Source organism: Agrobacterium tumefaciens, from assembly GCA_025559845.1.
GTDB lineage: Bacteria > Pseudomonadota > Alphaproteobacteria > Rhizobiales > Rhizobiaceae > Agrobacterium.
Genome location: CP048469.1, coordinates 2,935,687 through 2,993,357 on the forward strand (window position 1 = coordinate 2,935,687; position 57,671 = coordinate 2,993,357).

General features: G+C 57.3%; 56 protein-coding genes and 1 riboswitch (2 of these 57 only partly in view). Of the genes, 21 read left to right on the forward strand and 35 right to left on the reverse strand.

The window, feature by feature from the left end; translation table 11 throughout:
• Positions 1-771: the 5' portion of a helicase gene (locus FY156_14595; protein UXS03160.1), read on the reverse strand. 2,253 nt of this gene lie to the left of the window's left edge; 771 of the gene's 3,024 nt are visible here — the first part of the coding sequence; the start codon lies at positions 769-771; its stop codon lies beyond the left edge, outside the window.
• Between the two features lie 447 nt (positions 772-1,218).
• On the reverse strand, positions 1,219-2,433 hold the full coding sequence (locus FY156_14600; protein UXS02611.1) for a ubiquinone biosynthesis hydroxylase: 1,215 nt from the start codon (positions 2,431-2,433) through the stop codon (positions 1,219-1,221).
• Positions 2,434-2,520: 87 nt separating this feature from the next.
• On the opposite strand from FY156_14600, the gene tesB reads away from it, so the two are divergent.
• From tesB to FY156_14630, 6 genes are all read left to right on the forward strand, one after another.
• Positions 2,521-3,405, forward strand: a complete 885-nt coding sequence (gene tesB / locus FY156_14605) for an acyl-CoA thioesterase II (protein UXS02612.1) — start codon at positions 2,521-2,523, stop codon at positions 3,403-3,405.
• 212 nt (positions 3,406-3,617) lie between these two features.
• Positions 3,618-3,968: a P-II family nitrogen regulator gene (locus tag FY156_14610; protein ID UXS02613.1), complete on the forward strand. Its 351-nt coding sequence runs from the start codon at positions 3,618-3,620 to the stop codon at positions 3,966-3,968.
• A 28-nt stretch (positions 3,969-3,996) separates the two neighbouring features.
• Positions 3,997-5,349 carry an ammonium transporter gene (locus FY156_14615; protein ID UXS02614.1) on the forward strand — a complete coding sequence of 451 codons (1,353 nt, stop codon included), beginning with the start codon at positions 3,997-3,999 and terminating at the stop codon, positions 5,347-5,349.
• Positions 5,350-5,566: 217 nt separating this feature from the next.
• Positions 5,567-8,233, forward strand: coding sequence for a DNA translocase FtsK (locus FY156_14620; protein UXS02615.1), 2,667 nt, complete (start codon positions 5,567-5,569; stop codon positions 8,231-8,233).
• Between the two features lie 99 nt (positions 8,234-8,332).
• Positions 8,333-9,007, forward strand: a complete 675-nt coding sequence (locus tag FY156_14625; GenBank protein ID UXS02616.1) for an outer membrane lipoprotein carrier protein LolA — start codon at positions 8,333-8,335, stop codon at positions 9,005-9,007.
• Between the two features lie 169 nt (positions 9,008-9,176).
• Positions 9,177-9,980 (forward strand): exodeoxyribonuclease III, encoded by an 804-nt coding sequence (locus tag FY156_14630; GenBank protein ID UXS02617.1) that lies wholly within the window; start codon positions 9,177-9,179, stop codon positions 9,978-9,980.
• Positions 9,981-9,993: 13 nt separating this feature from the next.
• Here the strand turns inward: FY156_14630 and FY156_14635 are convergent, their stop codons facing one another.
• Together FY156_14635 and FY156_14640 are read right to left on the reverse strand one after the other, a co-directional pair.
• Positions 9,994-10,449 carry a cyclic nucleotide-binding domain-containing protein gene (locus FY156_14635; GenBank protein ID UXS02618.1) on the reverse strand — a complete coding sequence of 152 codons (456 nt, stop codon included), beginning with the start codon at positions 10,447-10,449 and terminating at the stop codon, positions 9,994-9,996.
• A 99-nt stretch (positions 10,450-10,548) separates the two neighbouring features.
• Entirely contained in the window at positions 10,549-11,232 is a 684-nt protein-coding gene (locus tag FY156_14640; protein UXS02619.1) for a response regulator transcription factor, read from the reverse strand.
• A 184-nt stretch (positions 11,233-11,416) separates the two neighbouring features.
• Here FY156_14640 and FY156_14645 point away from each other — a divergent pair, with 184 nt between their 5' ends.
• On the forward strand, positions 11,417-11,920 hold the full coding sequence (locus FY156_14645) for a L,D-transpeptidase (protein UXS03161.1): 504 nt from the start codon (positions 11,417-11,419) through the stop codon (positions 11,918-11,920).
• A gap of 56 nt (positions 11,921-11,976) precedes the next feature.
• On the opposite strand, the gene FY156_14650 is transcribed toward FY156_14645, so the two are convergent.
• Positions 11,977-12,546: a CarD family transcriptional regulator gene (locus FY156_14650; protein UXS02620.1), complete on the reverse strand. Its 570-nt coding sequence runs from the start codon at positions 12,544-12,546 to the stop codon at positions 11,977-11,979.
• A 542-nt stretch (positions 12,547-13,088) separates the two neighbouring features.
• Here FY156_14650 and FY156_14655 point away from each other — a divergent pair.
• The gene (locus FY156_14655) at positions 13,089-17,849 is read left to right on the forward strand and encodes an NAD-glutamate dehydrogenase (GenBank protein UXS02621.1); all 4,761 of its coding nucleotides are present in this window, start codon (positions 13,089-13,091) and stop codon (positions 17,847-17,849) included.
• Positions 17,850-17,984: 135 nt separating this feature from the next.
• Positions 17,985-19,379 (forward strand): MFS transporter, encoded by a 1,395-nt coding sequence (locus tag FY156_14660; protein UXS02622.1) that lies wholly within the window; start codon positions 17,985-17,987, stop codon positions 19,377-19,379.
• A gap of 35 nt (positions 19,380-19,414) precedes the next feature.
• Here FY156_14660 and phaR read toward each other — a convergent pair whose 3' ends face one another.
• Positions 19,415-19,990, reverse strand: coding sequence for a polyhydroxyalkanoate synthesis repressor PhaR (gene phaR, locus FY156_14665; protein UXS02623.1), 576 nt, complete (start codon positions 19,988-19,990; stop codon positions 19,415-19,417).
• A 244-nt stretch (positions 19,991-20,234) separates the two neighbouring features.
• Between phaR and FY156_14670 the strand changes: the two genes are divergently transcribed.
• The 4 genes from FY156_14670 (at position 20,235) to bfr (ending at position 23,284) form a co-directional block, all read left to right on the forward strand.
• Positions 20,235-21,416, forward strand: coding sequence for an acetyl-CoA C-acetyltransferase (locus FY156_14670; protein UXS02624.1), 1,182 nt, complete (start codon positions 20,235-20,237; stop codon positions 21,414-21,416).
• Positions 21,417-21,517: 101 nt separating this feature from the next.
• Complete coding sequence (phbB, locus tag FY156_14675; GenBank protein ID UXS02625.1) at positions 21,518-22,243, forward strand: acetoacetyl-CoA reductase; 726 nt, start codon at positions 21,518-21,520, stop codon at positions 22,241-22,243.
• Positions 22,244-22,515: 272 nt separating this feature from the next.
• On the forward strand, positions 22,516-22,827 hold the full coding sequence (locus FY156_14680) for a (2Fe-2S)-binding protein (protein UXS02626.1): 312 nt from the start codon (positions 22,516-22,518) through the stop codon (positions 22,825-22,827).
• A complete protein-coding gene (gene bfr / locus FY156_14685; GenBank protein UXS02627.1) occupies positions 22,793-23,284 on the forward strand; it encodes a bacterioferritin in 492 nt (163 codons plus the stop codon). Before FY156_14680 ends, bfr begins: the two co-directional genes overlap by 35 nt.
• A 53-nt stretch (positions 23,285-23,337) precedes the next feature.
• Here the strand turns inward: bfr and FY156_14690 are convergent, their stop codons facing one another.
• The 14 genes from FY156_14690 to rplU form a co-directional block, all read right to left on the reverse strand.
• The gene (locus FY156_14690; protein UXS02628.1) at positions 23,338-23,850 is read right to left on the reverse strand and encodes an RNA pyrophosphohydrolase; all 513 of its coding nucleotides are present in this window, start codon (positions 23,848-23,850) and stop codon (positions 23,338-23,340) included.
• A gap of 59 nt (positions 23,851-23,909) precedes the next feature.
• Positions 23,910-25,106, reverse strand: coding sequence for a divergent polysaccharide deacetylase family protein (locus FY156_14695; protein ID UXS02629.1), 1,197 nt, complete (start codon positions 25,104-25,106; stop codon positions 23,910-23,912).
• A gap of 64 nt (positions 25,107-25,170) precedes the next feature.
• Positions 25,171-26,496, reverse strand: a complete 1,326-nt coding sequence (locus tag FY156_14700) for a S41 family peptidase (GenBank protein UXS02630.1) — start codon at positions 26,494-26,496, stop codon at positions 25,171-25,173.
• The gene (locus FY156_14705) at positions 26,486-27,892 is read right to left on the reverse strand and encodes a murein hydrolase activator EnvC (protein UXS02631.1); all 1,407 of its coding nucleotides are present in this window, start codon (positions 27,890-27,892) and stop codon (positions 26,486-26,488) included. Before FY156_14705 ends, FY156_14700 begins: the two co-directional genes overlap by 11 nt.
• A 153-nt stretch (positions 27,893-28,045) precedes the next feature.
• On the reverse strand, positions 28,046-28,528 hold the full coding sequence (rlmH, locus tag FY156_14710) for a 23S rRNA (pseudouridine(1915)-N(3))-methyltransferase RlmH (protein ID UXS02632.1): 483 nt from the start codon (positions 28,526-28,528) through the stop codon (positions 28,046-28,048).
• Between the two features lie 98 nt (positions 28,529-28,626).
• Complete coding sequence (gene rsfS / locus FY156_14715; protein ID UXS03162.1) at positions 28,627-29,061, reverse strand: ribosome silencing factor; 435 nt, start codon at positions 29,059-29,061, stop codon at positions 28,627-28,629.
• Between the two features lie 105 nt (positions 29,062-29,166).
• Positions 29,167-29,790, reverse strand: coding sequence for a nicotinate-nucleotide adenylyltransferase (locus FY156_14720; GenBank protein ID UXS02633.1), 624 nt, complete (start codon positions 29,788-29,790; stop codon positions 29,167-29,169).
• A gap of 3 nt (positions 29,791-29,793) precedes the next feature.
• Positions 29,794-31,080, reverse strand: a complete 1,287-nt coding sequence (locus tag FY156_14725; GenBank protein UXS02634.1) for a glutamate-5-semialdehyde dehydrogenase — start codon at positions 31,078-31,080, stop codon at positions 29,794-29,796.
• Complete coding sequence (locus tag FY156_14730) at positions 31,073-32,248, reverse strand: glutamate 5-kinase (GenBank protein UXS02635.1); 1,176 nt, start codon at positions 32,246-32,248, stop codon at positions 31,073-31,075. Before FY156_14730 ends, FY156_14725 begins: the two co-directional genes overlap by 8 nt.
• Positions 32,245-33,309, reverse strand: a complete 1,065-nt coding sequence (gene obgE / locus FY156_14735) for a GTPase ObgE (GenBank protein ID UXS02636.1) — start codon at positions 33,307-33,309, stop codon at positions 32,245-32,247. Before obgE ends, FY156_14730 begins: the two co-directional genes overlap by 4 nt.
• A 173-nt stretch (positions 33,310-33,482) precedes the next feature.
• Positions 33,483-34,076 carry a GNAT family N-acetyltransferase gene (locus FY156_14740; protein UXS02637.1) on the reverse strand — a complete coding sequence of 198 codons (594 nt, stop codon included), beginning with the start codon at positions 34,074-34,076 and terminating at the stop codon, positions 33,483-33,485.
• Positions 34,073-34,705 (reverse strand): GNAT family N-acetyltransferase, encoded by a 633-nt coding sequence (locus FY156_14745; GenBank protein ID UXS02638.1) that lies wholly within the window; start codon positions 34,703-34,705, stop codon positions 34,073-34,075. Before FY156_14745 ends, FY156_14740 begins: the two co-directional genes overlap by 4 nt.
• A gap of 128 nt (positions 34,706-34,833) precedes the next feature.
• Positions 34,834-35,103 carry a 50S ribosomal protein L27 gene (rpmA, locus tag FY156_14750; protein UXS02639.1) on the reverse strand — a complete coding sequence of 90 codons (270 nt, stop codon included), beginning with the start codon at positions 35,101-35,103 and terminating at the stop codon, positions 34,834-34,836.
• Between the two features lie 40 nt (positions 35,104-35,143).
• Positions 35,144-35,458: a 50S ribosomal protein L21 gene (gene rplU / locus FY156_14755; protein ID UXS02640.1), complete on the reverse strand. Its 315-nt coding sequence runs from the start codon at positions 35,456-35,458 to the stop codon at positions 35,144-35,146.
• Positions 35,459-35,786: 328 nt separating this feature from the next.
• Here rplU and FY156_14760 point away from each other — a divergent pair, with 328 nt between their 5' ends.
• Positions 35,787-36,224 carry a metallopeptidase family protein gene (locus FY156_14760; GenBank protein UXS02641.1) on the forward strand — a complete coding sequence of 146 codons (438 nt, stop codon included), beginning with the start codon at positions 35,787-35,789 and terminating at the stop codon, positions 36,222-36,224.
• Between the two features lie 23 nt (positions 36,225-36,247).
• Here the strand turns inward: FY156_14760 and FY156_14765 are convergent, their stop codons facing one another.
• Both FY156_14765 and FY156_14770 read right to left on the reverse strand, forming a co-directional pair.
• Positions 36,248-36,454, reverse strand: a complete 207-nt coding sequence (locus FY156_14765; protein UXS02642.1) for a DUF1737 domain-containing protein — start codon at positions 36,452-36,454, stop codon at positions 36,248-36,250.
• 66 nt (positions 36,455-36,520) lie between these two features.
• On the reverse strand, positions 36,521-37,435 hold the full coding sequence (locus FY156_14770; protein ID UXS02643.1) for a CoA ester lyase: 915 nt from the start codon (positions 37,433-37,435) through the stop codon (positions 36,521-36,523).
• Between the two features lie 110 nt (positions 37,436-37,545).
• On the opposite strand from FY156_14770, the gene FY156_14775 reads away from it, so the two are divergent.
• From FY156_14775 to leuB, 3 genes are all read left to right on the forward strand, one after another.
• Positions 37,546-37,779, forward strand: a complete 234-nt coding sequence (locus FY156_14775; protein UXS02644.1) for a hypothetical protein — start codon at positions 37,546-37,548, stop codon at positions 37,777-37,779.
• Between the two features lie 158 nt (positions 37,780-37,937).
• Positions 37,938-38,543: a 3-isopropylmalate dehydratase small subunit gene (gene leuD, locus FY156_14780; GenBank protein ID UXS02645.1), complete on the forward strand. Its 606-nt coding sequence runs from the start codon at positions 37,938-37,940 to the stop codon at positions 38,541-38,543.
• Positions 38,544-38,761: 218 nt separating this feature from the next.
• Entirely contained in the window at positions 38,762-39,874 is a 1,113-nt protein-coding gene (gene leuB / locus FY156_14785) for a 3-isopropylmalate dehydrogenase (GenBank protein UXS02646.1), read from the forward strand.
• Here the strand turns inward: leuB and FY156_14790 are convergent.
• From FY156_14790 to cobA, 3 genes are all read right to left on the reverse strand, one after another.
• Complete coding sequence (locus tag FY156_14790; protein ID UXS02647.1) at positions 39,855-41,105, reverse strand: cytochrome-c peroxidase; 1,251 nt, start codon at positions 41,103-41,105, stop codon at positions 39,855-39,857. The two genes, leuB and FY156_14790, sit on opposite strands and share 20 nt — an antisense overlap.
• A gap of 112 nt (positions 41,106-41,217) precedes the next feature.
• Positions 41,218-42,534 (reverse strand): cobyrinate a,c-diamide synthase, encoded by a 1,317-nt coding sequence (locus FY156_14795; GenBank protein UXS02648.1) that lies wholly within the window; start codon positions 42,532-42,534, stop codon positions 41,218-41,220.
• A 2-nt stretch (positions 42,535-42,536) separates the two neighbouring features.
• A complete protein-coding gene (cobA, locus tag FY156_14800; GenBank protein ID UXS02649.1) occupies positions 42,537-43,319 on the reverse strand; it encodes a uroporphyrinogen-III C-methyltransferase in 783 nt (260 codons plus the stop codon).
• A 58-nt stretch (positions 43,320-43,377) separates the two neighbouring features.
• On the opposite strand from cobA, the gene FY156_14805 reads away from it, so the two are divergent.
• Entirely contained in the window at positions 43,378-44,508 is a 1,131-nt protein-coding gene (locus tag FY156_14805) for a cobalt-precorrin-5B (C(1))-methyltransferase (GenBank protein UXS02650.1), read from the forward strand.
• Here FY156_14805 and cobM read toward each other — a convergent pair.
• The 3 genes from cobM to cbiE are packed head-to-tail and all read right to left on the reverse strand — an operon-like array spanning position 44,463 to position 46,878.
• Positions 44,463-45,236 (reverse strand): precorrin-4 C(11)-methyltransferase, encoded by a 774-nt coding sequence (cobM, locus tag FY156_14810; GenBank protein ID UXS02651.1) that lies wholly within the window; start codon positions 45,234-45,236, stop codon positions 44,463-44,465. The genes FY156_14805 and cobM overlap by 46 nt on opposite strands.
• A complete protein-coding gene (locus FY156_14815) occupies positions 45,233-45,610 on the reverse strand; it encodes a cobalamin biosynthesis protein (protein ID UXS02652.1) in 378 nt (125 codons plus the stop codon). Before FY156_14815 ends, cobM begins: the two co-directional genes overlap by 4 nt.
• Positions 45,607-46,878 (reverse strand): precorrin-6y C5,15-methyltransferase (decarboxylating) subunit CbiE, encoded by a 1,272-nt coding sequence (gene cbiE / locus FY156_14820; protein UXS02653.1) that lies wholly within the window; start codon positions 46,876-46,878, stop codon positions 45,607-45,609. Before cbiE ends, FY156_14815 begins: the two co-directional genes overlap by 4 nt.
• On the opposite strand from cbiE, the gene FY156_14825 reads away from it, so the two are divergent.
• Positions 46,877-47,644, forward strand: a complete 768-nt coding sequence (locus tag FY156_14825; GenBank protein UXS02654.1) for a cobalt-precorrin-6A reductase — start codon at positions 46,877-46,879, stop codon at positions 47,642-47,644. The two genes, cbiE and FY156_14825, sit on opposite strands and share 2 nt — an antisense overlap.
• Here FY156_14825 and FY156_14830 read toward each other — a convergent pair.
• From FY156_14830 to FY156_14860, 7 genes are read right to left on the reverse strand one after another with little or no spacing between them, the layout of a single operon-like run.
• Positions 47,611-48,372, reverse strand: coding sequence for a precorrin-3B C(17)-methyltransferase (locus FY156_14830; protein ID UXS02655.1), 762 nt, complete (start codon positions 48,370-48,372; stop codon positions 47,611-47,613). The two genes, FY156_14825 and FY156_14830, sit on opposite strands and share 34 nt — an antisense overlap.
• Entirely contained in the window at positions 48,369-49,151 is a 783-nt protein-coding gene (locus FY156_14835) for a precorrin-2 C(20)-methyltransferase (GenBank protein ID UXS02656.1), read from the reverse strand. The genes FY156_14830 and FY156_14835 overlap by 4 nt, the downstream gene beginning before the upstream one ends.
• Positions 49,148-49,780 carry a precorrin-8X methylmutase gene (locus FY156_14840; protein UXS02657.1) on the reverse strand — a complete coding sequence of 211 codons (633 nt, stop codon included), beginning with the start codon at positions 49,778-49,780 and terminating at the stop codon, positions 49,148-49,150. The genes FY156_14835 and FY156_14840 overlap by 4 nt, the downstream gene beginning before the upstream one ends.
• Entirely contained in the window at positions 49,777-51,135 is a 1,359-nt protein-coding gene (gene cobG / locus FY156_14845; GenBank protein ID UXS02658.1) for a precorrin-3B synthase, read from the reverse strand. Before cobG ends, FY156_14840 begins: the two co-directional genes overlap by 4 nt.
• On the reverse strand, positions 51,132-54,479 hold the full coding sequence (gene cobN / locus FY156_14850; protein ID UXS02659.1) for a cobaltochelatase subunit CobN: 3,348 nt from the start codon (positions 54,477-54,479) through the stop codon (positions 51,132-51,134). The genes cobG and cobN overlap by 4 nt, the downstream gene beginning before the upstream one ends.
• Before the next feature lie 2 nt (positions 54,480-54,481).
• The gene (gene cobW, locus FY156_14855; protein ID UXS02660.1) at positions 54,482-55,519 is read right to left on the reverse strand and encodes a cobalamin biosynthesis protein CobW; all 1,038 of its coding nucleotides are present in this window, start codon (positions 55,517-55,519) and stop codon (positions 54,482-54,484) included.
• Positions 55,516-55,902 (reverse strand): DUF1636 domain-containing protein, encoded by a 387-nt coding sequence (locus FY156_14860; protein ID UXS02661.1) that lies wholly within the window; start codon positions 55,900-55,902, stop codon positions 55,516-55,518. Before FY156_14860 ends, cobW begins: the two co-directional genes overlap by 4 nt.
• A gap of 156 nt (positions 55,903-56,058) precedes the next feature.
• Positions 56,059-56,275: riboswitch (cobalamin riboswitch) on the reverse strand.
• A 131-nt stretch (positions 56,276-56,406) separates the two neighbouring features.
• Between FY156_14860 and cobO the strand changes: the two genes are divergently transcribed.
• Positions 56,407-57,024 carry a cob(I)yrinic acid a,c-diamide adenosyltransferase gene (gene cobO / locus FY156_14865; protein UXS03163.1) on the forward strand — a complete coding sequence of 206 codons (618 nt, stop codon included), beginning with the start codon at positions 56,407-56,409 and terminating at the stop codon, positions 57,022-57,024.
• 3 nt (positions 57,025-57,027) lie between these two features.
• Positions 57,028-57,671, forward strand: partial view of a cobyric acid synthase gene (locus FY156_14870; GenBank protein ID UXS02662.1) — the 5' portion only. The gene runs 814 nt beyond the window's last position; 644 of the gene's 1,458 nt are visible here — the first part of the coding sequence; the start codon lies at positions 57,028-57,030; its stop codon lies off the right edge, out of view.

Here is a 57,671-nt window from a genome sequence, read left to right on the forward strand (position 1 = left end):
ACCCATTTCAGCCGGATTGAGATTGCGAAACTGATAACCGTCGAATTTGCGATCCTGCGCAAAAGCGACGTGATCGACATCAAGATTGAGCCCCATGCCGATAGCGTCGGTCGCAACGAGATATTCGACGTCGCCGGATTGATAGAGACCAACCTGCGCGTTGCGCGTACGCGGCGAAAGCGCGCCGAGAACAACGGCCGCGCCGCCGCGCTGCCGGCGCACCAGTTCGGCAATCGCATAGACCTCATCGGCGGAAAACGCCACGATGGCCGTGCGTTGCGGCAAACGGGTGATCTTTTTCTGACCCGCATAAAAAAGTTGCGACAAGCGCGGGCGCTCGACCACAACAATGCCCGGCAGCAGTTTTTCCAGTATCGGCCGCATCGTACCGGCGCCCAGAAGCAGTGTTTCTTCCCGCCCCCGCAGATGAAGCACCCGATCGGTGAAAATGTGTCCGCGCTCCAGATCACCGGCGAGCTGGACCTCATCGATCGCTACGAAGGCAGCATTTGTCTCACGCGGCATCGCCTCGACGGTACAGACAGAATATTTTGCCTTGGGGGGAGCGATCTTTTCTTCGCCGGTGATCAGCGCGACATTGGCAGCGCCCACTTTTTCAACCAGACGCGTATAGACTTCCCGCGCCAGCAATCGCAGCGGAAGACCGATGACACCACTACCATGCGCGACCATGCGCTCGATGGCGTAATGCGTCTTGCCGGTATTGGTGGGGCCGAGAACGGCCGTGACACCGCGGCCGCTCAGGATCATGGGGCGAAAATTCAACGTACTGTCCGCGAAATCGACTGCTATTGTCCGCCGCACGCCTCGTTACCAAGGATGCGACTGCACTGAAACACACATGGCAACAGCGACGGCGAAAGGCAATAGCCCGTCATCAATGAAGTCGCGGAACGTGCAATGCCTGTTAATTTTCCATAATAAATTCATACGCTTATTACAAAAAAAGAATCCGGCGACGCATTCTTTTGATTCGGGTACGGAACAGTTTGAGAACGAATCGAATACGAATCGCTGACTCGAGCTGATTCATTTTTTGTTCACGGCAACATATGGACAGGAATCGAAAACGGCATACCAGATTGTGAATCCGGATAAGTGCGAGCATCCCAAAGGGTAATTTAAGCATCGAATCCGGGATTCGGGCTGTCAAGCGCCTCTTCGGCATCCACCGTCAAACATGGCGAAACAGCCGCCTTAAAGCGCCTGGCCGGCGAGGAGGCGCGGCGCGTTTTTATCGGTGGTGCCAGCGGCCTGTCCAATGAAGTAGGATTTCAACCCCGGCAGGCGATCAACAACACCAAGACCGAAATCGCGCGCGACGCGAATAGGACCGACGTCATTCGAGAAAAGCCGGTTGAGAACATCCGTCGTTATCCCCATGCGCAACGTATCGAAACGTCGCCAGGCCTGGTAACGCTCCAGCACATTGACAGAGCCGATATCCAGTCCCAGCCGATCGGCTTCAATGACCGTTTCGGCAAGTGCGGCGACATCCTTGAAACCAAGATTGAGCCCCTGGCCGGAAATGGGGTGGATACCGTGGGCAGCATCGCCCGCCAAAGCCAAGCGCGGAGCGATGAACGCCCGCGAAAGCGTCAGTCCCAGCGGAAATGCGTTCCGCCCACCCACAGGACGGATAGAACCGAGTTTATGCCCGAAGCGACGTTCGAGCTCTTCCTCGAAGACAAGGTCGTCGGATGCAATCAGGCGGTTGGCATCCGCCGTCCGTTCAGTCCAGACCAGCGACGAACGATTGCCCTTGAGTGGCAGAATGGCAAAAGGACCAGATGGCAGGAAATGCTCCTCGGCGCAGCCGTTATGCGGGCGTTCATGCTCGACCGTGGTAACGATGCCGGACTGGTCATATCCCCAGTGAACCGTTTTTATGCCTGCCATGTCGCGCAGCGCGGAGCGAACACCGTCACAGGCAACCAGAAGCTTCGTGTCTACGGATGTACCATCCGACAACGTCACCGACGTTGACTGTGGGCCAGCAGAAAAACCGGAAACGCTAAGACCATGACGGATTTCGACGCCAAGGCGCTGACACAGACCGCGCAGCGCTCCAACCATCGCAACATTCGGGATCATGTGGGCAAATGGCTTGCCTTCTTCGACGGCACCATCAAAGGTCAGAAACACCGGACGAACCGGATCAGCCGTCTTTGAATCGGTGACGATCATCTTGTGGATCGGTTGCGCTTCGGGTGCGATTTCATCCCAGATACCGAACACATCGAGCATGCGTGTTGCCGCCGCGATTATGGCGGAAGCCCGGAAATCCTTCTTCCAGACATCCTCCGGCGCCGCCTCGATCACCTGCACACCAAGATGCGGCGCAGCCTGCTTTATTGCGACAGCAACGGAAAGTCCGACATACCCGCCTCCGGCTACCACCACGTCAAGCATTGCGCTTCTCCTCAAATCCTTGTGCACACATCATGGTCACACTATAGACGATGTGACGTATTCCTACAGCCGGAGCAGGCCGAAAAAATGTCGCATCCTTCGCAAACGTCAGATCCCATGGAAAACCTGATCGCCACACTCGACCTCGAGAAGCTGGAGGAAAACCTTTTTAGAGGCGAAAGCCCTCAGATCGGATGGCAGCGTGTTTTCGGCGGCCAGGTTATTGCTCAGGCGCTGATCGCGGCTCAAAGGACGGTCGACGAAGATCGGTTCATCCATTCCTTGCATGCCTATTTCATGCGGCCTGGCGATCCGCTTGTGCCCATCGTCTATCAGGTCGAACGCATCCGCGACGGATCGAGTTTCTGTACGCGCCGGGTGGTCGCCGTGCAGCATGGAAAGGCAATCTTCTCCATGTCCGCTTCATTCCAGATCTACGAAGATGGCTTCACCCATCAGATCAAAATGCCAGACGTGACGCCGCCGGAAAAACTGATGAGCGAAGAGCAGATGCAGGCAGCATTCCTTGCCAAGGCGCCGGCATCGATTCGCAAATACTGGGCGAACAAGAGGCCAATCGAAATCAGACCGGTTTCCCTGACCCATTACATCTCCAGGGAAAAACTGGAGCCGCACCAGGATATCTGGGTCCGTGCCGTTGGTAGCGTCCCCGATAACCCGCATTTTCAGTCCGCCATTCTTGCCTATCTCTCAGACATGACACTGCTTGACACGTCGCTCTACGCACATGGCACAACGATTTTTGACCCGGCAATCCAGGTGGCAAGCCTCGATCATGCCATGTGGTTTCATCGTCCGACCAAGCTGGACGATTGGCTTCTCTATACACAAGACAGCCCCAGCACATCAGGTGCGAGAGGCCTTACCCGCGGCAGCATTTTCACCCGAACGGGTGAGCTGATCGCATCGGTCGCCCAAGAGGGTCTGATTCGCAAAAGAGCAAATGATTAAATAATGTGCTTTTTCTCGAAATCGCACATTTTATAGACGCAAAATGCGGCATCAAATGCCGCTTTTTCAGACGCACGTCATATAATTTTTATATTTCAATAACTTACCTATACCACTAAAACTGGCACGCCCTTTGAATGTATGTCGTTAGTCGCTGTTACTGATCTGCCAGCGGCAAGGAGAGTCGGCTCCGTGCCGAGGACAAACAAAGGATGGGAAACCAGATGAAAATTGTGATGGCCATTATTAAGCCGTTCAAGCTGGACGAGGTGCGCGAAGCCCTTACCGCTGTCGGCATCCAGGGCCTGACCGTGACCGAAGTGAAGGGTTACGGACGCCAGAAGGGGCACACCGAAATTTATCGCGGCACGGAATATGCAGTGAGCTTTCTTCCCAAACTGAAGATCGAGATCGCTGTCGCCTCGGACGTAGTGGACAAGGCCGTCGAAGCAATCGCGTCCGCTGCCAAGACCGGCCAGATCGGCGACGGCAAGATCTTTGTCTACTCTATCGAACAGGCCGTGCGCATCCGTACCGGCGAAACCAACACAGAAGCGCTTTAAGCACGGCTGACAGGGGAGTCTTCCAACCATGCAATTCAACAAATTTTCCACGCTTGGCCGTTTGGGCGCCGGTGCGGCGGCCCTGATGGCCCCGGCCATTGCTTTCGCCCAGGATGCTGCGCCCGCAGCCGCTGCCGCTGCAGCGCCGGTCCCGGAAAAGGCCGACACCGCATTCATGTTCCTCGGCACGATCCTCGTCCTGTTCATGATCCTGCCCGGCCTCGCTTTGTTCTACGGCGGTCTCGTCCGCACCAAGAACATGCTCTCCGTTCTGATGCAGTGCACGGTCGTCACCGCAGTCATGATGCTCGTATGGGTGATCTACGGTTACTCATTCGCCTTTGGCGGCGGCACCGGCCCTTATTTCGGCGGCTTCGGCAAACTCTTCCTCTCGGGTGTAACGCTCGACAGCACCTCGGCAACCTTCTCTGAAGGCGTCGTTATCTACGAATACACCTTCATCGCCTTCCAGATGACCTTCGCGGCCATTACACCGGCCCTTATCGTTGGTGCATTCGCAGAACGCATCAAGTTCTCCGCTGTCATCCTCTTCACCGTTTTGTGGGCAACGTTTGTCTACTTCCCGGTCGCGCACATGGTTTGGGACGCAAACGGCCTGATCTTCGGCATGGGCGCTCTTGACTTCGCTGGCGGCACAGTCGTTCACATCAACGCAGGTGTTGCCGGTCTTATCGGCGCGATCATGGTTGGCAAGCGTACCGGCTATGGCAAGGACATGATGGCCCCGCACTCCATGACCCTGACGCTCGTCGGCGCTGCGATGCTGTGGTTCGGCTGGTTCGGCTTTAACGCTGGCTCCAACCTCGAAGCTTCCGGCGGTGCGGTTCTCGCAACCATGAACACCTTCCTCGCAACGGCCGCTGCTGTCGTTTCCTGGTCTGTGGTTGAAAGCTTCACCCGTGGCAAGGCATCCATGCTGGGCGCAGCTTCGGGCATGATCGCTGGTCTGGTTGCCGTAACGCCGGCTGCTGGTTCCGTTGGCCCGATGGGCGCAATCGTACTCGGCCTGATCGTTTCGCCGGTCTGCTACTTCTTCGTGTCCGTCGTGAAGAACAAGTTCGGCTACGACGATACCGCTGACGTCTTCGGCGTTCACGGCATCGGCGGCATCATCGGCGCCCTCGGCACCGGTATCTTCACCTCGCCGCTGCTGGGCGGCACCGGCAAGGAAGACTTCTCGATCGCTTCGCAGGTCTGGACGCAGTTCATCGCTGTCGCTATCACCATCGTCTGGTGCGCTATCGTCTCCGCGATCCTCTACAAGATCGTCGACGTCATCGTTGGTCTGCGTGTACCGGTCGAAGCCGAGCGCGAAGGTCTCGACCTCGCAACCCACGGCGAAGCCGCTTACCACTCCTAAGAAACGACAAGAGGTCCTTAGGACCCGATCGGAAAATGAAAGGCCCGTCTCGACGGGCCTTTTTTTGTGAAATGTTTGCCGCTTACGTCAGTCCAGGCAGCGAAAAACCGCATGGTTAACATCGTATTAACCAGCAGGCGGTTAGTTTTCCCTGTCAATCCGGGATTCGGCGATCTGTCGAATCTTGCCAAAACCAGAAAAGCAACGGGTTCAGGACATGGGCAGAGCCAATTCTCCGACATTCGATGGTCGTCACAACAGGTTTGTGCTGACGGCCTTTTTCATGCGGCAGATTATGGCCCTAGGCGGCTTTACGCTTCTTGCCCTGATCGCACTTGGTATCGCATCACTTGCGACATGGAATGTTGCCGACCCAAGCCTGTCCTACGCGACGGCAAACGAGCCAACCAATCTTCTGGGCCATAGCGGCGCGATTTTCGCCGATCTCATGATGCAGTTCTTCGGCCTGTCGTCGATCGTGTCGCTTTTGCCGGTTCTGGCATGGGCGATCATCCTGATTGCCGGGCGTAAATTCAACAGGGTTCCGGCACGTCTGGTTGCATGGGTCGCAGGTGCTTTTGTTGGCGCCGCGTCACTCGGCTGTTTTCCCGCACCGGTAACATGGCCACTTCCCAACGGCATCGGTGGCGTGATCGGCGATATGATTCTGCGCTTTCCCGCGCTGTTTATCGGTGCCTATCCAACCGGCACGGTCGCCACTGTCCTTGGTGTCCTGTTTGCTCTGCCAGCCGCATGGCTGATGTTGTTCGCCGCAGGTCTTCTCGGAACGCCGGATGAAGAAGACTACGTCGAACCGGTCGCGCCCACCCAGAGCAAGGCACGCTCCGTGCGCCAGGAAGAAGAGGACGAGGACGATGATGGCGAGGGTTTCCTTGCCCGCATCCTGCCTCTCGGTCTGCTCGCTCACTACTGGTACATCACACAGGCACGGTTCCGTCGTCTTTTCGGACTGAAGTCGAAATCTCTGCACGACGAATTCGAACAGCCTTACGATTTCAACGAATATGAATTCGGCACACTGAATGAACCATCGCGCCTGAAGACAGCGATCAATCGCCTGGATCAGCGCGCCGAGCCCTCGTTCGAAGAACGGGCAGCCCGCCGCCAGATGTCGCCCCCGCCAATTTCCCTGGACCACGGCGACGAACATGACGACGATCCGCCGTTTGATATGGACGAACGCCGCCTTCCCGATGGCATCCTCTCAGGCGACGAAGACGATGCCAAATTCACCAACCGGCAGCCGGCAGGGCGTGGCCAGACCCGCATTACTGCACCTTCGGCACGTCCGAAGCCCAGCGAGCGCGGGGTGCGCGAAGCGCAATCCTCCTTCATCGCGCCCGATGGCTTCCAGCTTCCAACCGTTCATCTTCTGGCAGAGCCCAAAAACATCGTTCGCGACAATACGCTGAGCGAGGAAGTGCTGGAGCAGAATGCGCGCCTTCTTGAAGGCGTTCTCGAAGATTTCGGCGTCAAGGGTGAGATCATCCATGTGCGCCCCGGCCCTGTCGTCACCCTTTACGAACTGGAGCCTGCGCCGGGCATCAAATCATCGCGCGTTATCGGCCTGGCCGACGACATTGCCCGTTCGATGAGCGCGATCGCAGCACGTGTCGCAGTTGTTCCTGGCCGCAACGCCATCGGTATCGAATTGCCAAACCAGAGCCGCGAAACCGTGTTCCTGCGTGAACTGATCGGCAGCCGCGACTTCGAAAACAGCAAGGCGAAACTTGCGATGGCGCTCGGCAAGACCATTGGAGGAGAACCGGTCATCGCCGATCTCGCCAAGATGCCGCATCTGCTCGTTGCGGGTACAACAGGCTCGGGTAAATCGGTCGCGATCAACACCATGATCCTGTCGCTGCTTTACCGCATGTCGCCGGAACAGTGCCGGCTTATCATGATCGACCCCAAGATGCTTGAACTGTCCATCTATGATGGCATCCCGCATTTGCTCTCTCCCGTTGTCACGGATCCGAAAAAGGCAGTCGTTGCCTTGAAGTGGACCGTGCGTGAGATGGAAGAGCGCTACAAAAAGATGTCGAAGATCGGCGTCCGCAACATCGACGGCTTCAACAGCCGTGTCCAGCAGGCCATCGACAAGGGTGAAATCCTTACCCGTACCGTACAGACCGGTTTTGACCGCCAGACCGGTGAGGCGATGTACGAAACGGAAGAGTTCGACCTGAAGCCCCTACCCTATATCGTCGTCATCATCGACGAAATGGCTGACCTCATGATGGTTGCCGGCAAGGACATCGAAGGTGCGGTTCAGCGTCTTGCGCAGATGGCGCGTGCCGCAGGCATCCACGTCATCATGGCGACACAGCGTCCTTCGGTCGACGTTATCACCGGCACGATCAAGGCGAACTTCCCGACCCGTATCTCGTTCCAGGTGACATCGAAGATCGACAGCCGCACCATTCTTGGCGAACAGGGTGCAGAACAGCTGCTCGGTATGGGCGACATGCTCTACATGGCTGGCGGCGGGCGCATTCAGCGCGTTCACGGCCCCTTTGTGTCCGACAATGAAGTCGAAGAAATCGTCGCCTATCTCAAGACGCAGGGCGCACCAGAATATCTCGAGGCCATCACCGAGGAAGACGACGACGAAGATGGCGGTGGCCCTGCGGGCACCGGCAATCTGTCCGAGTCCGACGATCCCTACGATCAGGCAGTTGCCGTCGTATTGCGTGATGGAAAGGCATCCACCTCCTATGTCCAGCGACGTCTCGGCATTGGTTACAACCGCGCCGCATCGCTGATCGAGCGGATGGAGCAGGAGGGGATCATCGGCCCGGCAAATCACGCCGGAAAGCGCGAAATACTCGTCCCGACAGAAGCAGACATCATCGAACGATAGACGCGCAACCAGACAGGCCATGTAAGCGTTATTCGTCGCTTGCAGCGTCATGAAGCCGCCGCGTTTGTGCGGAAAATCGATGCGATGAAGGAGAATAGAATGGACCATCTCACGACCGGCAAGACTGTGTCGGCAACATCATCGCAAAACGGCATGTCACGACGCGGCGTACTCACCGTATTTTCGATGGCAGCGGCAATGGCCGGTTTGTCGCCGTTGCATGCTCTTGCGCAGTCATCCGGCGAAAACGCCACAGCACAGAAGATTGCCAACCACTTCTCGTCGGTCAAAACCATGATGGGAGAATTCGTCCAGTTCGGCCCGCGCGGGGAACAGACGGGTGGCAAATTCTACATCGAGCGCCCCGGCAAGCTGCGCTTCAACTACGAAGATCCGTCACCGATGCGTGTTATCGCTGACGGCAAGAATGTCGTGATTGGTAACGCCAAGCTGAAAACCTGGGATTTGTACCCGCTATCAAAAACACCGCTCAGCCTGCTGCTCTCGAACAAGATCGATCTGAGCAACCAGAAGGTACGTGATGTCAAGGAAGAGTCCGACCTGACCACCATCGTGCTCGGTGACAAGAGTGTTTTTGGTGACTCCACCATCACCTTGATGTTCGACCCGAAAACCTTCGATCTGCGCCAGTGGACGACCACCGACGCGCAGAACAAGGATACGACGGTTATGATCTTCAACGTCCAGACGGGCGTAAATTTCGACGAGCGCGTCTTCAACATCAACTATGAAGAAGTCCGCAAGCGCGGCTGACGCTGTATTTCGCACAGTAATTCAGGAAAGGCGGCCATCGGCCGCCTTTTCTATTTTGCCGCGAAAATACGTTCCCGTTTGCTTCGTGATGTTATAAGCCTTCGGCTTTGCGACGGACTGGATCAAGAGCGGCTGCAGGATTTAGGGCAGCAACAGCGGGGCACATTTCATGACATTTTCGATAACCACCTGGAACATCAACTCGGTGCGACTGCGCATGCCACTCGTTGAACAATTCCTGGTTCGTTACAAACCGGATATTCTTTGCCTGCAGGAAACCAAGTGCCCAAATGGCGAATTTCCGATGAAGCCGTTGAGAGCACTCGGCTACGAGCATGTGGTCATTCACGGCCAGAAGGGCTACCACGGCGTCGCTATTGCTTCGAAAATTCCGCTCGTCGAGGATCATCGTCAGGACTATTGCGGCATCGGCGATGCCCGGCATATCTCCGCCGTGGTCGAAGTGGGATCGCGTCGCATTCGGCTTCACAATTTTTACGTTCCCGCAGGTGGCGACGAACCTGATCGATCGATCAACCCGAAATTCGGCCACAAGCTCGATTTTATCGAAGAAATGAAAGCCTTGCGGGCGAATGGCCTACCCGGCACCTCGTCAATCTTGGTGGGTGATCTCAACATCGCACCGCTTGAAAACGACGTCTGGTCGCATAAGCAACTCCTCAAGATCGTCAGTCACACGCCTGTCGAGACTGAAGGGCTACTGGACGTGATGAAACAAGGGGACTGGCTTGATCTGATGCGGCTGAACGTGCCGGACGGCGAGAAAATCTACACCTGGTGGAGTTATCGCGCCAAGGATTGGGAAGCAGCCGACCGCGGACGGCGTCTGGATCACATCTGGTCGTCACAGGATTTGGGCGCATCGCTTGAAAAAATCGATATCCTGCGTGAAGCGCGTGGCTGGAACCGCCCTTCCGACCACGTACCCGTCACCGCCCATTTCCGCTTCTAGATCCGGTATTCGGTCATGCGAAGCGGTTTTGTAACCGCGCCGTGCCTGCAGCGAGTGAGGCGATGTTATCGCGAATACGCGCGGTAACGATATCCGCGACCTCAGGAAACTCTTCGACCAGACGGTGAAAGAGGATGCGCGTGATACGGATGACTTCAGAGTCCTCCGCCGCAATGGCCGTGAATTTTCGCTCACACAACGTAAAAAGCGCCAGCTCCGATAACAACGCGCCTCGACCGGGCGTTGCCTGCAGCACGGGTTTGCCATCGCGGCCCGCACTGAAAAGTTCGAAGCGGCCGGTGGTGACAGCAAATGCGCATTCGGCAGGAGAGTGCTCGCGAAACAGGGTCTGCCCGGACGAAACCTTGCGACGCTCTGCCCCGAAGGCAATCAGACGCAACTGGTCATCACTGAAGCCCGCAAACAACGGAACCAGCCCCAGCAGCATGATGTCGTCCGTTAAGGCCATATCGATCCCAGCTCCAGAAAACCGCTCATTCTATTATAGAGCGGTTTTCCGTTATCGGCGTGAGGAAAACAAGGCACGACCACCCGAAACAAGGTTTGTTCAGGGAACGATTTTGTAACCGCCGTTCTCTGTGACCAAAATCTCGGCGTTGGACGGATCACGTTCGATTTTCTGACGCAGGCGATAGACATGCGTTTCAAGCGTGTGCGTCGTTACCCCGGAATTGTAACCCCAGACCTCTTCAAGCAGCACGTCACGAGTAACGACCGTGCTGCCAGCGCGATAAAGGTAACGGATGATGGCCGCTTCTTTCTCGGTGAGGCGGATTTTCTTGCCATCTTCGGTCGTCAGCAGCTTCTGGCTCGGCTTGAACTGGTAGGGACCAACCGTGAAAACCGCGTCTTCGCTCTGCTCATATTGCCGAAGCTGCGCACGGATGCGAGCCAGCAAGACGGCAAACCGGAATGGTTTCGTCACGTAGTCGTTTGCGCCAGCCTCAAGGCCGAGAATGGTGTCGGAGTCCGTATCATGCCCGGTGAGCATGATAATCGGCGCCTTGAAGCCACCCTTGCGCAAGAGCTTGACAGCTTCACGACCGTCCATATCGGGAAGCCCAACGTCCATAATCAAAAGGTCGACTTGGGACGATTTGGCGATTTGTGTAGCCTGCGCCGCGTTGGCGCCACTCAGAATCGAGAATTCCTCATAAGGAGACAGTTGCTCGGTCAGCGTCTCCCGAAGATCGTCATCGTCGTCTACGAGAAGTATAGTGCGGGCCGTCATTCGGATTCTCAGCCTTTCTTTGCTTTAATCGTGAGCCAATTCAGCGGTTTGCCGGTAAAACGTCAACCCATTGCCATCATATAACGACGTGCTATGACTTCACGTTGAATAACCTTCAAAGCAAAATCTCGTGAAACCAATCGCCAGACCGCCTGTTAAACAACATAAACGCACTTCGACGCTGGTGGTTCGGCAGGCGCCGTCGAAAATCAATCGCGCCATCGTCCAGCTCGGTCATCTCACCTTCCCGGCAGCGATAGGCCGCAACGGAAGAACGCCCATGAAGCGCGAAGGTGATGGAAAATCACCGATTTCCACGATGCGGCTGCTGCACGGGTTTTATCGTGGCGACCGCGCCGGAAAGACAACGACCGCCTTACCAATGACGCGTATCCGCAAATCCATGTTGTGGTGCGACGCCCCTTGCGACCCGAACTACAATCGTCTTGTCAAAGCCCCCTTTGTACCAAGCCATGAAGAAATGGCCCGTACTGACAGCCTTTACGATGTGTGTCTGGTCCTGGACTGGAACATCACCTCACGTCGACGCCATCGTGGTTCGGCGATTTTCATGCATCTGATCCGTCCCGGCTTCGAACCGACGGCAGGATGTGTTGCGGTTCGACCACGGGACATGCAGCGAATTCTCACCAGTATGCGTAAGGGCAGCCGTATCTGTATCCTTTAATGCAAACAAAAAACCCGCCATCACTGGCGGGCTTTTTTAGAAGGAAGAGCCGTAAATTATGCGGCTTCGTCCTGAGAATCGTCTTCTTCAACGGCCTTGCCACGCTTCGGACCCTTGCTGAGATTGGTCTCAACCAGGCGAACTGCTTCGGTTTCGGACATCTTGTTAACGGCCGCAATTTCGCGAGCCATACGGTCGAGTGCTGCTTCGTAAAGCTGACGCTCGGAGTAGGACTGCTCCGGCTGGTTTTCTGCACGATACAGATCGCGCACCACTTCTGCGATGGCGATCAGGTCGCCCGAATTGATCTTGGCATCATATTCCTGGGCGCGACGCGACCACATGGTACGCTTCACGCGCGCTTTGCCCTGAACAACTTTCAGTGCGCGCTCAACGAAATCTCCTTCGGAGAGCTTGCGCATGCCGATGCTGACTGCCTTGGCTACAGGAACCTTGAGGCGCATCTTGTCTTTTTCGAAATCGATCACAAAAAGCTCGAGCTTCATGCCGGCAACTTCTTGTTCCTCGATTGCAGAAATGGTACCGACACCATGAGCGGGATACACGATCGCTTCACCGGTCTTGAAACCGTGACGTGCTGGAGATTTCTTCTGCTGGGTCGTCATTCGTTCTAAAAACTCCCTGTTACATACCCGTTGTAGCGGGTTGGGTCGGTCAGGCCCTGATGAGACGGGGGAAACCGTCAGGTGACTCCGCACTGGTCCAACTGTGCGCGCAAAAACTTCCCTTCTCGCAACTCGGGTTTCGAGAGCGTAAACGCTCGATATGTCACGGGAACCGCGTGCAAAAGAAGAGTTGCTTTCGTGGTGTTTTTGGGCACACAAATGCCGCGCTGTGGATCAGTGTCCGTGGTGTACCACAAAAATAGGCGCGAATCAATAATTTGCTTCCATCGTGGCCGCAGCAGCACACAACGGTCGGTGAACCGCGTCTAAAAACGGCTCCCAAAATACCGCTGTTTTGCTTCTATGGCTCGACAAAATCGGCAAAAGCAATAAATTTTCACTGCCAAGCGTCAGAAACGCAAATGCCTCTTAAACTCTTCGCAATTACACGCCAATATCCGATTCGACCGAGAAGGCAAAATCGTGACTTTCACGATGCTTTTTCTCTTTAAAGTGTGATTTTTTGGAGGAATCCGCGCAAAATGGGCTACAGAAACAATCCAAAACGTGAAAAACAGATCGAAAAAGCACGAAATCTCGCAAGCACCCAGACAGCGCCATTTCTCGATCCAGGCATTCTTTACGGGCGCGCAAGCCCTGACGACATAGAATATTATTCCGCCGAAATGCTGGCCACGAGTGCCGCGCATACCTATGAGGCGCTGGCGCGTTCGAAAGGCGAGAAACCCTATATCAGCATATCGTCGGTCGAAGGTGTAACACCGAAGGATATTCCCGTTACAGTCTTGACCATCATCGGGCGGAACATGCCGTTCCTCTACGATTCCGTGATGGGAGAAGTGACCAGCAGCTTCCGTGGTCTCTACCTTGCTGTGCACCCTATTCTCGTTCACGACGAAAAATCAGAAGCAGGCTACCGCCTTGCCGAAGCAGAAGATGATCCGGCCCAAAACATCAGCCTCATTCAACTGCATATCGCACCTTTAACGCCACAGGCTGCCGCCACCCTCGAAGAACGGCTGCGTTTCGTACTGGCCCAGGTCCACTCCGCCTATAGCGACTGGAAGCCCATGCTTGGGAAGCTGGACGAAGCGCTTGCGGAACTGTCGGAACGTGGATCTGCAAGACGCAAGACCGAGCGCAAGGAAGCGGTCGAATTCCTCAACTGGCTGCGCAACGACAACTTCACCTTCCTCGGCATGCGCGACTATACCTACTCCGGCAAGGGGAAGAACGCCCGCATCGAGCGCGGCGATGGCGTCGGCCTTGGTATTTTGAGCGATCCGGACGTTCGTGTTCTGCGTCTTGGCAAGGATGCGGTCACAACGACCCCGGAGATCCTGGCATTCCTTGACGGCCCCGACTTCCTGATCGTCACCAAGGCCAATGTGAAATCCATCGTGCACCGTCGCGCCTATATGGACTACATCGGCATTAAGCGCTTCGATGAAGATGGCAATGTCACCGGCGAGTTGCGCATCGTCGGCCTCTTTACCGCCACCGCTTACACGCGTCCTGTCAGGCAAATTCCCCTGCTCCGCGCCAAGGTGGCAGAGGTTGAGCGCCATTTCGGTTTTGATCCGAACAGTCACTCCGGCCGAATTCTTCACAATACGCTGGAGGCCTATCCGCGGGACGACCTCTTCCAGATCGAAGAGGATTTGCTGATCCGCTTTGTCGAGCAGATCATGGAACTCAGCGATCGCCCGCGCGTGCGCGTGCTTGCCCGTATCGATCGCTTCGACCGTTTTGTCTCCGCCATCATTTTCGTGCCGCGCGAGGAATACAACTCCTACGTCCGCGAGAAGATCGGCGACTATCTGAGCAAGGTCTACAACGGCCACATCTCGGCCTATTATCCGGCCTTCCCAGAAGGGGCCGTTGCCCGCGTGCATTTCATCGTCGGTCGTACGGACGGAAAGACGCCACGCATTGCTCAGGACAAGCTGGAAGATGCAGTCAGCGATATCGCCGCGCGCTGGATAGACCATTTCGTTGCGCTCTCCGAAGCCGGAGCACCGCTGCTGGATGTGGATCAGGCCTATCAGGAGGCCTTTACACCGGAAGAGGCTGTCGGCGACATGCGCGACATCGTTGCGACAGCAAAGGGTGAGGAGGTCCGGATCGAGTTCTATCGCCAGGACGATCAACCACAGGATAGGCTGTCCCTCAAAATCTTCCACCGCGACGGCCACCTGCCGCTGTCGCGCCGCGTGCCGCTGCTTGAAAATCTCGGCTTCAACGTTATCAGCGAACGTACCTTTGATATCGGTGTCCTGTCAGAAGGTGACCGTCAGGATATCGTGCTGCATGACATGGAGCTGGCAATTGCCACCGGTGCTGCACTTGATCTCGCCGTCTACGGCCCGCGTCTTGAAGACGCATTCCTGGCCGCATTTGCGGGCAAGGTTGACAACGACAATTTCAACCGCCTCATCCTCGCCGCTGGCGTAACGGTGCGGGAAGCCTCTGTGCTCCGCGCTTACGCCCGTTATCTGCGACAGACCGGGATCGTGTATTCGCAGGAGCATATCTCCGAAACGCTGTTCAAATACCCGGCCATTACCCGCAAACTGTTCGATCTGTTTGCGACAGACTTCGATCCGGCCATCGCCGAAAAGACCCGCGTCAAAAAGCTCTCCGAGCTGCATAAGGCGATCGAGACAGCCCTCGCCGGCGTTCCGAACCTTGATGAAGACCGGACATTGAGACGTTACGTCAATGCCATCGACGCGACATTGCGCACCAACTATTTCCAGAAAAACGAGGATGGTACACCGCGCGAAGTGCTGGCCTTCAAGTTTGATCCGAAGCATCTCGACGGCCTTCCCGATCCCCGGCCCTTCCGCGAAATCTTCGTCTACGGAACCGAGGTCGAGGGGGTGCACCTGCGCTTTGGAAAGGTCGCTCGCGGCGGTCTGCGCTGGTCGGATCGCGGCCAGGACTACCGCACCGAGGTGCTCGGTCTCGTCAAGGCGCAGCAGGTCAAGAATGCTGTGATCGTACCTGTGGGTGCAAAAGGTGGCTTCTTCCCGAAAGCACTACCGGCCGGCGGCACACGCGACGAAGTCTTTAATGCCGGTCGCGAAGCCTACAAGACCTACATTCGCACGCTGTTGTCGATCACCGACAATATCATCGGCGATGACATTGTTGCACCGGCCGACACCTTGCGACTGGACGGAGATGACCCCTACTTCGTCGTCGCAGCCGACAAGGGAACGGCGACCTTCTCCGACACGGCCAATGGGCTTGCCCGCGAAGCGAACTTCTGGCTCGACGATGCTTTTGCGTCCGGCGGATCGGCCGGTTACGACCACAAGAAAATGGGCATTACCGCCCGTGGCGCGTGGGAAACCGTAAAACGCCACTTCCGTGAAATGGATACCGATATCCAGACGACGCCATTCACGGTGGCTGGCGTCGGCGATATGTCCGGCGACGTATTCGGCAACGGCATGCTGCTGTCTGAAAAGATCAGACTGATTGCCGCCTTCGATCACCGCGACATCTTCATCGATCCAGACCCCGACACGGATCAGTCCTTTGCCGAGCGCAAGCGTATCTTCGAATTGCCGCGCTCCAGCTGGCAGGACTATAATCGTTCGCTGCTTTCAAAGGGTGCGATGATTATTTCCCGCGCGGAAAAATCGGTCACGCTGACACCTGAGGCAGCGGCAGCCATTGGCATCGACAAAACCGTTGCCACGCCGTTTGAAATCATGACGGCCATCCTGAAATCGCCTGTCGATCTGCTGTGGTTTGGCGGTATCGGCACCTACATCAAGGCGGCAGTCGAAACCAACGCCGAAGTTGGTGACAGAGCCAATGATCCGATCCGCGTCAATGCCACTGAAGTTCGGGCCAAGGTGATTGGCGAAGGCGCCAATCTCGGCATCACCCAGAAAGGCCGTATTGCCTATTCTCTGGCTGGCGGACGTTGCAACTCTGACGCCATCGACAACTCTGCAGGCGTCAATTCCTCGGACGTCGAGGTCAACATCAAGATTGCGCTGGCGTCTGCCGTTAACAGCGGTCGCCTGACCCTGCCAAAGCGGAACCAGCTTCTTGCGTCCATGACGCCGGAAGTGGCGCACCTGGTGCTGCGCAACAACTACCTGCAGTCGCTGGCGATTTCACTGACCGAACGACTGGGTACCGGTAACCGCGAAGAACTCGGCCGGTTGATGAGTGCACTGGAAGCGGCCGGGCAATTGAACCGCAAGGTCGAAACCCTACCGAACGACGCCGAATTCACCGAACGTTACGCCAGCGGAAAACCGCTGACCCGCCCTGAAATCGGTGTTCTGCTCTCCTATGCAAAGCTGACGCTGTTTGATGCACTGGTGGCAAGCTCTCTGCCGGACGAACCCTATCTCCAGCATCTGCTGGTGGATTACTTCCCCGTCAAAATGCAGAAGACCTATGCAGCGGATATCACAAGCCACCGGCTGCACCGCGAAATCGTTGCGACCGCACTTGCCAATACGGTCGTGAACCGTGGCGGACCGGGCTTCGTACAGAAGCTTGCCGATGCCAGCGGCCTGTTGCCTGCCGATGTCGTCAAGGCGGCCATGATTGTCGAAGACGGTTTCGGTCTGAAGCGCCTCTGGTCTGAGGTCGATGCACTTGACGGAAAAATCAGCGGCAACATCCAGAATGAGCTCTACGCCAGGATCACCCGCATATTCTCCGAGGTGAGCAGGCTTTATCTGCAAGCGCGCGGTGCGAGTGCTGGCACAAATGCGATGGCGGACGAGATCGAGCGCCTGAAAAGCGCCGTGAAATCCCTGGCTCCGGCGGCAGCGAAGTATCGCCAGCAACTCGGTGCCACGGAACTTGAAGGGGTACCATCCGGCCTGCTCCAGGAACTCGATACTCTGTCGCTCCTGGTTTACGTTCCGGAGATCATGCTTATCGCCGACAGCGCCTCGACGTCTCTTGCGCGTGCAGCAGAAAGCTATGCGACAGTCTCTGCGACGTTCCGTGTGGCAAGGTTGCTGGAAGCAAGCCAGCGCATTTCGCCTGCCGACCACTACGAAAGTCTGGCGCTCCTGCGCAATCAGGATCAGATTTCCTCGGCGAGACGCAAGATCGTCGTGTCTGCGCTGACGGAATACGCAAAGGAGAAGGACCCTGTACAGGCCTGGTATGCTGCTGACCGCGTTCGCGTCAATCGTATCGTCTCGGAACTCGCTGCGTTGAGCGATAGCGGCGAAATCAATCTGGCACGACTGACGGTCGCAGCTGGATTGCTGGCCGACATCGTTCTGGCTCGCTGAGATCGACTGAGTTCCAGATCAGTGGAGCAGTAAAGCCGCTCCAATACGCAAAACGACTACCCGGGCACCTGCACGGGTAGTCAGACAAAAGCGTCGCTTTCTCCTCCCAGACGTCCTTCTGCTACAGGATACCGAATGACCGCTTCCTCCCCACCCGCCGAAACGAAGATTGCAAAACGGGGTATCTGGGGTTGGGTCATGTTCGACTGGGCGGCACAACCGTTCTTCACGGTCGTCACCACTTTCATTTTCGGCCCCTATTTCGTCTCGCGTCTGACGGAAGATCCAGTCTCGGCGCAAACGGTCTGGAGCAACATGGCGACGATGTCCTCCATCGTCATTGCCATTTTTTCCCCGATCCTCGGTTCGATTGCCGATCAGTCCGGATCACGCAAGCCGTGGATCGCCTTTTTTGCCGTCATAAAGATCGTCAGCCTGTCGCTCCTGTGGTTTGCTGCGCCCGGCTCTCCGATCATCCTTCCAGTCGTCTGCATGATCTTTGCCTCGATCGCGGCGGAGTTTTCCATCGTTTTCAACGATTCCATGATGCCGAGATTGACCAATCCGCAAAATGTCGGCCGAATTTCCAACCTTGCCTGGGGGCTCGGTTATCTCGGTGGCATGGTGGTATTGATTGCTGTTGTGACGCTCCTCGCCGCCAACCCGCAAACTGGCCGTACGATTGCCGGCATAACGCCGCTTTTCGGGTTAAATCCTGTCACCGGAGAAGACGCTCGAATAACAGGGCCGATCGCCGCGCTGTGGTACCTCGTGTTTATCCTGCCGATGTTTCTCTTCACTCCCGACAGTGACAAGGGCTTGCCATTCAAATCAGCCATCCGCTCTGGACTGACGGAATTGCGGGCAACGCTGCGAGAGCTTCGTGGTCGCCCTGTCCTGCTGCGGTTTTTGATCGCCCGTATGCTCTATCAGGATGGCGTCAACGGCGTCCTCATTCTCGGTGGTGCTTTTGCAGCCGGTATGTTCGGATGGGCGACAATGGAGATCGGGCTGTTCGGCATTCTTCTGAATGTCGTTGCCATTGCGGGCTGTTTTGTTGCCGGCCGCATAGACCATCGCCTCGGCTCTCGCACGACAATCCTCATCAGCCTCGTGCTTCTGTTGATTGCGACCATCGGCATTGTATCCACGGAACGTAGCTCGACCCTCTTTGGCTGGATGGCGCTATCGACCACTGATGATGGCGGTATATTCGCGACGGGCGCAGAGAAAGCCTATCTCGTCTACGGTGTGCTGATCGGCCTGGCTTTCGGTCCCGTGCAGGCCTCGTCACGCTCCTACCTGGCGCGCAATATCACTGTGGCGGAAGCGGGCCGTTATTTTGGGATTTACGCACTATCGGGACGCGCTACCAGTTTCATGGCAACGCTGAGCTTTTCGGTCGCAACCGCCATGACCGGCTCAGCCCATGTCGGCATGGCAACCTTGATCGTTTTCCTGGGAGCCGGATTTCTGCTGTTACTGCGCGTTCCCGAACGCACAATACCCCAATCCGAAGACAAGAAGTGACAGGCGGACCGGCCAAGGCCGGTCGCAGCAGGTTTTCAAAGCTGGTCGAGTTTTTGCTGCAATGCGCGCAGTTGCTCTTTCAGCTCGTCAATTTCAGAAGCATTCGGCTTACGCGTCTCCTTCGGAGCCTGCGGCATCGAAAAAGGCGCGAACCCCTGCATGGCCTGACGGAAAAGTTCCGTATTGCGGCGGATCTGCTCTTCCATCATCTGAAGCGGTGCCTGGAAATTCCGGGCAAGCGAACCGTCGCCGAAGGCCTTGGCCATATGCTCCTGCATCTGGCTCTGCTGATCGGAAAAGGTTTTCATCGAGTGCTCGAGAAACGTCGGCACGACCATCTGCATCTGATCGCCATAATAGGAAATCAGCTGCCTGAGAAAAGCCGTCGGCAGAAGCGTGTTGCCGGTCTTGGCTTCCTGCTCGACGATGATCTGCGTCAGTACTGCATGGGTAATGTCTTCGGATGTCTTTGCGTCCTGAACCTTGAAGTCCTCACCGCGCTTGACCATCTGCGCCAGGTCATCAAGCGTCACATAGGTGCTCGTGCCCGTATTGTAGAGCCGCCGATTGGCGTATTTTTTGATAATCGTTTCGCCGTCGTGCTTTGCCATCCTCGCCTCCTCGCGATGCTGGTATTTTTTTGTTTTTTGGTGTTATTGCTCTTCCCGTTGTGAAGTGTAAGCGCAAAACCAGCCCTGTGACAAATGTTTTGTGCAATGCAACAGTTTGTTTTTTGCGCAGCAATTTTTGGCAAGATATCGCATTGCTTTCGCAACATCTTTCAAAGCGCCCGACACCGTTTGACTTGGATGAAAACCTTTGCCAGTCTCCCGCCCGAAAGTGAGGAGGAACCTTATGACTTTGCCTTCAATCGTGATCGCCAGTGCGGCCCGCACTGCCGTTGGTTCGTTCAATGGAAGCTTTGCCAACATCCCGGCCCATGAACTTGGTGCTACGGTCATTCGCGCCGTTCTGGAGCGTGCGGGTGTCGAGGCAGGTGAAGTCGATGAGGTGCTTCTGGGGCAGGTTCTGACGGCTGGCGAGGGGCAGAACCCGGCACGACAGGCAGCCATGAAGGCTGGCATTCCGCAGGAAGCGACGTCTTTTGGTATCAACCAACTCTGTGGATCAGGTCTGCGCGCTGTAGCGCTTGGCATGCAGCAGATTGCAACGGGTGACGCGGCAATCATTGTCGCCGGTGGTCAGGAGTCCATGTCCATGGCGCCCCACTGCGCGCACTTGCGTGGCGGTGTAAAAATGGGCGACTTCAAAATGATCGACACGATGTTGAAAGATGGCCTCACTGACGCGTTCTACGGTTATCACATGGGCATCACAGCCGAGAACATTGCCCGGCAATGGCAGCTCAGCCGTGACGATCAGGATCAGTTTGCCGTCGCCTCCCAGAACAAGGCGGAAGCGGCGCAAAGCGCAGGACGATTCCAGGACGAAATCGTGCCTTTCACAGTAAAGGGCCGAAAAGCCGACATCATTGTTGATACCGATGAGCACATTCGCGCCGGTTCCTCAATGGAAACGATGGCGAAACTCCGCCCCGCCTTCGACAAGGAAGGCACCGTTACGGCCGGTAACGCTTCCGGCCTGAACGACGGCGCCGCTGCAACCTTGCTGATGACCGAACAGGAAGCTTCCCGACGCGGTATTACGCCATTGGCGCGCATTGTCTCCTGGGCAACAGCGGGTGTCGATCCGCAAATTATGGGAACAGGTCCCATTCCTGCCTCTCGCAAGGCGCTTGCCAAGGCGGGCTGGTCAATCGGCGATATTGGACTGGTGGAAGCAAACGAGGCCTTTGCGGCACAGTCCTGTGCCGTGGTTCGCGATCTTGGTCTTGATCCGTCAATCGTCAATGTCAACGGAGGCGCCATCGCGATCGGCCATCCCATTGGTGCGTCCGGCGCGCGCGTCCTTAATACGCTTCTGTTCGAAATGCGCCGCCGCAATGTCTCCAAGGGTCTTGCGACGCTGTGCATCGGTGGCGGCATGGGCGTGGCGATGTGTGTGGAGGCCCTCTGAAAACCATTTTGGTTTCAGAAGCAATGCTGTAGAAGCAGCCTCCCATTGGCCGCATTTATGTGGCCGTTGAACACCATCTTTTACAGGTCATGGAGGCCAGCATGAGCCGGGTTGCGTTGATTTCAGGCGGAACGAGCGGAATCGGGGCAGCAATTGCGCGTGCATTACAGGCCGCCGGCTACAAGGTGGCTGTCAACTACGCCTTCACGACCGATCGTGCAGCGGCGTTCCAGAAGGAAACCGGCATACCGGCGTTTCAGTGGGACGTACGCGACTACGACGCCTGCCTTGCGGGCATCGCCCAAGTCGAGGCAACATTCGGCCCAATCGAGGTTCTTGTGAACAATGCCGGCATCACCCGCGACGCGATGTTTCACAAGATGTCACCCCAGCAATGGCGTGAGGTTATCGATACAAACCTCACCGGTGTGTTCAACATGACCCATCCCGTCTGGCCGGGCATGCGGGAGCGGGGGTTTGGACGTATCGTCAACATATCCTCGATCAACGGTCAGAAGGGGCAGGCGGGGCAGGCGAACTACTCCGCCTCCAAGGCCGGAGATATCGGCTTTACCAAAGCCCTCGCCCAGGAAGGCGCGAGCCGCAATATCACGGTCAACGCGATATGCCCCGGATATATCGGCACGGAGATGGTCAGAGCCATTCCCGAACAAGTCCTGTCAGAGCGCATCATACCGCAGATCCCGGTGGGACGGCTTGGCGAACCCGAAGAGATCGCCCGTTGTGTTCTATTCCTTGTCTCCGACCAGGCGGGATTTATCACCGGCTCCACCCTTACGGCCAACGGCGGACAATATTTCGCCTGACAAGCATTGGCGGACCTCCGGCCAACAGGACCCCGACCTAAGTAAACTTTTCGTGATAATGCCTCGTCGGCGGAGGTGTCGCACAAAAACTTGAGTCAGAAAAACGCCTATGGAAATAAATGCTAACCAGATGAAAAGGCGACTCTTTTTGTATAGTTTAGAAAGACTCTAAATTATGCGAGTGACTCAGAAACCATGTTTTTCTTGACACTGACTATCCTGTTTTGGTTTAAGAGCGAAAACAACGTGTTGCGTCATACAGGCAGTTAGTCATGCTGGTTTGCAGCTGCAATTACATTACCGACAACGACATCCGCGACGTCATCAATGAGTTGCTGGACGAGGACTGTTGGCAGCTTATTGTCCCGGCAAAAGTCTATCATGCCATGGCAAAACGTGGCCGCTGTTGCGGCTGTTTTCCGACTGTAGTCGACCTCATCATCAAAACGACCGAGGACTATCACGCCCGTCGCCACTCGACGGAAGCCGAGGTTTTTGATTTTATGTCCCGCCTGAAGCGATTCCACGAAGAGAACAGGAGAGCGGACATTGAAAGGCGACAAAAAAGTCATCGAGCAGCTTAACGAGGCGCTGTTCCTCGAACTCGGTGCAGTCAACCAGTATTGGCTCCATTATCGTCTGCTGAATGATTGGGGCTTCACAAAGCTTGCCAAGAAGGAACGTGCTGAGTCCATCGAAGAGATGCAGCACGCCGACAAGATAATCGACCGCATCATCTTCCTTGAAGGTCACCCGAACCTTCAGACCGTCGCTCCCCTGCGTATCGGCCAGAACGTCAAGGAAGTGCTGGAAGCTGATCTCGCGGGCGAATACGACGCACGTACCGCCTACAAGAAGTCGCGTGACATCTGTCATGACGCCGGCGACTACGTGTCGATGAAGCTGTTCGAAACGCTGCTCATCGACGAGGAAGGTCACATCGACTTCCTGGAGACGCAGCTCGACCTTCTCAACAAAATCGGTGAAAACAAATACGGCCAGCTCAACGCTGACTCCGCAGACGCCGTCGAATCCGAATAATCGAACCGTCATGAACATGAAAAAGGCGGCACCGGTGCCGCCTTTTTGCGTTTTTACTGACCAGCCAGATGCCGAAACTCGGCGACCACCTGCTCATAAACGCCCCGTTTGAAGGGCACGATCAATTCAGGCAGGCTTCCCATTGGCTTCCAGTCCCACGCATCGAATTCCGCCTCATGGCCTGTCGGCGGCGGATCAATCTGGATTTCGCTCTCGTCACCGTCAAAGCGGAACGCAAACCAGCGCTGTGCCTGCCCACGATATTTGCCGCGAAGACCGATACCGATCAATTCCGGCGGCAAGTCGTAGTGAATCCAGTCACGCGCTTCCGCAAGCAGCGTAACGGTCTTCATGCCCGTCTCTTCATAAAGTTCACGAACGGCAGCTTTCAGCGGCTGCTCGCCGTCGTCGATGCCACCTTGCGGCATCTGCCATAGATGCGGAGAACCGTCATATTCGGAGTTACCCTCCTTGATACGCCGTCCAGCCCAGACAAGGCCTTTGCTGTTGAGCACCATGATTCCGGCGCAAGGGCGATAAGGCAAATCTTCTGCTTTGATAGTCATCAAAAACCCGCTGGCTTTGCGCGCCCGTTAAGGCGCAGGGAGAAAAACCGACCGAAGGTTTACTGTCCTGCCTGTCCCGAGACAAGCGCAGAAACGCCAACGATCTCAATGCCTCGCGCCGACGCCTCCGGTGACCACTTCGCGATGGCAGCGATGCTTTCGTCAAATGCCGACGCCACTCCGATCGCAGAACCGTTGCGGCGCGCTATCCGTTCCAGTTCGTCGAGCTTGCGCAGGATCGCACCTTCGTTGACCTCATTGTCGAGTTGAACGTCAGCGAAGCCATGAGGTGCGGATATCGCCTTGCCGATGTTGCCACTTAAAGACTGAGCGGATGAACCATCATCGAGAAACAGCAGTCCGCGCTTGCCGATATCTCGCATCACGGGCTCCAACGCCTTTTGATCGGCGAGAAAGCGTCCCCCGAGATAGTTCATCACACCGGTGTAATTGGTGATTTTCGCCATGGAACGATGCAGACGATCAATGTTGACCTTGGCCGGGTCACTCGCCAGCAAGGTATCGGGCCCAGGATTGGTTCCCGGATAACCAAAGGGTTCAAGCGGAACCTGCAGCAAAATCTCATGACCTTCGCGACGCGCTTCCTGCATCCAGCGTTGCAGGCTGTTACCGCTTGCCGCGAAGCCCAGCGTCACCTCTGCAGGAAGATCACGAATGGCCTTCTGGGAGCCAGTCTGGCTCAAACCCAGGCCACCAACAACGATGGCAACACGCGTCCCGCGCGCGCCTGACCACGGCCTGGCATATTGTTCCACCGAACGCAGGCCATCCGCTGCGACGATCGGCAAGCGACCGAATGCAGTGTCTTCCAGCAAGGCGTCATTGGGCCTGGTGGCCATACGAGGGTCCTGGCCATAGGTCTGACCACTCATCAAAACCGGCCCATCATTATCCCGCGTCCGAGGGGAATAGACGGATACGACGTTACCATCGGCCATCGTCGAGCGATTGATGTTTGCGCCGGAGCGCCCGCTTTCCGGCTGCAGACCTGTGGTCTCAGCATTTCCTGCTATATCGGCCGGCTGTTCCTGATCCTTCTCAGAAGGCGTCGCAGCAGCTTGCGTATTCGCGGTCGTTCGCTGGAGGTTATCCGGATATAGCGCCGTATAGATCGACAAGCCGCCAATCGTCAGCACAGCGACACCGGCAAGGCCCATAATTGCCGAAAAGCGCCGGTTGAAACCGGCGCTTTTTTTATTGCGGCCCATGAGCGGTTTTCGCAGGTCCGAAGGCAATGAAGGGTCCACTCGACTGATGCGGCAAAAGGGAAAAAAGCGCCGTCAAACGGCGCTTTTCGTCTTACTGCTTGTTGACCACAGCCTTTTCCGGGTTCGGCGGGAAGGACGGATCGGTCTTGTTGCCGCGCAGAAGATCCAGCGCATAGTTGAGCTGAATGTCGTCCTTTGCTTCCGGCGGAACATAAGCGGAAGAACCAGAACCTTCTTCGGTTTCGCTCTGTCCCTTGATGTGACCAGTCAGACCCGATTCACCTTCGCTTGTGACCTTACCCTGCAATTCCGGTGGCAGCGGCTGTTCAACCTTGATGTCAGGCTGAATACCCGTGCCCTGGATCGACTTGCCAGACGGGGTGTAATAGAGCGCCGTGGTCAGGCGCAGTGCGCCTGCTTCGCCAAGCGGAATGATCGTCTGGACGGAGCCCTTGCCGAACGAGCGCGTACCGACAACCGTCGCACGGCGAAGATCCTGCAGAGCACCAGCTACGATTTCAGATGCCGAAGCCGAACCGCCGTTGACAAGCACGATTACCGGCTTTCCATCGGTCAGATCGCCTGCAGTCGCGTTGAAGCGGCGGGTTTCATCCGGATTGCGGCCACGGGTCGAAACGACCTCACCACGCTCGAGGAAGGCGTCGGAAACGTTGATCGCCTGATCAAGCAGACCGCCTGGGTTGAGGCGAAGGTCGAGCACATAGCCCTTGAGCTTGTCGGCCGGAACGTCCGCCTTGATTTTCTTGATCGCCTTTTCGAGGTCGTCATAGGTCTTCTCCGTGAAGGAGATGACACGAAGATAACCGACATCGCCTTCAACGCGGGATTTGACCGCACGCACGGCAATGATGTCACGCATCACAGTGAATTCGAGTGGCTTGTCTGCGCCCTGACGGATGATCGTCAGTTTGATCGGCGTCTTGACGGCGCCGCGCATCTTTTCAACGGCCTGCTCCAGCTTCAAGCCACGAACCGGTGTTCCGTCAATTTCCGAAATGAAGTCGCCTGCGAGGATGCCGGCGCGAGATGCGGGCGTATCGTCGATGGGCGTGATAACCTTGACCAGTTCATTTTCCATGGTCACTTCGATGCCGAGACCGCCAAACTCACCCTTGGTCTGGGTGCGCATGTCGTTGGCGTCCTGCGCATTCATGAAGCTCGAATGCGGATCAAGCGAGCTGAGCATGCCGTTGATGGCATTTTCGACCAGCTTCTCATCATCTGGTGGCGTTACATATTGGGCGCGGACGCGCTCGAACACGTCACCAAAAATCGACAGTTCCTTATAAGTCGAAGGTCCGGCGGCCTGCGCCGGCATGCTCGCCGAATAAATCACACTCATCGCCGTGGCGCCCATAAGCCCACCGATAAGGAGAAGCGAAACCTTACGAATCATTGTGCGCCCTTCCGGTATTTTTTGCGGTCCACCACGGTTGAGAATCAACCGGCACGCCGTCTTTCCTGAACTCAATGTAGAGCGTTGGCCTGTCCGTTTCCAGCGCCAATGCTGCTGCACTTGCTACTCTTTTTGCACCCATCGAAGCGATGGGCTCGCCAGAGAATACAAACATTCCCTGCCTTGTCCTTACATTGTCCATGCCCGTCAGAACCACATGATAACCATCCCCGGTATTGAGGATGATCATGCGGCCATAACTGCGGAAATCGCCCGCAAAAACCACAAAACCGTCTGCAGGGGCCGTCACCAGCGCCTCGGGGCCCGTTGCAACCACGAGACCTCTGGAAAAGTGACCTGTTCCGTCGGCGTCTCCAAAGCGACGCAGAACGTCGCCAGCCACCGGCATATCCAGCTTACCCTTCAAACTTGCGAAAGGATATGCTGGCGCAATACGGTTTTTATCGGGCGTTCCCGCCTCTGCGCCGGCTCTCTCTTTCTCTCGTTCTGCCTCGGAAAGACGCGCCAGACGTTGCTCTTCCGCCCGCGCCTTTTCCATCGCCTCACGCACCGAACTGATCTCGGTTTCAAGAGAACTTACAAGGCCTTCCAGACTCGTTGCCTTGCCGGCAAGTTCTTCCGAACGCTTGCGTTCTGCTTCCAGTTCAGACGCAGTCTGCGTATTGCGACGATCATTCTCTGCCAGCAAAAGGTCGAGGCGTTTTTCCTCTTCCAGACTGGCCGTCATCATACCCGTAAGATCGCCTTTTTCGCGAGCGATTGCCTGCTGCAGATCGGTCAATTCTTTGAGAGCGGCTACGAGCTTGTCAGTCTCGGCACGAATACCCGGAACAACGGCGCCGAGCAGAATGGCGCTGCGAACCGAAGCAAGCGCATCTTCCGGCGAGACGAGCAGGGCAGGCGGCGGGTTGCGCCCCATACGCTGAAGTGCCGCCAGAACCTCGGCCAACACACCACGCCTCTCGCGCAGAGAGGCCTTCACGCCATCTTCGCGCACACCGAGTTTTGCCAGCCGGTCTTCGCCATCGCTGATTTTTGTTTCGAGATCCTTACGCCGCGCCGCCGAATCGATCAGTTCCTGGCGGATACGCGTGCTGTCCTGGTCAAGCGCGGCGATACTCTCCTCAAGCTGTCGGGTCTTGTCTTCGGAAAGCCCAATGCTGTCGACCAGTTCCTCGAGATCCTGACGGTTCACGTCGCGGCGCTTTTCAAGCGCCTGCAGATCATCGGGCGGGGCATTGGTGGCATCCGCGCTGGCCGCGCCCGCATCATCGCGCGCGACGGTAAAGCCAGCGGGAAAAAGACCGAGGGCCAAGGCAGCGATCACCGCGCCTGCAACAGCCATCTGCCCCTTTTTCTGCCGTCCTCTGTCCATTTGAACTTTCTTTGATGCCGAAGCGCAATGAACGACATTACGCTGCTTCGCCACAATTCACCAAGAGGCAACCGCCAAAGCACGATCCACACCGTGCCGTGTTCGGGAATTTTCGTGTTGAAATTGAGACACCAATTCGCCGAAGAGGGCTCTTCAAACGCGATGATAGGGGTGGCCGGAAAGAATGGTGACGGCGCGGTAAAGCTGTTCGGCAATCAAAATGCGCACGAGTTGATGCGGCCAGGTGAGTTTTCCGAGATTGAGAACCGCGACGGCCTTCTCGTAAAGCGACGGATCAAGCCCATCTGCCCCGCCAATGGCGATAATCAGATCACGTCGACCGCTGTCGCGCAGGTTACCAAAAAACTCGGCAAACGCGGGACTGTCCAGCGCCTTGCCGCGTTCATCGAGCAACACCAGAGCCGCTCCATCGGCCAGATGCTTCTCAAGCATCGCCGCTTCTTCACGCTTGCGTGTCTCCGCGTTCGATGCACGACTTTCGGCAACTTCAATGACGCGTGAAAATTCCAGACCGATCGCTGGACCGGTTTTTGCGAGACGCTCGAGATAGCGGGCCGCAAGATCCTTTTCGGGGCCGGATTTCAACCGTCCCACCGCAAAAATCGAAATTCGCATTCAAAACCGCCCTGTCGCAACCCAATCGGGTTACGCTCATAACAGCATCCTCCGCGAATTCCTATGCAGCCAGCTCTCAGGCCGACATCAGAACCGCATCAATGCAGCGTTTCCTCCGGCATATCCGGCGTCGCCCACATCTTTTCGATGTTGTAGAATTCACGGATTTCCGGGCGGAAAACATGAACGATGATATCGCCTGTATCGATCAGCACCCAGTCGCCGGTCTCAAGACCTTCGACGCGGGCGTTTCCGAAGCCCTCATCCTTCATATCTTTGAGAAGATGCTCGCAGATCGCCGAAACATGCCTGTTCGATCGCCCGGAGACCACCACCATGTAGTCAGCAAGCGCCGATTTTCCGGCAATGTTGAGAGATACGATATCTTCAGCCTTGGAGTCCTCGAGACTCGCGAGGACGGTTTCAAGGGCATGGTCGGCGGCATCGGCGCCACTGTCCTGGCCCTTCGGGATAGCAACATGTGCTCTTCCCTTGGCGTGAACTGTTGTCAGAGGTTTTCCTTTCCCAAGAATGACAAAACAGGCACTGCGCGACGTGATTCTCTACGTCACACAATGAAGGTGGCATCAAAGCATTAACTTTTCAAGATATGGCCCCTGAAGGCCACCGGCCATACATCATTTGTGACCGTTACGAAGAGCCGTGGAACTGAGCGTCGAACGCGGGCCATGAATGAACACCCAAGCGGGCGCGTTTTTTTTCCACAAAACACCCGCATCATCCTCATCGACCCGCGCATGGCTGAAGGCTTGCGCCATGGTGGAAGACAGATAGGCCAGCGTCGAACCAGGCCGGTCGATCACGGCGATCGGAAAGGTTTCAGCGATCTGTCGCCATTTTTGCCAGCGGTGAAAGCTCTTCAGATTGTCGGCCCCCATAACCCAGATAAAACGGACATGAGGATTTTTCGCCTTTACCTTGGCAAGCGTGTTGGCCGTATAGCTGATGCCAAGCGACTTTTCGAACGCCGTAACCTTGATGCGCGGATCGCTCACCAGCCTTTCACAGGCGGCAATGCGATCTTCCAGCGGTGCAAGGTCTGCGCGACTTTTAAGCGGATTTCCCGGCGTCACCATCCACCAGAGCTGGTCAAGCCCGAGCCTGCGAAGCGCGATTTCCGCCACCAGCGCATGTCCGGCATGCGGCGGATTGAAGGACCCGCCGAAAAGCCCGATGACCATGCCGCGCTCTGCATGCGGCATGGTGAGGTAACGCCTGTCGATCCGTACTTCGGCTACCAAATATCAGGTCCGTGTCTGGCCGGTGCCATGCACGCGGTACTTGAACGAGGTAAGTTGTTCGACACCGACCGGTCCCCGCGCGTGCATCTTGCCCGTCGCGATGCCGATTTCTGCCCCCATGCCGAATTCGCCACCATCAGCGAATTGTGTCGACGCATTATGCAGGAGAATGGCGGAATCGATTTCGTTGAAGAAGCGCTCGACGACCGACGGATCTTCCGCAATCACGGCCTCAGTATGATTGGACGAGTAGGTACCGATATGGTCAATCGCACCAGAAATACCATCAACGACGGTAACGGAAATGATCGCATCGAGATACTCGGTACGCCAATCCTCTTCCGTTGCGGATACTGTCCCTGCAACGACATCGCGGACCGCTTGCGAACCGCGAACCTCGCAACCGGCATCGACCAACGCTTTCACCAGTGGTTCAAGATGCGTCGACGCCACAGCTTTATCGACCAGCAAGGTTTCGGCCGCGCCGCAAATACCGGTTCGGCGCATCTTGGCATTCACGACGATTTTTTTCGCCATGTCGAGATCGGCGGACTGATCGACATAGATGTGGCAAAGCCCTTCGAGATGAGCAAAGACCGGTACGCGCGCTTCGGATTGAACGCGGGCCACAAGGCTTTTGCCACCGCGCGGCACGATTACGTCAACGGTGCCATTCAATCCACCGAGAAGCGCACCAACCGCAGCACGATCCGTTACAGGAACAAGTTGGATAGCATGCTCTGGAAGGCCGGCAATCTTCAAACCTTCGACAAGGCAGGCATGGATAGCACGCGATGAATGTTGCGAGTCGGAACCGCCGCGAAGAATGACCGCGTTACCAGCCTTGAGGCAAAGCGCGCCGGCATCCGCTGTGACATTCGGGCGGCTTTCATAGATGACACCGATAACGCCAAGTGGCGTGCGAACGCGCTCGATGTGCAGCCCGTTTGGCCGGTCCCAGGCGGCGATAACTTCACCAACCGGATCGGGAAGGGCGGCAATCGAGCGAATGCCTTCGGCAATTCTGTCGATCCGCGCCTCGTTCAATGTCAGCCGATCAATGAAAGATGCGGCAATACCGGCGCCTTCAGCGGCCGTCAGATCCTTGGCATTGGCAGCAAGAATCTTGTCTTTCGCTGCCTCAATGGCTGCGGCCATCGCCAGGAGCGCACGGTTTTTCTGTTCAGTCGACGCGATCGACAACGGTCGTGCAGCAGCTTTCGCCTGTGTGCCGATGGCTGTCATCAGCGCATCGATATCATGGCTCTGCTTCACGGCCTGTTCAGGCATCGACTTCATCCTTCTTCGTGGTTTTCACTTTGACCGCAGGCCCCGTCATGACCAGATCGTCACGATGGATCATGGCCGCGCGTCCGACATAACCGAGAATTGCCTCGATTTCATTGGACTTGTGGCCATAGATCTGACGCGCTTCGTCAGCATCGTAACCCGCAAGGCCACGAGCAATTTCACGTCCCTCAGATCCGATGATGGCAACGGCATCACCGCGACCGAAGTTTCCTTTGACCTGACGTACGCCAGCGGGAAGCAGGCTCTTGCCCGCGTGCAGCGCTTTCTCCGCACCTGCATCCACGTGCACTTCGCCAGCGGGCTGCAACTGCCCGGCAATCCAGGTCTTGCGCGCAGTGACGGGCGTGCCCGAGGGGGCAAACCAGGACGAGCGCGCACCACTCTCAATGGCTTTCAAAGGATTGAGCGTCTTGCCAGAGGCGATAATCATGCCGCAACCGGCAGCCGTCGCGATCTTGCCCGCGTCGATCTTCGTGCGCATGCCGCCGCGCGACAGTTCTGAAGCCGCCCCGCCTGCCATGGCTTCGATTTCGGGCGTGATGTCAGAGATCGTCTCGAGGAACCTGGCATCCGGATCGAGATGCGGTGGCGCGGTGTAAAGACCGTCGATGTCCGACAGCAGCACGAGAAGATCCGCACCCGTCATTGTCGCGACGCGCGCCGCCAGGCGATCATTGTCGCCATAACGGATCTCGGTAGTGGCCACCGTATCGTTTTCGTTGATGATCGGGATCGCACCGATTTTCAGAAGCTGGCTGATCGTCGCACGCGCGTTGAGATAACGACGGCGCTCTTCCGTATCGGACAATGTCAGCAGGATTTGTCCCGCAACGATCTCATGCCGCGACAAGCTTTCGGACCAGGCGCGCGCCAGCGCGATCTGTCCGACGGCCGCAGCCGCCTGGCTTTCCTCAAGCTTCAACGCACCGGAAGGAAGCCCAAGCACGGTGCGGCCAAGCGCGATAGCGCCTGAAGAGACCACCTGAACATCCACACCGCTCTTCTTCAGGGCTGCGATATCTTCGCAGATGGCATCGAGCCAATCCTTTTTCAGTCCGCTCTTTCGATCGACCAGCAGCGCGGAACCGATCTTGATGACGATCCGATTATGATTGCCAAGAGGTTTTCGCGCCAAGGTCGACGTCATAGCCGGTCGTCCCCATCCTCGATTTCCTCGATCGGCATGGATCGGTCGGGCAGGGCCGTTTCACCACCGTCGCTGGCCGAAACGATAATGTCGCGAAGGGCGCGAAGGGCCTCCGTCATACCGATATGGGCAGCGGCCGACAAAAGCAGCGGCGGACGACCGCAGGCCTTTTCAAGCTCCTTGGCCTTCTTTTTCAGCTCTTTTTCGTCGAGCACGTCGATCTGGGAGAGGGCGACGATTTCCGGCTTGTCGGTCAAACCGCCACCATAGGCGTCCAGCTCAGCCTTGACGGTTTTATACGCCTTGCCGACTTTTTCTTCCTGTGCGGAAACCAGATGCAGCAGAACACGGGTGCGCTCGACGTGACCGAGGAACCGGTCACCAATACCCACGCCCTCATGCGCGCCTTCGATCAGACCTGGAATGTCGGCAAGTACGAACTCACGACCGTCGATCGTGGCAACGCCGAGATTGGGGTGCAGCGTCGTAAAGGGGTAATTGGCGATCTTCGGCCGCGCCCGCGTAACCGTTGCCAGAAATGTCGACTTGCCCGCATTCGGCAGACCAACAAGACCGGCATCGGCAATCAGCTTGAGCCGCAACCAGATCGTCTTTTCTTCGCCTGCCAGACCGGGGTTGGCATGGGTCGGTGCCTGGTTGGTCGACGATTTGAAATAGGCATTACCGAAGCCGCCATTGCCGCCGGCAGCAATACGAAAACGCTGGCCTTCCTTTGTCAGGTCAACGATCAGCGTTTCATTGTCTTCTTCAAAGATCTGCGTGCCGACAGGTACCCTCAGCGTCACATCGGCGCCCTTGGCGCCGGTACGCGTCTTGCCCATGCCGTGCTGGCCGATCGAGGCCTTGAAGTGTTGCTGAAAACGGAAATCGATCAGGGTGTTGAGACCATTGACGACCTCGATCCAGACGTCGCCACCGCGGCCGCCATCACCACCATCCGGTCCACCGAACTCGATGAATTTTTCGCGCCGGAACGATACGGCACCCGCGCCGCCATCACCTGACTTGATATAGACTTTTGCTTCATCGAGAAATTTCATCAGACTGCCGTTCTGTCAGCTTTATGCGCAATTGCGGCAAGCATATTGCCATCGCGCTTCAAACAAAGGTTCTGCCGCTTCGAATACAGGCGCTTACCCTGAACGTCAAAGACTATCGTGGGAAAGCGCCCGGACAACAAGGCCGGTTTGCGGCAAAACCGGCCTTGTTTCTTTCAGTGTCTCGGCTTTGGACGGACAAGTCCGTCCTCGGTCAGGACAGTATCTATATGCGCGACCATGGCGGCACGCGCGGTCGCATAGATCTGATGGCACCCGGTAACGCGAAAGCCGAGCTTTTCCTGCACCCTGAGCGATGCCGGATTGTCGGCGAACACACCAGAATGCAGCGCAGTACCAGGCATACGGCGGAAGAACCGCTCACCTACGGCAGCGACCGCTTCAGTCATGTAGCCCTTGCCCCAATAGAAGCGGTTGAGCCAGTAACCGAGATGCCATTCGCCATGCCGCAATTCCACGGAGACGACGCCGATGAGGGTGTCGTCTCCATCGGTAATGGCAAAGTCCCAATCCGGCAAAGTCCCGGATGTGCGAAGGATCAGCCATTCCAGCGCATCCTGACGATGGTAGGGCGCCGGAACGCGTGCCAACATCCGCGTGACCTCGAAATCGCTCAAGGATTCGGCAATGCTGCCGGCGTCTGACAACCGCTGAGGGCGGAGCACCAGACGGCGAGTCTCGAGAGTAGGGCAGGGGCCGGGCGGTGACGCGGTATTAACGCGACGACGGGTCAGTTCCAGTGCACTCATCCCATGTCCCCCCAGCTCTTCAGCGAAACCCAGGTCTTACGATCCAGACGGTACCATTCAACCGGCACCATGCCACCAAGCGCCAGTGAACCGACCATGCCGGAACTCTGAAACTGAAAACCGCACTTCTGAATGACACGCCGTGAGGCGATATTGGTGACCCGGCACCGCGCATCGATCTGGTCGATCTCGCGGGTTCGGAACGCCATATCGATCAGCGCATGTGCCGCTTCGGTCATGTAGCCACGGTTCCAGTAGGGTTCCCCCAGCCAATAACCGATTTCCAGGGTCTTTTCATCTTCCTGGGGCTCGAGGCCGCAGCATCCCATAAACTCGCCATTGTCCATGCGCGTAATCGCATAGACGCACTTGCCAATCTCGCCAGCTTTGGTGCGTCGCACGAAGTCCACGGCGTCTTTCGCCGTGTACGGATGCGGCATACGCGACACCATGGTCGCGATATTGGCGTTGTTGGCAAGATGGGCAAGGGCGTCGATGTCTTCTTCGTGAGGCTTGCGCAATACCAGCCTCTGCGACAACAAAACGGGGCAATCGCTCCTTGACCGATCGGGCCTCGGCCGCTCCTGGGGTGACCGTGATTGGTCGACCCTTAACAATTCAGCTTGCATGGTTCAGTCCCTCCATGAGGTTAAAGAAAAAGGGGAGTTGGGTGGTGCCCCAACTCCCCTTTTTATGACTGAACCTGATGCGTCTCAGCCGGGTCGTTGGGACACCGGCTGCATATGACGCTGCCGGCTTATTCTGCGGCTTCGGCTTTCGGTGCGACGGATACGAACACGCGGCCGTTAGCCTTCGTGCGGAAGCTCACGTTGCCTGCCGTCAGTGCGAAAATCGTGTGGTCCTTGCCGATGCCAACGTTGGCGCCCGGATGCCACTGCGTACCGCGCTGACGCAGAATAATGTTGCCTGGAATGACAGCTTCGCCGCCGAACTTCTTTACGCCAAGGCGCTTGGAATTCGAATCGCGACCGTTACGCGAAGAACCGCCAGCTTTTTTGTGTGCCATTGGATTGCTCCTTTAAACCTAGTTTCCCGTGTCGCGCCGATCAGGCAGCAACGATGTCCGTGATGCGGACGACAGTGTGATGCTGACGATGGCCGCGCGAACGCTTGGAGTTCTGACGACGACGCTTCTTGAAGGCGATAACCTTCTTGCCGCGGTTGTGCTCGACAACTTCAGCCTTGACCGTTGCACCAGCAACGAAAGGAGCGCCGAACTTTGCGTCAGCGCCAACGCCGATCACGAGAACTTCGGTGAATTCTACAGTTGCGCCAGCTTCTGCTTCCAGCTTTTCGATGGTCAGCACGTCGTTGGCCGCTACGCGGTACTGCTTACCGCCGGTCTTGATGACTGCGAACATTTTTTATCCTTTCATGTTCGTTCCGGCTCTGCCCGCAAACGCGTGCTGGCCGTCTTTTTGTCAGTCGGATGAGCGGAATTTCGTCCGGGCTGAATGCCCTTCTAAACTCTGCCGGTGAAGCCACCCCGATAGGCGTGACATAAACAGAAGGCGCAATACGCCATCAATTTGGGTGCGGGATACGCGAGACTCCGGCTTGTGTCAAGACAATGAAGCTTTGAAAAGTAACCGTAACGCCAAGAATTTCAGGCGATTTCGGCTCTTCTTGCAGTCCCCCCTCGAAATTTGCATCGCAAGTGTATATATGGCGCGTAAATAAGGAGCAGAAATGGCCCGCATTGACCAGACCGACGATTGGCGGGACCGCCACGCGCCGACAATTTCAGCATTTGAATCGCTGGCCATCGAGGCCTATGGCCACCTGCCGGAAGAATTCCGCGCGCTGACCAAGGACCTCATTATCGAGATCGCCGATTTTCCGACTGACGAAGTCTTTGAAGATATGGCGCTTGAAACACCGTTTGATCTGCTCGGGCTATTTGAAGGCCGCGGCATTTCAGAGCGCTTTACCATGGAAACCGGCGAAATGCCGAACCGGATCACGCTCTATCGTCGTCCCATTCTCGACTATTGGGCGGAGAATGACGAAACGCTGGGCGATATCATCACCCATGTCCTCATCCATGAAATCGGCCACCATTTTGGCCTCTCGGACGACGACATGGAGCGTATAGAAGAAAGCGCCGAGGCTGCCGTGGACCGGTAATCCGGTCCACACCAATCACATCATCACTGTTCGCCGAGCTTCATGTCCGGGTGATATTCCTTGCCATCGACCGTCTTGGTCACGGCTTGGCCGCAGTGCATCACACCGGCTGCGGCATTGAAGGCATAGGTCGGCGAACCTGCAAGCTCCCAGCCCTTGTTAAGCGCCTCGGTAACGCGATGGCAAAACTTCGAGTCGTCCGGACCTGTGATGAAACGATAGACTTTCACTTTTCCTGCCTTTCTGGAGAAACGGGGCGAACAATCTGAACCTCGTCAGATTGCGCGAGGCCCCAACTAGATTCTGTTTTTTGCGGCGCCATGAGCGATGGCGTCAGCGAGGGCCACAAGCCTTTCGGCTTGGCCAACATGCAGTCGTTCGATCATGCGCCCGTTTTTGTTGATAACATTCAATCCAGCGGATTCGGGTTGGGCAAAAGCAGCAATGATATCCCGAGCTTCGGCAACCTCGGCCTCTTCCGGAGCAAACCGGCGGTTTGCCGCCTCGATCTGGGCAGGGTGGATCAGCATCTTGCCATCAAACCCCATATGGCGCCCCTGTTCGCATTCGAGATCGAAACTGCCGAGATCGCGAAAATCGTTCGACACGCTGTCGATGACATCCAGTCCATACGCGCGGGCAGCCAGCACAACCTGCATCAACCATGGAACCAGATAAGCGCGACCGGGCAGGGCAGGAACTCTTGTTTCCTTACGCAAATCGTTCAGCCCGACAACAAAAGCGGACAGCCGCGCGTCAGCCGTATGGGCTGCTTCGGCAATTGCAGCAGCATTGAGAACGCCGCGTGGCGTTTCGATCATCGCCCAGATTTTCAGATCCGCGGGAGCATCGCTCTCCGAGAGAAGATCGGCCACCTGATGAATATCGGACGGGGTGTCCACTTTCGGCAGGAGAACGGCATCGGGACGACAGGAAAGGACAAGCTCCAGGTCCGCTTTTCCCTCCGTCGTTTCGAAGGGATTTATGCGGATAATTGCTTCACGCGCAGCAAGCGGGCGATCCTGAAAGAATGCCCTAAGATTGTCCCGCGCCTTCTCTTTCATATCAGGCGCAACAGAATCTTCCAGGTCGAAGATCACCCCATCGCAATCAAGATCGTGAATCTTGTCGAGCGCTCGGGTGTTTATTGCGGGAACAGAGAGCAACGAACGACGAGGGCTGACGATGTTGTGATGCAAAAAATTAGCCATGCCGCACTTGTGTCAACCTTTTATGACATCTGCAAGCTGACAATCCACTGAATCCTCTTGCAAGCCGGATGAAGAAGGCCCACATTCATTTGGAAAGAAAGGTTTGGATCATGCAAGGCATCCGTTCGTTTTTCATCGCCGCATCCGGCATCGCAATTCTGGCTATGGCCGCTCTCTTCACCGCTTCGCTGACGGTGGCGTTTGTGGGCGTGCTCGCTGTTCTCAGCCTCGCGCGCCTTGTCTCCGCCCGTCTTAAGCCAGCGCCAATTCCGGTGAAAACCCGCGGTCAGCAACGCGACATGCGCGTATGGAACGACGGCAAGGGCACGATCATCGATCTCTAAGCCCCGCGCAGCAGGGTAAAACGCCACGGTACTGACAAAAGCGTACCGAATTGAGCGTGTTTGTGCTTCAAAACCCATGTGTTTTGCAGTATTTCCCACAGGGAACCTGAAGCAGGCCTTGGCGCTGCTGTTCTGTTAAAAGAATTCCGGAGCGACAGATGGAAAAGTTCACCAAGCTGACGGGCGTGGCCGCCCCTATGCCGGTCGTCAACATCGACACCGACATGATTATCCCGAAAGACTATCTGAAGACCATCAAGCGTACCGGTCTTGGCAAGGGTCTTTTCGCGGAATCGCGTTACCTCGAAGATGGTTCGCCGAACCCTGACTTCGTGCTGAACAAGCCCGCCTATCAGAACGCGCAGATTCTCGTCGCCGGTGACAATTTCGGCTGCGGATCGTCGCGTGAGCATGCACCGTGGGCGCTTCTTGATTTCGGCATTCGCTGCGTGATTTCCACCAGCTTCGCCGATATCTTCTACAACAACTGTTTCAAGAACGGCGTTCTGCCGATCGTGGTCAGCCCGGAGAACCTTGAGAAGCTGTTGGACGACGCCTCTCGCGGTTCCAACGCGGTCTTGTCGATCGATCTTGAGCGCCAGGAAATCAGCGGACCGGATGGCGGCACGATTGGCTTCGAGATCGACGCATTCAAGCGCCACTGCATGTTGAACGGTCTCGATGACATCGGCCTTACGCTCGAACATGCAGGTGCAATCGACACCTTCGAAAAAGCCAACGCATCCGTCCGTCCCTGGGCGTAAATCTAAGCTGCTTACGATGAAAGCCGATCCTGTCGCATAAAAGCGTACCGGATCGGCTTTTGCTTTGCTTGAAAAGCCCCTCCACCAGCGATAAGAAGCCCCACCCCGTCCACACCGTCGAATATGCGGCAACCGGATGGAAAACGAGTTTCATGCTGCGTCCGCCATTCTCGAAAACGCTTTGCGATGTTTTCCGGTGTGTCGCCAAGGAGGTTTTGATGACAGTTCGCACGCTTTTCCTGCTGCCCGGTGACGGTATCGGCCCCGAAGCCATGGCCGAAGTCCGCAAGCTGATCGCCTACATGAATGACGAGAAGAACGCCGGCTTCAAGATCGAGGAAGGCCTGGTCGGCGGTTCCGCCTATGACGCACATGGCGTCGCGATCTCCGACGCTGACATGGAAAAGGCGCTGGCGGCAGATGCCATCTTGTTTGGTGCAGTCGGCGGGCCGAAATGGGACGGCGTTCCCTACGAACATCGCCCGGAAGCTGGTTTGCTGCGTCTTCGCAAGGATCTTGAACTGTTCGCCAATCTGCGTCCGGCAATCTGCTACCCGGCACTCGCCGCCGCCTCTTCGTTGAAGCCTGAACTGGTTGAAGGCCTCGACATTCTCATCGTCCGCGAATTGACCGGCGGCGTCTACTTCGGCGAACCCAAGCAGATCATCGATCTGGGCAATGGCCAGAAGCGTGGCATCGACACCCAGATTTACGACACCTTCGAGATCGAACGCATTGCAAGCGTCGCTTTCGAGCTCGCGCGCACCCGCGACAACCGCGTTTGCTCCATGGAAAAGCGCAACGTCATGAAATCGGGCGTTCTGTGGAATCAGGTTGTCACTGAAACGCATGCCGCAAAGTACAAGGACGTTCAGCTTGAGCACATGCTGGCAGATGCCGGCGGCATGCAGCTTGTTCGCAAGCCCAAGCAGTTCGATGTCATCGTGACCGACAACCTGTTTGGCGACATGCTGTCCGATGTTGCCGCCATGCTGACAGGCTCACTCGGCATGCTGCCTTCCGCTTCGCTGGGTGCACCGGACGCTAAGACCGGCAAGCGCAAGGCCATGTACGAGCCAGTGCATGGCTCGGCACCCGATATCGCCGGCAAGGGTATCGCCAACCCGATCGCCATGATCGCGTCTTTCGCTATGTGCCTGCGTTATTCGTTCAACATGGTCGAAGAAGCCACAAAGCTCGAAACCGCCATCGCCAACGTGCTCGACAAGGGTATCCGTACGGCCGATATCATGGCCGAGGGTTCGCGCCAGGTCAGCACGACCGAAATGGGTGATGCGGTTCTCGCCGAATTCAAGGCGCTTTCGGCGTAACAGAAACAGCGATTGGCTGGGCAGGTGGCACCGTTGCCTGCCCGGCCTCTTTTGGTAGGAGATGTTCGTACCGCTTGTCGGTCAGCGTCTTCAAAAACGCGACAATGGCGTCCACGCGCTTGTCGTCCAGTGCCGGCGCCGAGGTCAATTCCTCCATGGCGATATTATCAGGCACTTCCGGCGAATCCCATTTTTCCCCGGTTTCCGGGTTGATCTGACGGCTCGGCTTCTTGCTTTTGTATTTCACGTAAAACAGCACGGCGGTGCGCAGGTCCTTGAACACCCCGTTGTGCATATAAGGCGCGGTAACGGCAACATTGCGCAATGTCGGCACCTTGAATTTGCCACGCGCAGACGGGTCACCCGCGACAAGCGGGTTCTGTGCCAGACCAAGATCGACCGTATCTGCTTTCGACCCGTTCGCCGCACGCACCGCCCTGTTGGCGGGGACGCCGATATTGAAATATTTGTGGTTGGTGAAGAGCCCGTTTTCCAGTCCCTTCGAACCACGGATTTCGTGGCAGAGATTGCAATTGGTGAACTGTGTCGATGACATCAGCACCCGTCCAAGCTCTTCCTGATCTGTCAGTTTTTCCTCACCCTGCAGAAAGCGATCATATTTCGAGTCAAAGGTGGAAAACTGATCCGAGCGCTCGAAACTGGCCAGCGCCTTTGTCATGGCTGCAAAAGCTGTCTCATTATCCTGAAAGACATCCCCGCCGAACTGCGTGCCGAATGCGGCGACATAATCTGGATTTTCTTTCAGCCGCTGAACAACAGCGGCCTTGTCCGGCATGCCCATTTCTATCGGATTGAGAGGAGGGCCGGCGGCCTGATCCTCCAGTGAGCGGGCCCGCCCATCCCAGAACTGCCCGCCGACATATTCGCCCGCGTCATTTTTGCCGAAAGGTGGCGAGAATTTCGTATAGGCCGCAGTCGGCGCATTTCGATCGCCAAGCGAAAAACCGTCATCGCCCAAGGAAACGTCGCGGCCAACCTTGTCCGCCTCGCGCGCATCCGAGAAACCGGCAGCCTGCATATGGCAGGTGGAACATGCCATCGTTCGGTTCATCGATATGTTGGGATCGTCGAAGAGGGCCGCGCCCAGTTTTTCGAGCGTCGCATAATCTTCACCGCCGTGCGCTTGCAGGCTCTCCAGGCCCGCTCTCACAGGGGCCATGGCGAAGATGGAAGCAAGAACGATAGAGGTGATATATCCGGGTCTGGTCATCGGTACGGCACGCTTCAGGAAAATGCGCGATTAACGCCCGCCTTATACCACTTCACATGTTCCGCGCCCACAAACTTTCACAACACGCTCCAGTTTGTCGCAGCAGGGAAGGTCACGTCCCTTTTGCAATCGCATGAAAGAAGCTGCCGGAAACAGGTCCGCGTCTTCCGCCAGAAGGTCCGAGTGCACGTCCTTGCCCATCGGCAATCTCCGCAAAAGGTTCATCCCGGCCCGGGTCGGTCACACGCGCATAATGGAATTCATGACCGCGCAACACCTCACCCGCCCTGCCAAGCGGGCCATCAACGGTAATCGTCGCCTGTCTATAACCAAGGTTCATCTTGCGCTTGGCGAAACTGGTGGCGTGCGACAAAAGCCCCGTCATCGCATGCGTAACACCATCTGCATCTTCGAGCGCCTCACCCAGCACCATGTAGCCACCGCACTCGCCGTGAACAGTTTTTTTTGCGGCAAAGCGCGCAAGACCGGCTTTGAAATTCGCAGCATCTGCAAGCGTACCGGCATGGAGCTCAGGATATCCGCCTGGCAGCCAGCAAACATCGCAAGTCTCATCGGGCGCTTGGTCGGCGAGTGGCGAGAACGGTACGATCTCCGCTCCCACCGCGCGCCAGTGGCTTTTGAGATGCGGATAAAGGAAGGTAAATACAGCATCCTCCGCAAGCGCGATGCGCTGACCGGGAGGAGCAATTGCCGCCTCTACGGAGCCAGATGGGACCTCGACAGGAGTGGCCAACGAGAGCAGCACATCAAGATCGATGGACTTTTCCATCGTGTCTGCCAGCCGTTCGATATGGGCATCGATTTCCGGGTGTTCACTGGCCTGAACCAATCCCAGATGCCGTTCCGGCAGGACAAGTGAAGGATCACGCAAGACGCAACCGACAACGGGAAGGCCAATGTTTTCGATTGCCTCGGAACAAAGCGTACGGTGCCTTTCGCTGCCAGCACGATTAAGGACAACAGCACCCATGCGGACTGCCGGATCGTAATGCGCAAAACCATGGGCAATCGCCGCAGCCGTCTGCGACTGACCGGAAACATCGAGAACGAGAAGCACGGGTATGCCGAAAAGCCGCGCCAGATCGGCAGCCGACCCGCTACGGTGTTCGGCAACAGGGATACCATCGAAAAGACCCATGGCGCTTTCGATGATGACGAGGTCGGCGCCGACGGCCTGCTCCAGAAAGAGATATCGCAACAGATCGGGCTGCATGGCCCAACTGTCGAGATTGAGACCAGCGGAACCGGTCGCAAACGCATGAAAGCCGGGATCGATGTAATCCGGGCCGGTCTTGATACCACGCACATTGACACCACGCCGGGCGAACGCGCGCAGCAGACCGATCGTCACACTGGTTTTACCGGAGCCGGAGCGTGGTGCGCCAATGATGATTGCCCGCGTTGTCATGATCAGGATATCCCGAGACGGTGTCGCATGGAAACGATATTACCAATGACGATCAGGGCCGGTGCCTCGAAATTCTCACGCTTTGCATCGTCGGCTATGTTTTTCAGTGATCCGATGAAAATTCGTTCCTGCGCAGTCGTCGCAGCCATGATGACCGCAACCGGCGTGTCACCCGACCGCCCGCCTGCCATCAAGAGGCCGGCGATGGTGCCGATGTTCTTCAGACCCATATAGACGACGATCGGCTCCTTCGTCTTGGCGAGCGCCAGCCAGTCAAGATCGTCCTCGGTACCTGCCGCATGGCCTGTAGCGAGCGTTATGGCCCGGCTGATGCCTCGCATCGTTGCCGGAATACCAGCCGCAGCCAAGGCCGTAAACGAGGACGTCATGCCCGGCAGCACGCGAAATGCAATGCCAGCCTCGCGCAGCGCTTCGATTTCTTCGCCACCCCGGCCGAAAATGAAGGGATCGCCACCTTTCAGGCGCAACACCTTTTTCCCTTTTCGAGCAAAGTCGATCAACGACGCTGTAATATTGTCCTGCACCGCAGAAGGCTTTCCGCCCCGCTTGCCGGCAAAAACGATCTCCGCCTTCGCACCCAGGGCGATAACCTCATCGCTGATCAGAGCGTCGCGCACGATGATGTCTGCTTGTCCCAGCGCAAGAGCGACATCCAGTGTGAGATAACGCACATCACCTGGCCCGGCTCCGGCGAGCCAGACATGGCCGGCTTCGAAGGCCGGTCCTTTTTGGGCGATGTTATCCAGAATTTGCGATATCGACATACTTGCTGCTTGCTCTTTACCGATGACGGATAAAGCCGTCCCGGCTATAGGAATTCAAATGGAAACGGATGGAAAGACCCTTCGCCGCGGCTGGACCACGGGCACCTGCGCGGCAGCCGCCACGAAGGCGGCCTGCGTCGCCCTTCTGACCGGCGAGTTTCCTTACCCTGTCGAGGTTGAACTTCCAAGCGGGGCGCGACCGGCATTTTCGCTTGCGACCCAGGAAAAGGGTGAAAATTTTGCCCGGGCCGGCGTCATCAAGGATGCCGGAGACGATCCGGATGTCACGCATGGTGCACTGATTGAAAGCACCGTGCGGTTGGGAAAACACGGAAGCGGCATCGTTTTCAAGGCTGGCAAGGGGGTCGGCACAATCACCCGGCCGGGCCTGCCCTTGCCCCCCGGCGAACCCGCAATCAACCCCGTTCCTCGCCGCATGATCGAAACTGCAATTCGTGAAGTTGCCGGTGATAACAGGGATTTCGAGGTTGAAATCTCGGTTCGCGACGGCGAAAAAATGGCTGAGAAAACGCTGAACGGCCGGCTTGGAATTATTGGCGGCATTTCCATTCTCGGGACGACCGGGGTGGTTATTCCTTTCTCCTGTTCGGCATGGATTCACTCGATCTGGCGCGGCATCGATGTCGCCCGTGCGACCGGTCTTACCCACCTGCTTGGCGCCACCGGCAACACGTCGGAGAAGGCAGGACAGGCGCTGTATGAGTTGCCCGAAACGGCCTTGATCGACATGGGCGATTTCATCGGCGGCATGCTCAAATACCTGCGCAGCCATCCGGTCGAACGGGTCACCATTGCCGGTGGTGTCGCCAAGATGACCAAGCTGGCGCAGGGCATGCTGGATGTTCACTCCAAACGCGGTCTTGCCGATCTCGAAGCCCTTGCCGAACTGGCCATCGGAGCCGGTGCGGACGACGTGCTTGCCAGTGAAATCCGGCAGGCCAATATGGTGGCACACGCTTTTCAACTGGCTGAAGCCGCAGGAATTGATCTGGGCAATATCGTTGCTGAGAAAGCCTGGGTCACCGCCGCCGCCGCATTGAAAGATCCGGCTGTCTCGCTCGATATTCTGGTATTCGACCGGCAGGGCAATCTGAAAGGCCGCACTGCCTTCACGCCGTCCGATCACCCTTCGGCATTCTCCTTCGAAGAGCGGAACCGACGGACATAATCGGTGCTGTAAAGCGCGCTTTCGCGGAAATCCTCGGACGCAAGTCCACGCCCGACAAAGATCAGGGCTGTGCGCTCCACAGGTTCGGCAGCAAGCTTGCCTTCGATATCGGTCAATGTGCCACGAATGACCCGTTCCTCGGGCCAGGATGCACGAACGACAATCGCAACCGGGCAATCGGCTCCGTAGAGCGGCGTCAACTCCTCGACCACTTTGCCGATGGCATGAATGGCAAGATGGATGGCGAGCGTCGCACCGGTCGCACCGAAAGCCTTCAAGGTCTCGGTCTCGGGCATTTTCGAAGCGCGGCCGGAAACACGAGTCAGCACCAGGCTTTGCGCAACCTCGGGAACCGTCAACTCGCGCTTGAGCGTTGCAGCAGCGGCCGCAAAGGATGGAACCCCAGGCGTGACAGTATAGTCGAGATCCAATCGCTCGAGGCGGCGGATCTGTTCGCCCATGGCGCTCCAGACGGAAAGATCACCAGAATGCAGGCGGGCCACATCCTTACCCGCTTTCGCTGCGGCGACGAACTCAGCTTCGATCTCGTCCAGCGACAAGGAAGAGGTGTCAACAATGCGCGCGCCCGGCGGGCAGTAGTCGATGAGCGCTTTCGGCACCAGCGAACCGGCATAAAGGCAGACAGGGCAGGCGGCGATCAGGTCGCGACCGCGCACCGTGATCAGGTCGGCAGCACCCGGGCCAGCGCCGATAAAATGAACCGTCATGTTTCTTCTCCAGAAGTGGCAAAGGCCACCGTGATATCGCCAACCACGAAACGCGGTGCGACCAGTTTCGAATTCTTGCCAGCAACGGCGAGGGCTGAGGCTTCGCTGACACTGGGCGATCCTGCGTGAGTGAGGCTGACTTCCGAAATCGTCAGCACTCTCGCCGCCGCAGCATCGAGGCTCACCTGATCGGCCACGAACAACCGCATTCCAAGTTGCCGCGCCGCACTTTTTATACCCGGCTCATCAGCCTTGATTGGCGCCGTGGCAAGACAATCCGCGTTTACGTCAAACGCCTCCTGTGCAGCGCGCAATGCCGCCACGATAGCGTCTCCGCCGACGCCTTTACGGCATCCTATTCCCGCAACGATCACGTTTCCTCATCCCGTGATTTGGTCCAGTTCCACTGCGTGACGGGCATCGCCGGTTTCCAGCCCGACATCGACCCGACCGCCGACGCACGCGAGACGTCGAGCCGGATGAGGGAACCACCAAGGCGTGCCTGCGCGGCAAGCAGCATCGCTTCCATTTCCAGCGTCACGGCATTGGCGACAAGCCGGCCACCTGGCTTCAGAGCCTCGATTGCACCGTCCAGAACGCCCTTTTCGCTGCCACCTCCACCAATGAAAATAGCATCTGGGGGAGGTAGACCGTCAAAAGCTTCCGGTGCCGTGCCAATCAGAATTTCAAGTCCGGTAACGCCGAAGGCTTCTGCATTGCGCGCGATACGCTCGGCACGCTGACTGTGCTGTTCAATCGCGATGGCTTTGAGAGAAGGGTGCGAAAGCATCCATTCGATCCCGATCGACCCGGAGCCAGCGCCGATATCCCACAATAGTTCACCATGGCGCGGGGCAAGCGACGACAAAGTGACCGCACGTATCTCGCGTTTGGTAATCTGCCCATCGTGTTCAAACAACGCGTCATCAAGTCCGCTGGTGTAGGGTAAGATACGCGCGTTTGCGTCAGCGACGATATCAATCGCCACGACGTTCAGGGGATCGATGTTTTCCAGAGAGAAATCCTTAGCCTTGGCGTGACGCAACCGCTCACGTTGCCCACCGAGCGCTTCCAGCAAGAGAAACGTCGAATGCCCGAACCCCGTCTCCGAAAGCAATTTTGCGATAAGAGCGGGCGCTTGGGCATCGGAGGTCAGTGCGATGATCTTTGCACCTTGATGCAGGTGTGGCCGAATGAGATCAATGGAACGGCCGTGCAAAGACACGCATTCAACGGATTGCAGAGCCCAACCCAGACGTGATGCCGCAAGAGAAAATGCGGACGGCGACGGATGGGAAACCGTCTCTTCGGCGGCAATCTTTCTCAGCAGCGTTACCCCGACGCCGTAGAAGAACGGATCGCCAGATGCGAGAACACAGACTTTATGGCCGCGCAGTGCCACGACTTCGGACATCTCGACATCAAATGGTGTAGGCCAGGACCTCGCCTCACCCTTGATTGCGGATGCCGCAAGCTCCAGGTGGCGCACACCGCCGAAAACAACCGCCGCACTTTCAATGGCACGACGAGCGTTATCGCCAAGTCCGGACAATCCATCCTCGCCGATCCCCACAATCGAAAGCCACGGCTTTTTTGCCTTTTCAGTGGCAGCTTTATCCGTTCCAGCATATTCAGAGACCATGACACGCTCCATCCTGATCCTTGGCGGCACAACGGACGCCCGCCTTCTCGCCGGAAAGCTGGCCGAGGACTCCGGCTTCCGCATTCTGCTGTCCATGGCTGGACGCACACGAGACCCGGTTAAACAACCGGTACCAACCAGAACCGGCGGTTTTGGCGGATCGGCCGGACTTGCAGAATTCATCCGAAACGAGAAATTCGATATTCTGGTGGACGCGACCCACCCCTTTGCGGCGCGTATTTCGCGTAACGCTGCAGAAGCCGCCTTGTTGGCTGATACTCCGCTGATTGCGCTCGACCGCCCGGCGTGGCGACAGCAACAGGGCGATCGATGGCAAAGGGTGATGACGACGCATGACGCGGTCACCGCACTTGGCACTGCCCCCAGAAACGTATTCCTTGCGCTGGGGCGACAAGAGCTTTTGCCATTCGAAATGGCACCGCAACACTCCTACCTGGTCCGCAGTGTCGATCCGGTCGAGCCGCCACTCAAGCTGCCGGACATTCGCTACATAACGGCACGTGGACCTTTTGTACTGGATGACGAGATCGCCATGCTGAACAACAACGGCATTGAGATCGTGGTCTCCAAGAACTCTGGCGGCAATGCCTCCTACGGAAAGATCGAAGCGGCACGACAGCTCGGCATTCCCGTCACTATGATCGAACGGCCGGAACGTCCCGACGTGGCGACGGTGCCCGATATAGACACTGCGCTGGCCGCTATCCGTCATCAGTTTTCCCTTGCCGAAAAACGCGGCGAGTAAACCAGCGACGGTTGGTTTTTGCGGTCAATGATCCGGGTTTCGACCGATCCGACGATAATGCAGGTGGCCATGTCGGCCATATCACTCTGCGCTTCAGACAAGGGCACGACGCGCATGCGCTCATCCTGTCGACCCGCCGCCCGGCCGAAAATCACCGGCACCGACCCCGGCAAATGATCACGCAGGATATCGAATGCCGTCGTCAACTGATGCGGACGGGCCTTGCTGACGGGATTGTAGAAAGCCATCACGAAACCGGCTTCCGCCGCTGCAATCAAGCGCTTTTCAATAATGGCCCAGGGTTTCAGGTTGTCCGAAAGGGAGATGGCACAAAAATCATGGCCAAGTGGCGCTCCGGCACGTGCGGCAACAGCAAGCATGGCTGTCACCCCCGGCACGACTGAGAATTCGATATCCCGCCATTCGGCAGGGCCATCTTCCATGGCTTCACACACGGCGGCAGCCATGGCGAAAACACCGGGATCACCGCCGGAAACGACACAGACATTGCCGCCTGCTGCCGCAAGTCGAAGCGCCTGTCCGGCCCGCGAAATCTCCTCGCGATTGTCGGAAGCATGGCGACGCTGATCTGGACGCAGCGACAGCCGGTCGAGATAGGGAATGTAACCGAAGAAATCCACCGCCGCTTCGACTGCGGCCAGTGCCTCAGGCGTAATCTGCCCGGTATTGCCAGGGCCAAGGCCAACGACCGTCAGCTTGCCGGTCATTGTGCATCCTCATTCGAAGGCCTGTCCTTCCATCCGGGAACCAGCACCAGCGAGAAATAAGGTGCTGGCGAACCGTCTCGCTCGGCCAGCCGCATGGCTTGACCGTTTTCCATGGTGCCGCGCTCGACGTAGAGCGCATTTTCCAGTTTTCCAGCCTTTTCAAGAGCACGGCGGATTTTCGGCAGGTTGCGGCCAACCTTCATAATGACGGCACCATCTGTTCCCGAAAGCCGCGTTTCCAGGATTGCCTCGTCGAGCGTTCCCGGAAGAATGCTCAGGATGTCGTCCCCCTGAACCAGTGGCAGGCCGGCCATCGACCAGCACCCGGACATCGCGGTTATGCCTGCCACGACTTCCGCCGGATAGGATGGAGCAAGACGCAGATGCAGATGCATATACGAACCATAAAACAGCGGATCGCCTTCCGACAGAACCGCAACATTGCGCCCGGCGTCGAGGTGAGCAGCAATATCCTTCGCTGACTGGTCGAAAAATGCGGCAATGGCGCCGCGATAGTCGTCACCGTTTTTGTCGCTCTCAACAGTGACAGGATAAACAAGCGGCATTTCCAGCGTGCCGGGACGAATGAAGGCTTCGACGATACGACGTCCGTTACCCGTGCTGCCCTTTTTGCAGAAAAATGCCACGACATCGGCTGTGTCGATGGCCCTGACAGCTTTTAGCGTCAGCAATTCCGGATCGCCGGGACCCGTACCGACGCCGATCAGCTTGCCCTTCAGCATCTTTTCCTGTGTCGGCTCCAACAAAGCAGCACTCATAGACCCGCCCTCGCGATAGCGTTGACGGCAGCGGCCGTCATTGCAGAACCACCCATACGTCCTTTGACGATGGCGTAGGGAATGCCAAGCGAGCTTTCCTCGAGTGCGTCCTTTGATTCCATGGCGCCAACGAAACCGACGGGCATTCCGATGATCGCGGCGGGACGAGGAGCGCCGTTTTCAAGCATTTCCAGAAGATAGAACAGAGCGGTGGGCGCATTGCCGATAGCAACAACCGCGCCTTCCATCTTCTCGACCCAGAGATCGAGAGCAGCAGCGGAGCGCGTATTGCCAATTGCCTTGGCAAGTTCAGGCGTGCGCGGATCGCGCAAGGTGCAGATAACCTCATTATTGGCCGGCAGGCGGGCACGGGTAACACCATGCGCAACCATCTCTGCATCGCAGAGGATGGGTTTTCCCGCAGCAAGCGCACCACGCGCTGCCGAAACGAAATCGGGCGAGAAGCGGAAATGACGCGTCGCTTCCACTTGCCCGCAGGCGTGGATCATACGGATGGCGATATCCGCCTGCTCTGGCGTGAAAACCGAAAGATCGGCTTCTTCACGGATGATGGCGAAGGAGCGCTCATAGATCGCATCGCCGTTGCGGATATAGTCATAATTGGTCATCGGTCATCCTGTCGGAGCGCCGCGCTGACCCTGTCTTTGCCCAGGCGGACAAACAGGGTGCGGGCATTTTCCCCGGGCTTATGTTCTTTTTCGTGAAGTCGGGCAAGCCGCGAAAGCACGGCCTTTTGTTCATCGGACGGCAAAACAAGATCCGGTGCGTCGGAAACGCGGCCTGACAGCGAAAACGCCAGTCCTTCCGGAGAGCCGGAAATGGCAAGGAGGGACGGAGAGGGGTGCGCGCAGCCTTTCCCACAACCGGACACATGCAGTATCAAAGAGCCATCCAGCAACGACGCGCACTGCTTTGCCGCGAAATCGGCAAGTTCGTGGGTTGGCAGGAGGGCTGACGCGCAAGCCGGGGCGCCGGAACAGGTTGCAAGATATGATCGTGGGTCGTTTCCCGCAACGATCAGGCCGGATGACTTGGCATAGGCAATCAGCAGCTCACATTGTGTGCGAGTACCGAAAAAAAATAGCCCGTGCGCCGGCCCCGGCCGCATTGCATGGATGCCGACGCTGAGCGCATTGCGGCACAACGAGGAGAGCGACGCCGTCGCAATCTGCCCAAAGGCAGGGGCGATGCCAGCCGCAAAACCATCGTCACCCAAGGCGATCAGACCGTAAGGAGATTTCGATGCCTCTGACAAATCGGGTGCCAACTGCTCCAACAGTACATCGCCGCAAATGGCGTTCACCGCATCACCGTCCAAATCGCGCCCACGTGCAGTTTGGCCCTGTTCAGCCAGGTGGCAGAGAAGTGCCATGACAGCGTCGGCAGCGTGTTCTGGATGAAGGACACCGGCGTAAAATGCCTTGTCTTCGGTTCCTCCCAGCATCACTTGCCAGAAGATCTGACCGTCGTGCTGAACCGCCTTCAATCGAATATCCGCGAGAAGGTCGCTCATGCGAATCTGGCCACTGCCATCGACCACAACGGACATTTTTGCGGCAACACGCTCGTGCAAACGGAGTTCGAGAGACTTTTCGTGAATGCACCTTGCAAGGGCAAGCGGACTGCTTGTTTCTGTCACATCACGCCCGGCAAGAGGCGAGGTTTCTACCGCCAATCCTTCTCGAACCGGCAGAGCTAGAGCGAGAACATCGTTTTCCAGGAGACAGGCGCTTGGTGATGTCAAACCACGAAACTGCAAGCCACCTCGCGCCGTCACATCAATCAACCCGTTGCCATGACGGGCAGACAGATCGCAAAGATTTGCAAGATCCTGCGGTGATATATCGTCGGTGAAAGCGACACGGGACAACAGTCCGTCACCCGTCTGCATCGGCGCCGACAAGGCAGGACAAACACCACGTCGGGAAAACGGCTGGACAGGATCGAGGTGCGCCGCGTTCATACGCTTACCCTATCGGAATGTGGAACGATCAGCATTTCCAGTTCCGCATCCACCGCATTGCGGCGACTATGCCACAGGTTACGATGCCGCGCCGAGAGAAAACGTCGGGCCATGACCTCTGCCGCCTGCGGGTTTTCCCGAAGGATGAACGTACGCACAGCTTCATCGCCGAAATAGGCATCGTAGAGCGCTTCGATCAAAGACGACGAAACTGCGTGTGTGGTTTCTGCAAAACCGATCAACCGGTCCACGGTTTCAGCAAATTCCGCAGCACCACGCGGACCGTGCCGCATCTGGCCGGCAATGAAGCGTGGGTTCACGGCGCGGGCACGCACGACACGTGTCAGGGCCTGTGCGATCGATCTCGCACGCGGACGACCGGGATTGGTGGTATCCAGTGCCACGACATCGGCGGCTTGCCCGAGCAGCGCCTTGGCGGCGGCAAAACCGCCAATAAATGCCACGTCGGACGATCCGTCGAGCAGATCGCGTCCGGGATCATCGCCTGTATGGACGAGCAACTCGGCCTTCTCGACCTGTACGGCAAAGCCGGCATTTTCAGACATCTCGAGACCATCTGCGCCACCGAAGGCATGGTTTGCAGCATCGAGATAGGTACGACCGAGTTCTTGTCGTTCCTCCCAGGCCCCATTTGCCAGCTTTTCTTCGATCCCCGCGCCATAGGTGCCGGGGGCAGATCCGAAAATACGCGCCGGGATAAACCCCAGCGCCGACGCTTCCTCTCCCAGTGGATTGTCACCCGAGGCTTCCTCACGCCGCGCAATCGCCTTGGCCGCAGCATCGAGAAGCGCGATAAGCGCCGGAAACATATCGCGAAAAAGACCGGAAATGCGGAAGGTCACATCGACACGCGGTCGACCGAGCGCCGCAGGGGGCAAAACCTCGATACCGGTGACCCGACCAGTAGCTGGATCGTAAACCGGTCGCGCGCCCATCAGATGGAGTGCCTGCGCGACATCCTCACCGCCATTGCGCAACGATGCCGAGCCCCAAAGATCGAAAACCATGTGCTTTGGCCAGTCACCGTGACTTTGAAGGTAATGCCGCAGCACTTCCTCTCCTGCCATGCGGCCCAATTCGAAAGCCGTTGGCGTCGGCATTGTCCGGGGATCGGCCGCATAGAGATTTCGGCCGGTGGGCAGGACGTCCAGACGCCCGCGCGCTGGCGCGCCGGAAGGGCCCGGTGGAATGTGTAGACCATCCAGAGCTGCAAGCAGTGCTGTCTTTTCCGACGCGGCACTTTGTAGCCTCAAAGGATCAACATCACCCGCAGCACTGCGTCCGAAAACATGCTGGCCATCCTTGATGGCAAAATCCTTCAGGTCACAGAGAAAGGCGTCAATACGAGACAGGGCAGTGTCTGCGTCGTCTTGAGTACCGACGCCTGCGTCGGCCGCCAGACCTGTCTCACGCGCTTTCTCCACAATCAGTTTCGCCAATCGATCACGGCGGCGGCGATCCAGCCCGTCCGCCTGGGCATATTCATCCACAAGCTGTTCGAGTGCCGTCTGATCCGCCGAGAGGCCGGCATCAACAAGCACCGGCGGGACGTGACCGATGGTAACAGCGGCGATACGGCGTTTGGCGACCGCCGCCTCGCCGGGATTGGAAACGATAAACGGATAGATGACTGGCAAAGCCCCGGCAACGACCTCCGGAAAGCAGACTTGCGACAGAGCAACCGTCTTGCCGGGAAGCCATTCCAGTGTGCCATGCGCGCCGACATGGACGACGGCGTGGGCATCGACTTCCCTTTGCATCCACGCACCGAATGCCGCCAGTGCATGACGCGGTGGCAGGGCAGGATCGTGATAATCCACGCGGCGATCTTCGTTACGGCCGCGATCAGGGGCGAGAGCCACCGTGACGGAACCAAACGTCGCAGCACGAAAGCGGAATGCCCCCGCGCGGACAGCATCGTCCTCCTCGGCAGGACCCCACGTCGCCTCCAGCGCATCACTCACCTCTGCTGGAAATGCAGCGCGAAAATCCGCGTAGGCAGAACAATCGATCTGCACATGCCCTTGTTCGACGCGATCGAGCAAGGCACGCGCCGTTTCTGGAATTCCCGAGACCGAATATCCCGCAGCCTTCAGGTCGCGCAGCATTTCCAGAACACTTTGTGGCACATCGAGCCCGACGGCATATCCGGTTCGTCCGGGTGCAGCACCCGGATAATCGGGCATCAGAACGACAACACGACGCTCCTGACGCGGTGTCTGTTTCAATCGCAGGAAGGCTGCAATGCGGTTCGTCACCTGCAGGATGCGGTCTGGCTCAGGCACATTGATGAGGGCTGAGTTACCCTGCGTACCGGGCTGCTTGAATGAGATCACACCGGCAAGAATCCGTCCATCCAGCTCTGGGAGCACGACGTGCATGGCGAGATCGGAAGGGTTTAGGCCACGGCTATTGTCCGCCCAACCGTCACGCCGGGTTGTTGCCATGATGACCTGAAAGACCGGTAATCCCAATCGGTCGAACAGGGTTTTTCCATGGTCATCGACCTGACTTGCAAACGCCGTAGCGGCAATAATGGCAGCCGGTTTTAAGCCGGGAAGCACACGCTCCAGAAAACCCGCCGCATCCGCATCCTTCAGGCCGCTGACAAAGATTGGCAACGGCGCGAAACCACGCACCTTCAAGGATGCAAACAAAGCGTCGATGGGCGCGACATCGGACGCCAGCAGCATCGAACGATAAAACAGGATGGGCAGGACTGGAGCATCGGCGCCAAAATCCTCCCTCGCCCGTTTTTCAGCAACGAAGCCCTCACCCGGCCGATAAAAGCCGGTCTTCGGCAGGGGAACAGGTTCAACTTGCGGCCAGTTGTAACCGCCTGAGAGCGCCGCCAAGCCTCTGGCGAGACGCTCCATGTTCTCAGACCCTCCTTCGCGAAAGAAAGAGAGGATCGCAGCAAGTGTCGACTGGTCGATCGTTGAGGCCGCTTCCAGCTTATCGTCGCGCTCGCTGCATTCGCCGGGCAGAAGTGCAAGCTTCACACCGCGCCGTCGCGCCATCTGCGCAAGCTGATCCACGCCATACCGCCAGCGATCCGCACCACCCAGAATCCGGATAAGGATAAGCTTTGCGTGTTCTGCGGTCTTCTCGATCCAAAGATCGACCGACATGGGGTGGCGAAGTTCCGAAAGATTGGCGGTAACAAGGGTTGGGCGTGCCTGATCCTCCCGCCATACCCGTTCCAGACCAGCGAGATCGCTGGCCGAAAAGGACAAAACCACGACATCTGCCTGCGGCTGGTTGAGATCAACCGGCTCGATCAGGTCGTCCAGAGACGACGATGTCGTGGAAAGGATATGCATCGTCAGGCAGCCAGCATCTGTTCGATCTTCTCGCGGTTCAGGCCTTTTTCACCGATGACGACCAGTCGGCTGCGGCGCGTCTCACCCGGCGCCCACGGCCGGTCGTAGTAGTGATTGACGCGGCTTCCGACCGCCTGCACCTGAAGGCGCATCGGCTTGGCCGAAACCTCGATGAAGCCTTTGATACGAAGGACGTTTTCCGCTGCAGCCGTTTCCGCGATGCGGACGGCGAGGGCTTCTGGATCGGTCACCGCTGGCAGGTCTATAACGAAGCTATCGAAATCGTCGTGATCGTGATCGTGTTCTTCATCGTGATGCGTATGACGGTTTTCGATATCCTCTTCAACCGCAAGGCCGAGGCCAATCAGCACGGCAGGATCAACGGCGCCGTTCGATGCGACGACGATCTTGGCAGCCTTCGGCAGATGTTCCGAGATGTGGGCTTTGGCCTTTTCAAGACCGGCAGCGTCAAGCAGATCGGCCTTGGTCATGACGATGAGATCGGCGCAGGCAACCTGATCTTCGAAAACCTCTTCAACGGGATCATCGTGATCAAGCGCTTCATCGGCCTGCCGCTGTGCGGAAAGCGCCTCCATGTCGTGTGCGACTTGGCCCTCAGCCAGAGCTGCGCCGTCCACGACAGCAATAACGGCATCAACCGTGACACGGCTTTTGATCGCCGGCCACTGGAAAGCCTGAACAAGCGGCTTTGGCAGTGCCAGACCCGAAGTCTCGATCAGAATGTGCTCGACCTTCGGCTGGCGGCTGAGAATCTGCTCGATCGCTGGCTGGAAGTCATCGGCCACTGTGCAGCAGATGCAGCCATTGGCCAGTTCGACAATGTTTTCTTCCGGGCAGCTCTCGATACCGCAACCCTTGAGAATTTCGCCATCGATGCCGACATCACCGAATTCATTGACGATAATGGCAAGACGTTTCCCGTCGAGTTTTTCGAGAAGGCCACGCAGAAGCGTTGTTTTTCCGGCCCCCAGAAAACCGGTAACGATGGTGCAGGGAACGCGATCCAGAAGGGTGCTCATTTCATCTCCTCGGTAAAATCGAATGGGGGAATACGCGCGACCATGCCGCGCTTCAAACTATCAGGACGGCCGCGCCAGGGCATCAGCCCGTCCGGCGCAGTGGCCAGCAGGCGAGCGCCAACAAGCAAATCCTCGGCATTGTCGGGCGTCAGTCCGCCAAACACATAAGACCAGCCATCGGCGCCACGTAAAACAGCGCTCAGCCCACGCTTGCAATTGGCAAGACAATTGACGCTTCGCACCTCGATACCCGCGTTGTGCGCCTTTTCGGCTGCACGTTCCGCCAGAATGGGCCCGGGACGGGGATCGAGATCTGGATCATTTGCATCGCGACAACTCCGGCACACAAACACGACCACGCCGGAAACGTCATCGTTTTCCAACCCATCTTTGGTGCATGAGGATGTGACTGCGATATCCAAACCGTTTTCGCTTTCCGCGCCTTTAGACTTTTCGGGGTGCGCATCTCGAAAACGGCACGCTTGCCAGGCAAGGCGGCTCGTTCGATTTCATCGACTGGCCGGAGCACCCCGCCCGGCAGACGTTTTTGCGTGAACGGCAGGTCTCCTGGCTCGCGGCTTGATCGATACCCGTTTGACACCGCCTTCCCGGACATGTTCGGTCCAGTGGCTTCACGGTGTGGGCTTACCGCTTACAGTTGCGGGGGCAGCCACGGATTGACCCAACGGGGCTTGAACCGTGTTCCCTCTTAGCTTTCCCCGTTGCCGGAAAAAGACCGTTTGCTCGATACACTTAGGCTGAACGCCTTTTGCGGTCAATGCCATGCTGTCCCTGCCAGCGGATTGCCGGGTGCGGCAAATTGGGTATAGTCGCCGCTTCCACGGCGAGGTGTTCACACCCGCTGCCGAAAAACAGGGACATGCATGATGAACCGCGAAATCAACGACGCCGAAGCCGAGCGACACCGGCAGAAGATGGTGAACCGTAAAGCGGTGCAGGATGCCGAAGTTGCTGAAAAGACGGTCGAAAAAGGCCTGCTGATGGTCAATACCGGCCCCGGCAAGGGTAAATCGACGGCGGCGTTCGGGCTCGCCTTGCGTATGCTCGGAAATAGCAGGCGTGTCGGCGTCGTGCAGTTCATCAAGGGCGCATGGTCGACCGGTGAGCAGCAGGCACTGAGCCTGTTTGGCGACAAGGTGGAGTGGCGAACCATGGGCGAAGGTTTCACATGGGACACGCAGGATCTGAAGCGCGATGTCGCCGCGGCAACCAAGGCATGGGAAGAGGCCAAGACCCTGATGGCCGATGAAAGCATCGGTCTTTTGATCCTGGACGAACTCAACATCGCACTGCGCTACGACTACCTGCCTCTGGAAGAGGTCATTGCAACGCTTGAGAAACGCCGGACTGATTTGCATGTCATCGTCACCGGCCGTAACGCCAAGCCAGCCCTGATCGAGGCCGCCGATATGGTCACGGAAATGAGCCTCGTCAAACATCACTTCAAGGCGGGCGTGAAGGCGCAGGCGGGAATCGAGTTCTGATCCATGACTGCACGCGCCCTTATGTTTCAGGGAACCGGCTCCGATGTCGGGAAATCGCTGATGGTGGCGGGGCTGGCACGTGCCTTCGTCAAGCGCGGCCTCAGCGTCATGCCCTTCAAGCCGCAGAACATGTCAAACAATGCGGCAGTTACGGCGGATGGCGGTGAAATCGGCCGTGCGCAGGCGCTGCAAGCGCGTGCCGCAGGTGTCGCGCTGTCGGTTCACATGAACCCCGTCCTGCTGAAACCGCAAAGCGAGACCGGGGCGCAGGTAATCGTGCAAGGGAAGATCGCCGGCAACGCAAAAGCCGCAGAATATCAGGGCCTCAAGGCTGGCTTGATGCCGAAGGTCCTGGAAAGTTTCGAGTTGCTGAAGCAAAAAGCCGATCTGGTTCTGGTGGAAGGTGCCGGCAGCGCTTCGGAAATCAATCTGCGTGCCAACGACATTGCAAATATGGGTTTTTCCCGTGCCGCCGATGTACCAGTCATCCTGATCGGCGACATCGAGCGGGGTGGCGTGATCGCGAGCTTGGTCGGCACCAGTGCGGTGCTGGATGACGCCGATGCCGCGATGATAGAAGGCTTCATCGTCAACCGTTTTCGCGGCGATCCTTCATTGTTCGACGAAGGCATGCGGATCATCGCTGC

Bases quoted from the DNA above. Each gene is read 5' to 3' on its own strand.
- FY156_14600 (UXS02611.1), bottom strand. From the start codon at position 2,433: ATGCTTGACGTGGTGGTAGCCGGAGGCGGGTATGTCGGACTTTCCGTT.
- tesB (UXS02612.1), top strand. From the start codon at position 2,521: ATGTCGCATCCTTCGCAAACGTCAGATCCCATGGAAAACCTGATCGCC.
- FY156_14610 (UXS02613.1), top strand. From the start codon at position 3,618: ATGGGAAACCAGATGAAAATTGTGATGGCCATTATTAAGCCGTTCAAG.
- FY156_14615 (UXS02614.1), top strand. From the start codon at position 3,997: ATGCAATTCAACAAATTTTCCACGCTTGGCCGTTTGGGCGCCGGTGCG.
- FY156_14620 (UXS02615.1), top strand. From the start codon at position 5,567: ATGGGCAGAGCCAATTCTCCGACATTCGATGGTCGTCACAACAGGTTT.
- FY156_14625 (UXS02616.1), top strand. From the start codon at position 8,333: ATGGACCATCTCACGACCGGCAAGACTGTGTCGGCAACATCATCGCAA.
- FY156_14630 (UXS02617.1), top strand. From the start codon at position 9,177: ATGACATTTTCGATAACCACCTGGAACATCAACTCGGTGCGACTGCGC.
- FY156_14635 (UXS02618.1), bottom strand. From the start codon at position 10,449: ATGGCCTTAACGGACGACATCATGCTGCTGGGGCTGGTTCCGTTGTTT.
- FY156_14640 (UXS02619.1), bottom strand. From the start codon at position 11,232: ATGACGGCCCGCACTATACTTCTCGTAGACGACGATGACGATCTTCGG.
- FY156_14650 (UXS02620.1), bottom strand. From the start codon at position 12,546: ATGACGACCCAGCAGAAGAAATCTCCAGCACGTCACGGTTTCAAGACC.
- FY156_14655 (UXS02621.1), top strand. From the start codon at position 13,089: ATGGGCTACAGAAACAATCCAAAACGTGAAAAACAGATCGAAAAAGCA.
- FY156_14660 (UXS02622.1), top strand. From the start codon at position 17,985: ATGACCGCTTCCTCCCCACCCGCCGAAACGAAGATTGCAAAACGGGGT.
- phaR (UXS02623.1), bottom strand. From the start codon at position 19,990: ATGGCAAAGCACGACGGCGAAACGATTATCAAAAAATACGCCAATCGG.
- FY156_14670 (UXS02624.1), top strand. From the start codon at position 20,235: ATGACTTTGCCTTCAATCGTGATCGCCAGTGCGGCCCGCACTGCCGTT.
- phbB (UXS02625.1), top strand. From the start codon at position 21,518: ATGAGCCGGGTTGCGTTGATTTCAGGCGGAACGAGCGGAATCGGGGCA.
- FY156_14680 (UXS02626.1), top strand. From the start codon at position 22,516: ATGCTGGTTTGCAGCTGCAATTACATTACCGACAACGACATCCGCGAC.
- FY156_14690 (UXS02628.1), bottom strand. From the start codon at position 23,850: ATGACTATCAAAGCAGAAGATTTGCCTTATCGCCCTTGCGCCGGAATC.
- FY156_14700 (UXS02630.1), bottom strand. From the start codon at position 26,496: ATGATTCGTAAGGTTTCGCTTCTCCTTATCGGTGGGCTTATGGGCGCC.
- FY156_14705 (UXS02631.1), bottom strand. From the start codon at position 27,892: ATGGACAGAGGACGGCAGAAAAAGGGGCAGATGGCTGTTGCAGGCGCG.
- rlmH (UXS02632.1), bottom strand. From the start codon at position 28,528: ATGCGAATTTCGATTTTTGCGGTGGGACGGTTGAAATCCGGCCCCGAA.
- FY156_14725 (UXS02634.1), bottom strand. From the start codon at position 31,080: ATGCCTGAACAGGCCGTGAAGCAGAGCCATGATATCGATGCGCTGATG.
- FY156_14730 (UXS02635.1), bottom strand. From the start codon at position 32,248: ATGACGTCGACCTTGGCGCGAAAACCTCTTGGCAATCATAATCGGATC.
- obgE (UXS02636.1), bottom strand. From the start codon at position 33,309: ATGAAATTTCTCGATGAAGCAAAAGTCTATATCAAGTCAGGTGATGGC.
- FY156_14740 (UXS02637.1), bottom strand. From the start codon at position 34,076: ATGAGTGCACTGGAACTGACCCGTCGTCGCGTTAATACCGCGTCACCG.
- FY156_14745 (UXS02638.1), bottom strand. From the start codon at position 34,705: ATGCAAGCTGAATTGTTAAGGGTCGACCAATCACGGTCACCCCAGGAG.
- rpmA (UXS02639.1), bottom strand. From the start codon at position 35,103: ATGGCACACAAAAAAGCTGGCGGTTCTTCGCGTAACGGTCGCGATTCG.
- rplU (UXS02640.1), bottom strand. From the start codon at position 35,458: ATGTTCGCAGTCATCAAGACCGGCGGTAAGCAGTACCGCGTAGCGGCC.
- FY156_14760 (UXS02641.1), top strand. From the start codon at position 35,787: ATGGCCCGCATTGACCAGACCGACGATTGGCGGGACCGCCACGCGCCG.
- FY156_14770 (UXS02643.1), bottom strand. From the start codon at position 37,435: ATGGCTAATTTTTTGCATCACAACATCGTCAGCCCTCGTCGTTCGTTG.
- FY156_14775 (UXS02644.1), top strand. From the start codon at position 37,546: ATGCAAGGCATCCGTTCGTTTTTCATCGCCGCATCCGGCATCGCAATT.
- leuD (UXS02645.1), top strand. From the start codon at position 37,938: ATGGAAAAGTTCACCAAGCTGACGGGCGTGGCCGCCCCTATGCCGGTC.
- leuB (UXS02646.1), top strand. From the start codon at position 38,762: ATGACAGTTCGCACGCTTTTCCTGCTGCCCGGTGACGGTATCGGCCCC.
- FY156_14790 (UXS02647.1), bottom strand. From the start codon at position 41,105: ATGACCAGACCCGGATATATCACCTCTATCGTTCTTGCTTCCATCTTC.
- FY156_14795 (UXS02648.1), bottom strand. From the start codon at position 42,534: ATGACAACGCGGGCAATCATCATTGGCGCACCACGCTCCGGCTCCGGT.
- cobA (UXS02649.1), bottom strand. From the start codon at position 43,319: ATGTCGATATCGCAAATTCTGGATAACATCGCCCAAAAAGGACCGGCC.
- FY156_14805 (UXS02650.1), top strand. From the start codon at position 43,378: ATGGAAACGGATGGAAAGACCCTTCGCCGCGGCTGGACCACGGGCACC.
- cobM (UXS02651.1), bottom strand. From the start codon at position 45,236: ATGACGGTTCATTTTATCGGCGCTGGCCCGGGTGCTGCCGACCTGATC.
- FY156_14825 (UXS02654.1), top strand. From the start codon at position 46,877: ATGACACGCTCCATCCTGATCCTTGGCGGCACAACGGACGCCCGCCTT.
- cbiE (UXS02653.1), bottom strand. From the start codon at position 46,878: ATGGTCTCTGAATATGCTGGAACGGATAAAGCTGCCACTGAAAAGGCA.
- FY156_14830 (UXS02655.1), bottom strand. From the start codon at position 48,372: ATGACCGGCAAGCTGACGGTCGTTGGCCTTGGCCCTGGCAATACCGGG.
- FY156_14835 (UXS02656.1), bottom strand. From the start codon at position 49,151: ATGAGTGCTGCTTTGTTGGAGCCGACACAGGAAAAGATGCTGAAGGGC.
- FY156_14840 (UXS02657.1), bottom strand. From the start codon at position 49,780: ATGACCAATTATGACTATATCCGCAACGGCGATGCGATCTATGAGCGC.
- cobG (UXS02658.1), bottom strand. From the start codon at position 51,135: ATGAACGCGGCGCACCTCGATCCTGTCCAGCCGTTTTCCCGACGTGGT.
- cobN (UXS02659.1), bottom strand. From the start codon at position 54,479: ATGCATATCCTTTCCACGACATCGTCGTCTCTGGACGACCTGATCGAG.
- cobW (UXS02660.1), bottom strand. From the start codon at position 55,519: ATGAGCACCCTTCTGGATCGCGTTCCCTGCACCATCGTTACCGGTTTT.
- cobO (UXS03163.1), top strand. From the start codon at position 56,407: ATGAACCGCGAAATCAACGACGCCGAAGCCGAGCGACACCGGCAGAAG.